This is a genomic window from Stenotrophomonas sp. NY11291, assembly GCF_023277365.1.
In the GTDB taxonomy this organism is placed as follows: domain Bacteria; phylum Pseudomonadota; class Gammaproteobacteria; order Xanthomonadales; family Xanthomonadaceae; genus Stenotrophomonas; species Stenotrophomonas geniculata.
The window spans coordinates 4180614-4237655 of sequence record NZ_CP096975.1; the positions used below are offsets into that span (position 1 = coordinate 4180614).

A 57042-nucleotide genomic window follows, 5' to 3' on the forward strand; every position below is an offset into this window, starting at 1 on the left:
TGCGAGCACGACCTGGAGCAGTACTGCGCCGAAGGCGCGACCTGGACCTACAACGGCCGTGAACGCGAAAGCGGCGCACCGACCTACGGCGGCTATTCCGACCACGTGGTGGTCGAGCAGCGCTTCGTGGTGAAGGTATCCGACACCCTCGACCTGAAGGCGGCCGCCCCGCTGCTGTGCGCCGGCATCACCACCTGGTCGCCGCTGCGCCACTGGAAGGTCGGCCCGGGCCAGAAGGTTGGCGTGATCGGTCTGGGTGGCCTCGGCCACATGGGCGTGAAGTTCGCCAAGGCACTCGGCGCGCACGTGGTGATGATCACCACCACCCCGGAAAAGGGTGCCGATGCCAAGCGCCTGGGCGCCGACGAAGTGCTGGTCTCGCGCGATGCCGCACAGATGAAGGCACATGCCGGCAGCTTCGACTTCCTGCTCAACACCATTCCGGTCGGCCATGACACCAACCCGTACATGGGCCTGCTCAAGCGCGAGGCGACCATGTGCCTGGTCGGCGTGCTGACCGAACTGGACCCGCCGCTGACCGGCGGCAGCGTGATCTTCGGCCGCAAGCACCTGACCGGCTCGGCGATCGGCGGCATGGCCGAGACCCAGGAAATGATGGACTTCTGTGCCGAGCACGGCATCGTCAGCGATGTGGAGATGATCGACATCAAGAACGTCAACGAAGCCTGGGAACGCATGGCGAAGAACGATGTGCGCTACCGCTTCGTGATCGACATGGCGACGATGAAGAACGCGGCCTGATCCAAGGCAGGTGTGAAAAGGAAAAACCCCGGCAGTGCCGGGGTTTTTTCATCGCGTGCCGACCAAGGTCGGCACCCACCCAACATCATCAATACGCGAACTCGCGGAACACCGGATCCACATCGCCGTGCCAGCGGCCATGGAACAGCGCCAGCTTGCGCTCGGCCGGGGTCAGGCCGGACTCGACGATCTCCTGCAGCACGTCCAGGAACTTGCTCTCGTCCTGGCCGTCGGCATTGCGCGCCGCGCGGCGCTTGAGGCCTTCAACGGAAATCTTCACCGCTTCGCGGGCCAGGTCGCGCACCGTGCCGTTGCGGAACGGCAGGTTCATCGCGTGCTTCGGCACCCCGTCGCGCAATGCATGGCGCTCGGCCAGGGTGAAGTCACGCACCAGGTCCCAGGCGGCATCCAGCGCGGTGTCGTCGTACAGCAGGCCGACCCAGAACGCCGGCAGCGCGCACAGGCGGCTCCACGGGCCACCGTCGGCGCCGCGCATTTCCAGGTACTTCTTCAGGCGCACTTCCGGGAACGCAGTGGTCATGTGGTCCGACCAGTCGCGCAGCGTCGGCAGCGCACCCGGCAGCACCGGCAGCTTGCCCTGCATGAAATCGCGGAAGCTCTGCCCGCTGGCGTCGTGGTAGATGCCATCGCGGTAGGAGAAGTACATCGGCACGTCGAGCAGGTAATCGACATAGCGCTCATAACCGAAGCCATCCTCGAACACGAAGTCGAGCATGCCGGTGCGATCGGCGTCGGTGTCGGTCCAGATGTGCGAGCGGTAGCTCAGGTAGCCGTTCGGCTTGCCTTCGGTGAACGGCGAATCGGCAAACAGCGCAGTGGCAATCGGCTGCAGCGCCAGCGACACGCGGAACTTCTTCACCATGTCCGCTTCGGTGGCGTAGTCCAGGTTCACCTGCACCGTGCAGGTGCGGGTCATCATGTCCAGGCCCAACGAGCCGACCTTGGGCATGTACGACCGCATGATCTTGTAGCGACCCTTCGGCATCCACGGCATCTCATCGCGCTTCCACTTCGGCTGGAAGCCCATGCCGAGGAAGCCCAGCTGCAGTTCGCCAGCCACCTGCGCCACTTCGTTGAGGTGGGTGCCGGTTTCCACGCAGGTCTGGTGGATGGTCTCCAGCGCCGCTCCGGACAGTTCCAACTGACCGGCCGGTTCCAGCGTCACCGAGGCACCATCGCGCAGCAGGGCGATGGTGTTGCCATTCTCCTGCACCGGCTCCCAGCCGAAGCGGACCAGGCCGTTGAGCAGGGCTTCGATGCCGCGCTCGCCCTCGAAGGTCGGTGGGCGCAGGTCATCCAGGCGGAACCCGAACTTCTCGTGCTCGGTGCCGATGCGCCACTGCGCGCGGGGCTTTTCGCCGGAGGCGATCTCCGCCACCAGCTGCGAGCGGTCGGTAATGGGGGTATCGGCGACGTGGCTGGGGCTCGACAAGGGGAAGGCTCGCTGGACGGTGGCGGGGGATGTGGGGCTCGGAGCCTTCCATCGCAAGGGCGCACTATAGCGTGGTGACCCGTTGCGTCATGCGACGGAGACGGTTTTCAGCATCCTACCGACGCCCTCTTGACCCTCGTACACTCGGGGGCATGAGCCGCCATTCACGACACCCCGAACTGCACCGCTCCGAGCGCGTCGGCTGGCTGCGTGCCGCCGTGCTGGGGGCCAACGATGGCATCGTCTCGGTGGCCGGCCTGGTGGTCGGCGTAGCCGCCAGCGGCGCCTCCGCTGCGACCATCCTGGCCACCGGCGTGGCCGGCACCGTGGCCGGCGCGATGTCGATGGCGGCCGGCGAGTATGTCTCGGTGCAGACCCAGGCCGACACCGAAGACGCCGACCTGGCGATGGAAAAACGCGAACTGCACGAAGATCCGCACAGCGAGCTGGAAGAGCTGGCCGCGATCTACCGCCACCGTGGCCTGGAGCCGGCGCTGGCACGGCAGGTGGCCGAACAGCTCACCGCCCACGACGCACTGGGCGCCCACGCCCGCGACGAGCTGGGCATTACCGATACCCTGCGCGCCCGCCCGCTGCAGGCAGCGCTGGCCTCGGCCGGCGCCTTCACCTGCGGTGCGGCACTGCCGGTGCTGACCGCGCTGCTGGCGCCGGTCGACAAGGTCGCGATGATGACCACCGCCAGCACCCTGCTCGGCCTGTGCCTGACCGGCGCAATGGCAGCCCAGGCCGGCGGCGCACCGCCGGTACGCGGCGCGATCCGGGTGATGTTCTGGGGCGCGCTGGCGATGGCCGCAGCCGCCGGCGTCGGTCGCCTGCTCGGCGCACACGTGACATGACCGCCATGCTGCCCGCGGCCACCGCACTGCTGGCTGAGATGGCCAGTCTGGCCGGCTGCGAGCGCGCCGACGGCTATGCCTGCATCACCGCACGTCGCGAGCATGGCGCCAGCTCGGTGGAGATTCCGCAACCGCAGTTCGCGATCCTGCTGGAAGGCCGCAAGCAGGTGCGTACCGCTCATCAGTCTCTGGCGTTCGTTCCCGGCGACATCCTGCTGCTGACCCAGCGCTGCCGCATCGATGTGGTCAACACCCCCGACCCGCGCAGTGGCCGTTACCTCAGCGCCATCGTGCCGCTGTGTGCCGAAGTGCTGGCGGCCGCTCGCACGCTGTGGATCGAGGGGCTTCCCGCGCCTGGCCAGGCGATGGCGCGGTTGCCGTTGATCGAACATGGCGCGGTACTGCGCCAATGGCGGCAATCGCTGCAGGACGGGCGTTACAGCGAAGCACGATTGGCCCTGGCCTCGCTGGTACTGACCCTGTGCCGGCAGGGCCATGGCAACCTGCTGCTGCCGCAGGCGCCGAGCCTGGGCGAACAGATCCGCGACCGCATCGCCGCCGAACCGGCACGCGACTGGCAGTCGCGCGATGTGGAAGAACAGTTCGCGCTGAGCGGCGCGACCCTGCGCCGCCGGCTCGCTGCCGAGGACACCAGCCTGCGCCAGCTGCTCACCGAGGCACGGCTGGCGCATGGCATGCAGCTGCTCTACACCACGGACCTGCCGTTGAAGACCGTGGCCGCACGCGCGGGCTATCGGTCTGCGGCGAGTTTCAGCAAGCGCTTCGCCGAGCAGTACGGGCTGGCTCCCACAGACATCTGAGGGGGTTCGGCAGGGCTGCGCCCTGCACCCGCCGAAGCGAGTGCAAGAGCCGTAGCAACAGCAACAGCATGCATTCCGTGGGATGGCGGGGCACTGCGGGTTTGCGGGGACGCCGTAAACCCGTCCATGGGGGCTTGGTCGCCGCATCCATGCGGCTCACACCCCGCAAACCCACAGTGCCCCGCCTTCGACAGATTCCGGCGGCTGTAGGTAGGTGTCGACCTTGGTCGACACATCTGTCAGATATCGAATGAGTCATCCACGCATGGCGTGGATCTACTGTGTCGACCAAGGTCGACACCCACCAAGGCAATACGTCGTTCCGACAGATCGCGGCCAACTGTCGAAGGCGGGGTGGGTCCGGTTGCGGGAGTGTCCGCGGCATGGATGCCGCGGCCAAGCCCCCATGGAAGGGTTTACGGCGTCTCCCGCAACCGGACCCACCCCGCCATCCCACAGGAAACCAGCTTTTGCTTCGGCCGTTGCCGTTGCCGTTGCCTCTGCGGGTGCAGGGCGCAGCCCTGCAGCCCCCCTTCCCTGAGCATTCCGCGCAGTGGTTTGAGCGCCGCGCACACGCCAGCCACGCCACGCTATGCGGCAACGGAACCGTCCGTCGTCCACCGAGAACCGCCATGACCCTGCGTTACCTGCCGCTGCACGGCGCCCTGCTGCTGGCACTGTCGTCCCTGCCGCTGGCCGCGTTGGCCGAAGCCACCTCGCCCGCTCCCACCCAGCAGGTGCCCGGCGTCTACCACCAGCGCGTCGGCGCACTGCAGGTCACCGCCCTGTTCGACGGCGTGGTCGCACTGGGCCGGCAGGAAGTGGTGGACGTGCCGCCCACGCTGGTCAGCCGCCTGCTGGAAGGCCGCTACGTGCCCGAAGACAAGAAAGGCCTGCAGACCGCGATCAACGCCTTCCTGGTGCGCCAGGGCAACCACCTGACCCTGGTCGATACCGGCACCGCGCAGTGCTTCGGCCCCGGCCTGGGCCAGGTGCTGGGCAATCTGCGCGCCTCCGGCGTGGACCCGGCCGAGGTGGACGAGGTGCTGCTGACCCATGCCCATCCGGACCACCTGTGCGGGGTGCTCGACGCGCAGGGCAAGCCCGCCTACCCGAATGCCACGGTGTGGCTGTCCAAGGCCGATGCCGACTACTGGCTCAACCCGGCCAGCGAGGCCACCGCGCCGAAGGGCGTGCGCTTCGCCTTCCCGCTGGCACGCAACGCGGTGGCGCCCTACCAGGCCAGCGGCCACCTGCGCACTTTCAGCCCCGGCGATGCCCTGCCCGGTGGCGCCGTGGCGATGGACACCCATGGCCATACGCCCGGCCATGTCTCCTACCGGTTCGACAGCCAGGGCCAGTCACTGCTGGTGTGGGGCGATGTGCTGCACTTCCATGCGGTGCAGTTCGCGCATCCGGAGGCGGCATTCGAGGCCGATTCGGACCGCAAGGCGGCCATCGCCAGCCGGCGCGGGCTGCTACAGCAGGCCACCGTCAACGGTTGGTGGGTGGCCGGTGCGCATCTGCCGTTCCCCGGCCTGGGCCACGTGCGTGGCGAGGGTAAGGCCTATGCGTGGGTGCCGGCGGAGTACTCGCCGTTGAAATGAGCCGATGAGCCCTTGTAGAGCCGAGCCCATGCTCGGCTACCGGGGCCTGGCCGCGCTGCGCGCGGCAGCCGAGCGTTGGCTCGGCTCTACAGGAAAACCGGAAGCCTTATTCCAGCCCCAGCCAGCCGCCGATCACGCCGCGGGCTTCGTCCACACCGGTACGGTCTTCGCCTGAGAACACCTGCACGCTCACGCTGTCGCCATAGGCCGATTGCAGCTCCTTGCGCACCTTCTGCAGGGACTGCATCTGCTGGCTGCGGCTGAGCTTGTCGGCCTTGGTCAGCAGCGCGTGCGCCGGCAGGCCACGCTGCACGGCATAGGACAGCATCTGCCGGTCGTAGTCCTTCAGCGGATGGCGGATATCCATCACCACCACCAGGCCCTTCAGGGCTTCGCGGGTACGGAAATACCTGTCGATGAAGGCCTGCCAGTGCGCCTGCAGGTCCAGCGGTACCTTGGCGTAGCCGTAACCGGGCAGGTCGACCAGGTGCGCTTCAGGCGTGACCTGGAAGAACACCAGCTGCTGGGTGCGGCCGGGGGTCTTGGAGACACGGGCCAGGGCGTTCTGGCGGGTCAGCGCGTTGAGCGCACTGGACTTGCCGGCGTTGGAGCGGCCGGCGAAGGCCACTTCGGCCCCTTCGTCGGGCGGCAGCTGCCGCACGTTGTGGGCCGAAAGGTGGTAACGGGCGCGTTCGATGAGCAATGACATGTGCCTAGGATCGCATGTTGCGGCGCCGCGCGCCCGTGCCGGCGGCCGTTGCGGGCATTTTGCTGCACTGCTGCGTTGACCGTGCGCGGAAACGGCGTTGATAATCCGGGCGATGCCGGCGGCCACCGCCCGGCCCGGTCCATACGGAGCTTCAGCATGCGCCACGCTCGCGTTCTTGCCGTATCCGCCCTTGCCACTGCTGTAGTCGTTGCCGCTGCTGCGTTCGCGCAGACCACGTTGACCCCGCTGCCCGACAACGGGCCGATCCGCACCGCCTCGCTGGAAGTGGATTTCAGCAAGACCACCTGGGGCGACGCCAAGGCCGGCCAGACCAAGGCCTCGGCCTGCGCGGCCTGCCATGGCGCCGACGGCAATTCCACAGTGGAGATGTACCCGTCCATCGCCGGCCAGAGCGAACGCTACGTCGCCCAGCAGATGGCCCTGATCGCCAACGGCCAGCGCAGCTCCGGTGCGGCGGTGGCGATGGTGCCGTTCGTGCAGAACCTCACCCCGCAGGACATGCGCGACATCGGCGCGTTCTTCGCCACCCAGAAGGCCACCGCCGGCATCGCCGATGACACGGCGGTCACCGACGGCCCCTACAAGGGCATGAAGTTCTACGAGATCGGCCAGCAGCTGTACCGCGGCGGCGACGCCAAGCGCGGCCTGCCGGCCTGCATGGCCTGCCACGGCCCCAGCGGCGCCGGTAATCCCGGCCCGGCCTATCCGCACATTGGTGGCCAGCACGCCAGCTATGTCGCGCGCCGCCTGCAGGAATACCAGGCCGGCCAGACCAACGAGACCGACAAGGCGCACTTCCAGATCATGGCTGCGGTTGCGCAGAAGCTGAGCGAACAGGAGGTGCAGGCGCTGTCGAGCTACCTGCAGGGCCTGCACAACAAGGCCGACGACGTGGCCGTTGCCACCACGCCGGCACAACCGGCTGCCGCCCCCTGAGCACCTTTGGTCGGCCGGGGCCGCCACCGTGGCCCTCGCCTGCGGTATGTTTCCTTCACGCCGGCGACCGCGCCGGCGTTGCTTTTTTCAACGGAGATGCGTGTCGATGAGGTTGATTTCCCGCCTGCTGTTGTCTGTGCTGGTGCTGCTGCCGCTGGTAGCCTGCGCCGCAACCCCTGCCAATGCCCCGCTGGTCGAGGGCAAAGACTACGAGCGCATCGCCCAGCCGGGCCCGTTCCAGCCGCTGGCCGGCAAGATCGAGGTGGTCGAAGTCTTCGGCTACACCTGCCCGCACTGCGCCCGTTTCGAACCGCAGCTGGAAGCCTGGGCAGCCAAGCTGCCGGCCGACGTGCGCTTCACCCCGGTTCCGGCGGCCTTCGGCGGCGCCTGGGACGCCTGGGCCCTGGCCTACTACGCCGCCGACGAAGTCGGCGTGGCCAAGCGCAGCCACGGCGCCGTGTTCAAGGCTCTGCACCAGGACGGCTCGCTGCCGATGCAGAACGTTTCGGCCGATGAGCTCGCCACCTTCTACAAGGCCTACGGCGTGACCCCGGACCGTTACCTGCAGGCCCTGCGCGGCGATGCCGTACAGAAGAAGGTCGATGCCGCCCGCGCGTTCGCCCAGCGCACCAGGATCCCGGGGACCCCGGCGCTGATCATCAACGGCCAGTACCTGGTGCGTGGCGACAGCTTCGACGACCAGCTGCGCATCGCCTCGGCGCTGATCGCCCAGGCCCGCGCCGCCCGCGGCCGCTGAACCAACACCCACCACCGACACGGCGCTGTCGCCGCCGCGTGTCATCATTTCCCCCTGGCCGGCGCATGACGCCGGCCCCACCTTTCCAGATGCTGGAGACGTTTCCATGAAGATCCGTTACGCCCTCGCCCTCGCAGCGCTGCTGCCAATCCTGGCTGCCTGCAAGGCCGACGACGGCAGCACCAACACCACCGCGGCCCCGGCCGAACCGGCTGCTGCTCCGGCGACCACCGAACCGGCTGCGCCGGCCGCGGGTACCGAAGGCGTCGCACCGGCCGCTGCCGAAGGCGAGAAGGCCTCGGCTGAAGCCGCACCGGCCACTGCACCGGCCCCGACCACCGCCGCGCTGACCGGCCCGGCCCCGGTGGAAGGCGCCGACTACCAGGTGATCCCGAACGGCCAGCCGTTCCAGCCGGCCGCCGGCAAGATCGAAGTGACCGAGATCTTCGGCTACGTCTGCCCGGCCTGCGCCGCGTTCCAGCCGCTGGTCGGCCCGTGGAAGGCCGGCCTGCCGAGCGATGTGAACTTCGTCTACGTGCCGGCCATGTTCGGCGGCACCTGGGACAACTACGCCCGTGCCTTCTACGCCGCGCAGACCCTGGGCGTGCAGGAGAAGACCCACGAAGCCCTGTACGCTGCCATCCATTCGCAGAAGACCCTGAAGGGCGAGCGCGGCACCGATTCGGTTGACGACATCGCCAAGTTCTACGGTGCCTACGGCGTGGATCCGAAGCAGTTCGCCGCCACCATGGGCAGCTTCGCGGTGAATGCCAAGACCAACTCGGCCAAGCAGTTCGCCCAGCGCAGCCAGATCAGCGGCACCCCGTCGATCATCGTCAACGGCAAGTACCTGGTGAAGGGCAAGAGCTTCCCGGACATGCTGCGCATCGCCGACCACCTGATCGCCCGCGAACGCGGTGCGGCCCAGGCTCACTGATCCAAGAGAAGCGTTTCCCGGCCGTGAATTCCCCCCGTACACGGACCCTGCGCTTGCTGACGGCCAACATCCAGGCCGGCTCAAGTACCCGCCGCTACAGCGACTATGTGACCCGCAGCTGGTCACATGCGCTGCCGGCGGGTCGCAAGCGCAGCAGCCTGGACGCGATCGCCACCCTGGCGCGCGAACATGACATCGTCGGCCTGCAGGAGGCCGACCCGGGCAGCCTGCGCTCGGGCTTCACCAACCAGACCCATTACCTGGCCCAGCGTGCCGGCTTCAACTACTGGAGCCACCAGCCGAACCGGCGCATGGGTGGGGTCGCCTCCAGCGCAAACGGCCTGCTGAGCAAGCTGGAACCGGTGGAAGTGCAGGACCACGCCCTGCCCGGCCGTATCGGCGGGCGCGGCGTGCTGCTGGCCAAGTTCGGCGATGGCGCCGACGGCCTGGCGGTGGCGGTGGCCCATCTGTCGCTGGGTGCAGGCTCGCGGATGTCACAGCTGGGCTTCATCGCCGAGCTGTTGTCCGACCACCCGAACGCCGTGTTGATGGGTGACTTCAACTGCCTGGCCGAGCGCCCGGAAATGCAGGTGCTGTACCAGAAGACCCGGCTGCAGCCCCCGGGCTGCATCGTGCCGACCTTCCCCAGCTGGCGCCCCGACCGCGCCATCGACCACATCCTGGTCAGCAGTGGCCTGCAGACCCGCGCCGTGGAGGCCGTTCCGGCCGCCTTCTCCGATCACCTCGCCCTGGCGATGCAGATCGACGTCCCGGCTGACGCCCTGCGCTGAACGCTCCTGGTGGGTGCCAACCTTGGTTGGCACGCCGCTCTGGTGGGTGCGGACCGTTGGTCCGCACGCTCTCCGCCGCTACCCGGCCTGCACCACTGGCACCTTCAACCGCCGCGCGGTCATCGTGCTGCCCACCGAGGCCAGCACGGTGCAGCCGATCGCCAGCCACTGCAGCCCGTGCAGGTGCTCGTGCAGCAGCAACATCGCCCACAGCGCGGCCACCGCCGGTTCCATGCTGATCAGGATGCCGAACGTTTCCTTCGGCAGGCGCTTGAGGGCCATCATCTCAAGCGACATCGGAATCGCGCTGGAGACCAGCGCCACCAGCAGGCCGGCCGCCAGGATCTTCGGGTCGAGCAGCGCGGCGCCGGCATGCACCACGCCCACCGGCACCACCACCAGCGACGCGGCCAGCAGCCCCAGCGACACCGAATGCCCGGCGTGCAGATGACCGGCACGCTTGCCGAACACGATGTACAGGCCCCAGCACGCCGCTGCGCCCATCGCATACAGCACGCCAGCCGGATCCAGCGCCGGGCCACCGCCCAGCGGCAGCAGCAGCAACAAACCCACCACCGCGCAGCCCACCCAGACGAAGTCGATGGGGCGTCGTGACGACAGCATCGCCACCGTCAGCGGCCCGGTGAACTCGATGGCCACCGCGATGCCGAAGGGAATCGTGCGCAGGGCCATGTAGAACAGCAGGTTCATCAGGCCCAGGGTGAGCCCGTAGCGCAGGATGGTGATCGCGTCCAGGCGGCTGGTCTTCCAGCGCCATGGCCGCCAGAACATCAGCAGCAACAGGGCCGAGAAGCCCACACGCAGCGCGCTGGTGCCCTGGGCGCCGATCAGCGGGAACAGGTGTTTTGCGTAGGAGGTGCCGATGGCCAGCGAGGTGACCGAGCCGAGCACCGCCAGCGCCGGCAACATCGGCGCGAGTCGTGAGGTCTGCATGCGCAAAGTCTATTGCGCCGGCGCCGAGCACTTGGCTCAATTGACAGCCTGTTCGTGCAACTTCTGCTCGCCATGGCCATCGCTCCCGTGCTCGACAGCTTCGATCGCGCCATCCTCGACCTGCTGCAGCGGGACAACACCCTGCCGCAGCGCGAAATCGCCGAGGCCGTGCACCTGTCCACCCCGGCCGTGCAGCGCCGCATCAAGCGCCTGCAGGACAGCGGCGTGATCGAGGCCAATGTGGCGGTGGTCGCCGCAGCCAAGGTCGGGCGACCGCTGACCATCATCGTCGAGGTGCGCGTGGTCAGCGAACAGCGCGAACGCGTGGCGCCGTTCAAGCGCCGCGTGCAGGAGGACCCCGCCGTGCAGCAGTGCTACTCGATCACCGGCGATGGCGATTTCCTGCTGCTGCTTTCGGCGGCGTCGATGGAGGAGTACGAAGCGATCACCGAGCGCCTGTTCGGTGGCGATGACAACATCGAGCGCTTCCGCACCTCGGTAGCACTGGGCACGCTGAAGCGGAGTTTCGAGGTTCCGCTGCTGCCGGTCCTGTAGCGTCGAGCCATGCTCGACTGCCTTTTGACCGCAAAACTGCAGCAGTCGAGCATGGCTCGACTCTACACTCCGAAACCATGAGCACATCGCCCTCCCACGCCCACCGCCTGCGCCGCTGGTTGCTGCGCGGCCTGTGGCTGGCCATTGCCGTCGTTGCGATGATGGCGTTGTGGAACAGTCCCTGGGCCGCCGCACCGAAGATGCTGTGGACACTCGCGCGGATGCCGCCGGCCACGCAACTGCCGGTGCCAGTGGACGGCGTGCGGCCACGCCAGATTGCCGATACCTTCGGTGCGCCGCGAGGCCGTGACCGCTCGCACGCCGGCATCGACATCTTCGCCAGCCGTGGAACGCCAGTGCGCAGCGCCACGGTCGGTGTCATCGCGGATGTCAGCGAACGTGGGCTCGGCGGGCGCCAGGTGTGGGTGATCGGGCCCGGACGCGAGCGCTACTACTACGCGCACCTGGAAAGCTGGGCCGAGGACCTGGCGCGTGGCCAGGTGGTCCAGCCCGGCGACCTGCTCGGCCATGTGGGCGACAGCGGCAACGCCAAGGGCACGCCCCCGCACCTGCACTGGGGCATCTACGGCGCAGACGGCGCCCGCGACCCGCTGCCACTGCTGCGCTGACCGCCATTGCGCACCCGCGCATCGATCTGTTCATGATTTGTAAATAGGAATAGTTCGTATTACCATTTCTTTCGTTTCCGGTGGTGCCAGGACGGCCTGCCCGTCCTCTCCCTACCCGTAGCGCCTCGCCTCCTGGATGCCGGCCGATCGCGCGTGCTCGCCCAGGACCCCCATGAACCGTTCCGCCTTCCGTACCCCGCCGCCGCAGCGGCTGTCCGTTGCCGTGTTTGCCGTTCTCTGCGCCGTGGCCCCGGCCGCCTTCGCCGACACCGCCGCCGACCCGACCACGCTGGACAAGGTCGTCGTCAAGGGCGAACGCGCCGAAGGCTACTCGGTGCGCCGCACCTCGGCCGGCACCCGCTTCGACCTGGCGCCGCGCGAGATCCCGCAGTCGGTCAGCATCATCAGCCACCAGCGCATCGAAGATCAGAAGCTGGACGACATCATCGACGTACTGGCCAACACCACCGGCGTCACCAGCACCCAGTCCGACAGCGAGCGCACCGAGTTCTACGCGCGCGGCTTCTACATCGATGCCTACCAGTTCGATGGCCTGCCGACGCAGATGGTGCAGAACTGGAGCTACGGCGATTCCGGCCTGGACCTGGCGCTGTATGACCGCGTGGAAGTGGTGCGCGGTGCCACCGGCCTGCTCAGCGGCGCCGGCAATCCGTCGGCGTCGGTGAACCTGATCCGCAAGCATGCCGACAGCGCCGAACTGACCGGCAGCGTCTCGGTGAACGTCGGCAGCTGGGGCCGCACCCGCACCACCGTGGACGTGGGCAGCGCGCTCAACGCCAGTGGCACGGTGCGCGGCCGCGTAATCGGCAGCTACCTGGACACCGACGGCCAGATGGACCGCTACAACCAGCGCAAGACGCTGGGCTACGCCGTCATCGACGCCGACCTGACTCCGGACACGCAGCTGAGCGTGGGCTACGACTACCAGCAGAAGCGCGCCAATGGCGCGACCTGGGGAGGCTTCCCGATGTGGTACGCCGATGGCAGCCCGACGAACTATCCGACCTCGTTCAATCCGTCGCCGGACTGGACCTACTGGGACACCACCAGCAAGCGTGCGTTCGCCACCCTGCAGCACGCCTTCAGCAATGGCTGGAAGTTCAAGATCGGCGCCACCCACGACCGCACCAAGGCCGACGACAAGCTGTTCTATCCGGCCTATACCGCATTCAACAAGACCACGGGCGCCGGCATCACGCCGATGGCCGGCTTCTACAACACCGAGCGCAAGGTCGACGGCATTGATGGCTACATCGACGGTCCGTTCCAGCTGTTCGGCCGCGAACACCAGTTCATGGCCGGCCTGAGCTACAACAAGCGCGAATTCGCCAACTACGGTGACTTCCAGATGGGCGGTCCCGGCACCGGCTGGAATCCCTTCAGCTCCTATCTCGACTGGACCGGCAACATCGCCCAGCCGAACTGGAACCCGCTGGCGCTGGCCAGCCAGGGCACCATCACCCAGAAGGCCGGCTATGCCGCCGCGCGCCTGTCGCTGGCTGATCCGCTGAAGCTGATCCTCGGTGCGCGCTACACCCACTGGAAGAGCGAAGGCGAGAACGACGACCGCGAACACAAGGTGACCACCCCGTACGCCGGCCTGGTGTATGACATCAACGACACCTACTCCGCGTACGCCAGCTACACCGAAATCTTCCAGCCGCAGACCGCGCGCGACCGCAACGACCGTTATCTCGATCCGGTAGACGGCAAGAGCTACGAGGTGGGCGTCAAGGGCGCCTGGTTCGACAACCGTCTGAACGCCTCGTTGGCGGTGTTCCGCATCGAGCAGGACAACGTCGCCCAGGTCACCAGCGAACCGATCATCGGCCGCCCGGGCGAGTTCGCCTCGATCGCTGCGCGCGGCACCGTGAGCCGTGGCTTCGAGTTCGAAGTGAACGGCGAACTGGCCCCGGGCTGGAATGCGACCTTCGGTGCTTCGCGCTATGTGGCCAAGGACATCAACGGTGCCGACATCAACACCAACCTGCCGCAGACCGCGCTGAAGCTGTTCACCAGCTACACCCCGCAATCGCTGCAGGAATTGACCGTCGGCGGCGGCGCCAACTGGCAGAACCGCATCTACTACGCCGCACCGGTGGTGGGCCGCTTCGAACAGGAAGGGTATGCGCTGGTCAGTGCCTTCGTGCGCTACCGCATCTCGCCGGAGTTCAGCGTGCAGGCCAACCTCAACAACCTGCTGGACAAGAAGTACTACTCGCAGATCACCGGCTACGGTGCGTACGGCGATGGCCGGAATGGCTCGCTGACGTTCACCTGGGCGTTCTGATCAGGCGCGGGGCACGATCGCCCCGCACCTGTAGAGCCGAGCCCACGCTCGGCTGATTCTCTGAGCCGAGCGTGGGCTCGGCTCTACACCAGCAAGGCAGCGCCGGAACTGACCGGCACTGCCACCGTTACATCAGAAGCGCAGGTCCGCGCGCAGGTACCAGTAGCGGCCACGCGGGATGTCATAGGTCGAAGCGTCGTAACCGTTCAACGAGCACGACAGGCAGATCGGCGGATCCTTGTCGAACACGTTGTTCAGGCCGGCCGTCAGCTGCAGCCCCTTCATCCAGTCGATCTTGTAGCCCACCTGCATGTCATGGAAGGTGGTGGCCGACAGCGTATTGGTGCCCGCAGCCTGGTTGCTGCAGACCGGGAACACGGAAGCGTCACCGCAGTTCTCGGTCAGTTCGGAGATATGCCGCACGGTCCAGTTGGCGCTCCAGCGATCCAGCGTCCAGCCGATGCTGGCATTGCTGGTCCATTCCGGAATCGAGCTGTCGGCCACTTCCACGCCCGGCTTCTGCGGCTGCTTCTGGCCCGCCGCACCGGTGGCTTCGTAGCGACCCACGAAGGTGTTCTTCCAGCCCAGCTTGAACTGACCGATCGAGCTCTGCGGCAACGTCCAGAACAGATCCACATCCCAGCCATCGGTCTTGATCGAACCCAGATTGGTCAGCCGGTTGTTGAAGCTGCTGACCGCGCCGGTGCTGGCACGGGTGATGCCGTTGCAGTAGATCGGGTCGAGCGTGTCCACGCACAGGTCCAGCTGGGTCTGCGCGTTGATTGCCTGGATCGCGCCGTCGATGGCATGGCGGTAGAAGGTCACTTCCACATCGAAGCGCTCCGACCACGAACTGTTGCTGCCAAACCATGGGCTCCACACGAAGCCTGCGCTGAAGCTGCGCGAGCGTTCCGGATCCAGCTCGCGGTTGCCGCCAGTGGTCACCGAGATCTGCGAGTTGGCCTGCTGGAACCCGGCCGGTACGCCCAGCGCAGCACAGTTGGCCGCGCTGCCACGCGGCGGCGTACCGCCCAGGCCCACCGAGCACGGATCGAACAGCTGCAGGTCGGCACGCGCGGCCGAGCCGTACAGCTCACCGATCGATGGTGCACGGAAGCCTTCGGCATAGGTCGTGCGCAGCACGAAGTCATCGGTCACCTGCCAGCGCAGGCCGTACTTGGGCGTGAATTCACCACCGAAGGTGGAGTAGTCCGAGTAGCGCCCGGCCAGGCTCAGGTCCAGCTTCTTGCCGAAGGTCGAATCGGCGAAGATCGGCACGCTCAACTCCAGATACGCCTCGTTGACGTCATAGGAACCCGAGGTCGGCTGCGACGGCACGCCGTTGTAGTGGCCGGCCACCGTCAGCGGATCGGGCTGGTACGAACCCTCGTACTTGCGATACTCGAAGCCGGTAGCGAACGACACCGGGCCGGCCGGCAGCGTGAACAGGTCGCTGGACAGGTTGGCGGTGAACAGGCTCAGTTCGTTCTGGCTGCGGTCACGCACCACCGGCTGGATCCACTTCAGCATGTCCGGGGTGATCGAACCGACACCGCCGAAGATGTTCAGCGGCACGCAGCCCGGCGTCGCCGCACAGACCGACGGATCGCCCAGCGCCATGTTGACGTTGTAGATGTTGTAGCTGCCGTAGTTGGTCTGTTCGGCCTTGTTCTTGCTGTACATGCCGTTGACGTCCCAGTACCAGTTGCGGTCAGCCGCCTGGAAGTTGCCGACGAAGCCGGTGGCGAAATACGTGGTGTCCACTTCCTGCTTGAACACGCGCGCGCCGCCTTCCACCGGGCGGCGGCCGATCAGGCTCAGGTTGTCACCCGAGACCAGGTCGAAGCCGAACGGGTTGTACGGATTGAGCGCGGACACGGTGATGTTGTCGGCCAGCGGATTGCCGGTGGCGCCATCGGGGCCGAAGAACAGCGGCTCCGGGCCGGCCTGGTTGGTCGACTCACGACGGTTGCCCAGTGCCTTGACGTACCACTGCACGTTGTCGGTGATGTCGAAGCGGAACTGACCAAACAGGCCCTTACGCTCCGAGGGCGTCAGCACCATGTTGTACTCGGCGAAATTGAACCGGTCGGCGCTGGTGAAGCAGTGATAGTCATCGGTGCGCGCGCAGCCGGCGCTGCCGTCGTAGCGCGGGTTGCTCACGCCGGTATTGGGCACGATGTTCTGCACCGCGCCGGTGTTCGGGTCGGTGAACATGAAACGACCCTGCGGAATGCCACCGCTGCCGAACGCCAGCCCGGTGCCGGGAATCGGGAAGCGCGACTGCTCGCGGTCCTTGGCAAACACCGGATCCTGCTTGGTCCAGCTGGCGCCCAGGAACAGGCTGAAGCGGTCGCCGCTCTTGCCCCAGGCCAGGTCCACGCCCTTCTGCGTGCCATCGCCCTTGCTGTACTCGCCATAGTTCAGGGTCACCTGGCCGCCATCGAAGTCACGGCGGGTGATGATGTTGACCACGCCGGCAATGGCGTCGGAACCGTACAGCGACGACGCGCCATCTTCCAGCACTTCGATGCGCTCGACGATGGCCAGCGGAATGGTATTGAGATCGGTGGCCGAGCCGACGCCGGATGCGGATGACTCATTGACCCAGCGGATGCCGTCGACCAGCACCAGCACGCGCTTGGCGCCCAGGTGGCGCAGGTCCACCTGCGCCGAACCGGCACCTACACCACTGCCATCGGGCGGGAAGCCGAAGTTGCCGGACGAGTTGAACTTGGCGTTGAGCGCCGAACCGGAACCGGTGAGCTGCTGCAGCACTTCGCCGATCGAGGTCAGGCCGGTGCGTTCGATATCGCCGCGCGTCAGCGTCTGGACCGGCACCTGGCCCTCCACCTCAGCGCGCTTGATGCGGGTACCGGTGACTTCCACCGCATCCAGGTTGGTGGTGGATTGTGCAGCGGCACCCAACGGTGCCAGGGTCATCACGCACAGCGCGACGGCAACCGCCAAAGGGCGGTGGTGCAGGTGATTCATTCGCTCTCTCTCCAAAGGAATGTCGGGACATGGGCCGCCGCACTCCCTCCCTGCATGGCGGCGCCGTCTCCTTTGTAAACAAGTGGTAAAAATCGCGGCGTGATGATCGACACTCTTTCACGCGGAATTGACGTAATTGCAGGCCGATTGCGTCAGATAGCTGCAGGTTATGACCGGACGATACTGTTCGCCGTAGGCAGCCTTGATGCTGGCTGCGACAGCGCGCGCCGGTAGCTTCTGCATTCACGGAAAAGGCCTTTGCCGGACCGTTTCAGGAATAGTTTGAAAATTCCTTCATTCAGGAGGCCCCACCAGTCGACCCAGCGCAGACTCGCACCTCCAGCCATTCGCGGGAGGGCCGAACATGAAAGCAGTGACTGCCGTGCTGGGCGTCACGATGGTGATGACGCTGCTTCTTTCCCTGGCAGGTGAATCGAGAGCAGGCGGCGTGATCGAGTGCAACAACTGTCCCTCTCCCAGCGATGCGGCCTTGGCCTCAGGAGAGGGACTGACGGTTGTGGTGGATTTCGAGAGAGCCGAGTTGACTGCTTTCGACGTTGAACATGACCCTGAGCGCAGAAAGTGGCGAGCACATCCGACCCCGGTTCCAGCGCAGATTGAAATGGCTTTTCTGCGGATCCTGGATGCGACGCTGTCAGCAGGGCAAGCGCCGCTCATGCAGCAATCACCGCATGAGCAGCAGTGAGACAACGCCCTACCGCACGAACGCAATGCGCTCCATGCCAGTGGCTTCGGCCGCAGCCAATATCCGCGCCATGCCTTCGTACTCGGCCGCCGGATCGGTGGCGATGCGCAGCTCCGGCAGGTTGCCGGCATGTTCGCCCGCCTGTGCCTGCAGGCGCGCCTGCAGCTCGCCGATCACCATCGGCTGGCCATTCCAGCTGAGCTGGTTGGCAGCGTCCAGGCGCAGCTCGATCGGCGGTGGCGGTTCGGGACGGTCCACCACCCGATCGGTGGCCTGCGGCAATTGCACGGCAATCGGCCGGGCCACGATCGGCGCGGTCACGATGAAGATGATCAACAGCACCAGCATCACATCCACCAGTGGCGTGACATTGATGTCCGCCAGCGGTCCGCTTCTTCCTGCGCTACTGAACGCCATGTGCCGCTCCCTGCAGCCGGGCCGTTCGCCCAAGGCCGACGTTACGACGCCTCCCATCCGCTGCGGCAGTGGCCTGCGCGGGGTCATTCAGCTGTCGTTGCCGACGCTCGGCGTGCACGCAATGCGAAACTGAATTCAGCCATCGCCCGCTATGCTGGTCCCCATGACCCGACGCACTTCAACTGCCCTGTCCCTGCTGCCCTTGGCCACCACGCTGCTGATCGGCTGCGCCAACGCCCAGTCCCTCGACGCCCAGAACGCGCAGCTGAAGGCTGCGATCGCGGCCGCCGAACGCGGCCAGTTCGATCCCGGCCAGGCCGCTGCACTCAGCCGCCATCCGGCTTACGGATGGCTGGAGTACGCCAACCTGCGCCGCAACATCGACACCGTCGATACCGCGCAGGCACAGGCCTTCCTCAAGCGCTATGACGGCCAGGCCGTGGCCAACACGTTCCGCAGCGTGTGGCTGCCCTCGGTCGCACGCCGCCAGGACTGGCCGACCTTGTTGGCCAACTGGGTGCCAACCGACAACGCCGGCCTGCGCTGTGCGCAGCTGACCGCGCGCCAGGTGACCGGCAAGGTCGATCCGCAGTGGATCAGCGAGGCGCAGGATCTGTGGCGCAAGAACGGCAAGTCGCTGCCGGACGGCTGTGATGCCGTCTTCGCCGTGCTGCAGGCACAGGGTGGCCTGAGCGATGCCCTTCGCTGGGAACGCATCGATGCCGCCGCCGACGCGCAACAGCCGGCGGTGATGCGCAGCGCCGCGCGTGGCCTGTCCGCCACCGACCTGGCGCTGGCGAACAATTACGCTGCCTTTGTCGACAAGCCCAACGCCAGCGCGTTGAACTGGCCGCGCAACGAGCGCAGCCGGCGCATCGCCACCGATGGCCTGGCCAAGCTGGCCAAGGCCGACCCCGGCGCCACCGAACAGCAGCTGCCGCAGTACGCCCAGGCGCTGGGCCTGAGTGCCGACCAGCAGGGCCAGGTGCTGTACCAGATCGCGCTGTGGACGGTGGCCTCCTACCTGCCCGATTCGGCGCGCCGCCTCAACGCGGTGCCCGAATCGGCGTATGACGAACGCCTGCACGAATGGCGCGTGCGCGAAGCGATGTCGCGCGGCGACTGGCCGGCGGCGCTGACCGCGATCCGCAAGATGGCCAGCAAGCAGCGCAGCGACCCCCGCTGGCGCTACTTCGAAGGCCGCATGCTGGAGAAGACCGGCCAGGCCCAGCAGGCCCAGCCGCTGTTCCGCGAAGCTGCACGCGCACCGACCTTCCACGGCTTCCTGGCCGCCGACAAGCTGCAGCAGGGCTACACGCTGTGCCCGTGGAAGCCGAACGACAGCGCGCAGGCGCAAGCCGTGATCGCGCGCGACCCGGCCATCCAGCGCGCGATGGCGCTGTACCAGATCGACCGCGCCGGTTGGGCCGTGGCCGAATGGAACAGCGCGCTGTCGCGCTTCGATGACACCCAGCGCCGCCTGGCGGTACGCGTGGCGCAGGACAACGGCTGGTTCGACCGCGCCGTGTTCGCGCTCGGCAAGCAGCCGCAGGAACAGCGCCTGTACGACCTGCGCTTCCCGCTGCACCACGACGCCACCATCCGCCGCGAATCGGCGCGCAACGCGATCGATCCGGCCTGGGTGGCGGCGGAAATCCGCGCCGAGAGCACCTTCACCCCGCGTGCGCGCTCGCCTGCCAACGCCATGGGCCTGATGCAGGTGCTGCCGGCCACCGGTGCCGGCGTGGCCAAGTCGATCGGCCTGACCGGCTACGGCGGCGCCGACAGCCTGTACGACCCGGACACCAACATTGCCATCGGCACCGCCTACCTGCGCCAGCTGATGAACAAGTACGACGGCCTGCCGTACGTGACCATCGCCGCGTACAACGCCGGCCCGACCCCGACCGCACGTTGGCAGGGCCAGCGCCCGGGCTTTGATCCGGACCTGTGGATCGAGACCATCAGCTACAAGGAAACCCGCGAGTACGTCGCCCGCGTGCTGGCCTTCAGCGTGATCTACGACTGGCGCCTCAACGGCGATGCGCTGCCGCTGAGCGACCGCCTGATGGGCCGCCTGGTGGACAAGCGCAAGAGCTTCAGCTGCGCCGCCAACGCCGAGCAGGGCGGCGATTGATCACCCGATGACGGTAGCGCCGGGCCATGCCCGGCGGACGCCATGATGTGTCCCGCCGGCCAGCGGCCGGCACTACCGTGCGATCATCCCCCCATGAAGATCTATCTTGTCGGCGGCGCCGTGCGCGACCGCCTGCTGCAGCGCTCTGCCGGCGACCGCGACTGGGTGGTGGTCGGCGCCACGCCTGCGCAGATGGAAGCGCAGGGCTACACCGCAGTCGGCCGCGATTTCCCGGTGTTCCTGCATCCGAAGACCGGTGAGGAATACGCGCTGGCGCGCACCGAGCGCAAATCCGGCCGCGGCTATCGCGGCTTCGTGGTCGATGCCGATCCGGCGGTGACGCTGGAAGAAGACCTGCAGCGCCGCGACTTCACCATCAATGCGATTGCCTGCGACGAAGACACCGGCACGCTGGTCGATCCCTATGGCGGTGTCCGCGACCTGGAACAGCGCGTGCTGCGCCATGTCGGGCCGGCCTTCGTCGAGGATCCGCTGCGCGTGCTGCGCGCGGCGCGCTTCATGGCCCGTTTTGCACCACTGGGCTTCAGCGTCGCCGAAGAGACCATGGCACTGATGCGCGAGGTCGCCGCCAGCGGTGAACTGGACGCGCTGGTGCCGGAACGCGTCTGGCAGGAACTGCGCAAGGCGCTGGTCAGTGAACGGCCCTCCGCCTTCCTGCGCACGCTGCACGATGCGCAGGCACTGGGCCCGATCCTGCCCGAACTGGAAGCACTGTACGGCGTACCGCAGCGTGCTGAATTCCACCCGGAAGTCGACACCGGCATCCACCAGGAAATGGTCAGCGACATGGCCGCGAAGCTCGCCCCCGGCGATGACCTGGTCGGCTTCGCTGCCCTCACCCACGATCTCGGCAAGGGCCTGACCCCGCCGGAGGAATGGCCGCGCCACATCATGCACGAGCAGCGCGGCATCAAGCCGTTGAAGGCACTGTGTGCGCGGTTGAAGATTCCCACCGAACACCAGCAACTGGCCGAAGCGGTGTGCCGCGAGCACTTGAACGTGCACCGCATCGACGAACTGCGCGATGCCACCGTGCTGGAACTGCTGGGCCGCTGTGATGCGTTGCGTCGGCCGGAGCGCGTGGCGCGTATCGCACTGTGCTGCGAGGCCGACAAGCGCGGCCGGCTCGGCTTCGAGGACGCCGACTACCCGCAGGGCGAAACGCTCAAGCGCCTGCACCAGGCGGCGCTGTCAGTGCAGGCACGGGATCTGGATACGACACACCTGAAGGGGCCGGCCATCGGCGAAGCGCTGGCCAAGGCGCGGGTGAAAGCCATCGCCGCCGCCCGCTGAAGCACCTGGTGATGCCGGCTGCTGGCCGGCACCGATCGCCCGTCTATCGACGACGCTTACGCGAGAAGTGGTCGACAGCATGAGCACCCAACAAGATGGGTTGCATCAAGAGGAACAGCCATCCACCCAGCCGGAGTGTCTCCACCGGATTGAACCGGGTGATGAACGCAGCTACCAGTGCCAAACCCGCAACAAGGCCGACCTCATAGACCCACAGCGATCGGTTAGAACGCTTGCCCACGATGCTCCTCTCCATTGAACAGGACGCACTTGCAAGCCATCGCCGCCGTCCGGCACCACGGGTAGTGCCGGCCGCTGGCCGGCAACCAGACAATCGCGGGATCAGTGCGCCATCCCACGGGTGATCGCCGCAGCCCGCTGCTTCAGCTGCGCCACCGCATCGGGAATCATCTCCATGCCCACGTCCAGGCCCGGGTTCAGCACCAGGCCGACGCCGTCGCCGATACCGGCCAGCAGCGCGTGCACCGCGATCGGCATGGCATGCGCAAACTGCGGCAGCTGCTCGTGCCACAGGCCCGCGCGCTCGGGGGCGGTGAACACCGCGAACATCGGCTCGCCGCCCTCGCTGGTCAGCACCAGCGGCGAGATGCTCTCGTCCCAGGCGCCATCTTCGCCAATGGCCTTGTCCAGCAGCACGAACGCCGTCGAGGTCAGCAGGCCGTCGAGGAACTGCGACGCGGTCAGCGTGCCGTCCTGGGCCTGCAGCAGGCGCTCCTCGAGGTCGTTGAGGGGTTCGAACGGGGTGTCGTGGTCCATGGTCGGTTCCGGTACGTGATTGCAGGGCAGACTTTAACAGGCCCTGTCCTCAACCGAGGAATCCGTGCCGCCACAGCCAGCCCAACGCCGCCAGACCGGCCACCACCACCAGCATCAGTGGCAGGCCGAAGCGGTGCCGCCACGGGATCGGCACCCCACCCAGCTGCTGGTCCATGGTGTCGGTGTCCAGCACCCAGCCGTGCCCGCATCGGGTGCAGGCCAGCTCATAACGGCGGTGGTAGGTGAAGCCGAACAGCAGATCGATGCGCGCCATCTTGTAGCGCAGCTGCGGGGCGAACTCGGTTTCCGTCTGGCAGCGCAGGCAGTGGTGCGCTTCGGTGGGGCCGACGATCAGCACCCGTTCCTGTTGGCCGATCAGGATCATGACCGGGTGCCCTGGCAGGCGGGCTGGGCCAGCAGCCAGGCTTGGGCGGCGGCCACGGTGGCGGCGTCACCCTCGACGCGCTGGTCGGGCTCGATCTTCAAGCCGTCGCCACGATCATTGCGGTCCCGCATCACGCTGGTGGTCAGCAGCAGGCGGCTGCCATCGGCAAGCGTGTGCACGACATTGCCAGTGGAGACACCCGCAGTGGGCTGACCGAAACTCCGCGTCTGCGGACGACCACGCCACGCCAGCGCCGAGGCCTCGCCCGAACTGCCGGTGCGCGGTCCGAACAGCACTGCCACCGGCGCGCCGGGCTGCCGCAGCACATACCCGGACTGGCCGAAGTCCAGCACCGACTTGCCTGCACGCTGCACGGCGGTCGCGGTCAACGTCCAGCGCTCCGGCCCCTGTGCGGTTTCGAACGCCCCCACATCTTCGTTGTTCACCACCGAGGTGCGCAGCAGCGGTGCCATGCCCAGCAGCATCGGCCACATGTTGCCACCGCTGTTGTCACGCAGGTCGACGATCCAGCCACAGCGCATGCCGTCGTCCTTGCTACGGATGACCTGCTGCCACCGCGCGGCGCGCTGGATGTTCTGGCGGAACGCTTCCTGTGGCGTCGCGCCGGGCGTGGAGGCATATCCCTCGATGACCAGCCAGCCGATGCGCGCATCCACCGCATCGGCGGCCTTGGCCCTTTCCACGGCGGCGGCGCCGACCTGCTGCGCGCGCGCAAGGGATTCGCTCTGGCGCTGGGTCGTCGTCCATACGCCATGATTGCCCGTGCTGACCGCAATGGCTTCGCGCAGTAACGCCAGCCGCTTCACGGGGTCGCCCTGCACCGATTGCAGTCGTGTGCGGGTTCCAGGCCAGTCCACCCGGTCGCGATACAGCGCCTGCCGTTCAAGCAGGTTGAGGATCTCGGCCTCCGCCTCCGGTGAGGGCACTTCGATTGCCTTGGGCGTATCGGCCATGGCGTTGGCAGCCACCAGCGCGATCACCAGCGCACCAATGCGACGCACTCCCTTGCGAACCTGCATGTGACGTTTCCTTGTCGTTGAGGCAGGCGCACAGCATAGCCCGCAGGTGATGGCTTTCGCCATGCGCGAACTGTCGTATCTGGCCCCGCCGCGGGTTGCAGCAAGACAGCGTGCACGCGATCAGTAAATTGCAACTTTGCCCATGTCATTGCCATGTAGAACGCGAGAAGGTTGCCTCCGTCGGCGCCTCCTGCGCTGGCCGGGATTGGCGTCCTGAATCAAACATCAAAGAGAACGGGTTGCCGTCGTTGCGGCAATCACGACAATGCACCGGCTCGCCTATGGCGGGCGGTGCGTGGGGATCCTCGTGATCCGTCGGCTTTTTTTCTCTTTGATTTTGACCGGCACGCCAACCCGCACCGCCCGCCACCTTGCATGCCGCAGGTGGCCTTGCTCCGTGAGGTTGCCGCCATGAACAAACCCTTCCCCACCTATCCACGCCTGCAGGCACTGCTCGGCGCCGCGTTGCCCGGCCTGCAGCTCTCCAATGCCGTAGCCGAGGCATTGGAAGATGCGCTCACCGAAGCCAACGAACAGGCGCCGCCGTCCGCATTCTTCGCGCGGTTGCGCGGCATCACGCACAGCCACGCTGCCGATGGTCAGCCGTGGCGCGAGCGGCAACTCAGCGAGGCGCGCGGTCGGGAACTGGCCGAGGCAACGCGCTGCCTTGCCGCATTGTCCGCCTGCGGCGGCGTGTTGCTGGCTGCACAGTCGGCGCGCGAGACGGACGATGCGCAGGCGCAGTGTCCGCCGCAGGTGGAGGAAGGGTTGCTGCATGCGGTGGTGGTGTTGGCCGATCATGCCGGGGCGCTGGTGGAACCGGATGCGTGCGCACCACTGTTGTAGAGCCGAGCCTATGCTCGACTGCGCGGAGGTCATGGCGTCGGTGGGATTCGTGCCGACCAAGGTCGGCACCTACCAGAGCAAGGTCATGGCGCCGGTGGAATCTGTGCCGACCAAGGTCGACACCCACCAGAGCGGGTCATGACATCTGCACCGCGCGCTACCAGTCCGCGCGCAGGCCGATGTTGCCTTCGATGATGCGGCGCTTCTCGTTGCGGTCACCGCCCAGATCGCGCGTGTAGTCGGCCACCGCGTACGCGCTGATGGTGCGATTGAAGCGCCCTACCACGCCCACACCGGCTTCGAGTGCACGCGAGCGCTGCGAACTGATGATCGTGTCGTCGTCGAAGCGGATGCGGTCCTCGCCGGAGCGGCCATGCCAGTAATTGAGCTTGAAATACGGCTGCCAGCCGTTGTCGGCCAGCTGGTAATCGCCGGCCAGGCGCAGGCCGATGCGGCCGGTCCAGGCGTTGTCGTTGTCGAAACGCACGCTCGACACCTCATCGCGGCGGTCGTCCAGCGACGTGCGTTGCCAGATCACCTGTAGCTGCGGTTCCAGCCACCATGCGGACTGACCGACGTGCAGCAGCGGTTTGCCGGCCTCCACCGACACGCTGGTGCCATCGCCGCTGATTCCGAAGCCGAGCCCACGCGAGGAACGCACGCGGCCGTCGTAGCGGCTCTGCATCGCTACGGCGTCGATATAGCCACCACTGCTGTCGGTGAGCGTCCAGTACAGGCCCACGTGCTTGTCGTCCAGGCGGTTCTGTCCCACCTGTACGTTGTCCCAGCCCAGTGCCAGGCCGGTGGTCTTGCCCTGCGCGCGGGTGCGGCCGACGAACACGCCGATCTGGTTGCGGTGGTTGTCGGAGGCAGTGGCCCATACGTCGAGACCGGCCTGCAGGCCCATCACATCGCCATCGAAGCCCGGCTGCGCATCACCCTTCCAATGGATCTCGCTGCTCTGACCCACCAAGCGGCCCCAGGCGGTGCGGAATGCGCCCTGGTTGTACAGCAGGCGCTGCTCGCCCTGCCGCTCGTGGAAGGTGCCGAGGCTGGCCAGCGAGGTCTCGCGCAGGAGCGGCGGCACCACCGCATAGGTGGCAGTCTCCACGCGGTACAGCGGCACCACTGCGCCCTCGGCGGGGCGTGCACCCGGCGTCGGCGGGGCACCGGCTCCGGGCAGCGCACCGCCGGCCACTGGCACGTCCGGCACGGCCGGATCGCTGGGTGGCGCCACCGGCGCGGGTTCCGGTGGCGGTGGTGGCGGCGCGGTCTCGCCCGCGGTCAGGTCCGGATCGGTGGCGCCTTCGGGCGGCGGCGGCGGTGCCGGGGTGATCGGCGGCGGTGGGGCCACTGGAGGCGTCAGCGGTGGCGGTGTCGCGCTGCCGCCACCGTTGGGTGCTGGCGTCGGCCCGGTCACCAGCGTCGAACGCAGGTACCAGTTCTCGGCGGTACCGGCACTGACACCGCCCTTGAACAGGTAGTACTCGTAGGCACCGGCCGCAACCGGTGCGAACAGCGAAAACGCACCCGGCGCGGTGCGGCCGCCATTCAAGGCCTGCACCACCAGGATGCCATCGGCCAGCGTGGCGGCGCCGCTGCCGCCGGCATTGAGCACGCCGATGCCGGTGGTCCCGGTGGCAGTACCGCCGTCGATCACCAGACGGTCGCTGGTGGAGTTGTCCGCGCCCAGCACGGTACGCAGGTACAGGCCACCACCGTCTCCGCGGTAGTTGCCACGCACGGTGAACACGTCGCCAGCGCCGGTACCTGTCAGGTCGATGCGCCCGGCATTGACCATCTCCACCAGTGCACCACTGTTGAATGGGCGGATGGCATGCCCCCCACTGCCCGCGTAGACGGTACTGGTGTCATCCACCGTAAGCGTGCCGGTGCCGCTACCGCTGTCGCCCAGCACCAGATCGCCATCGAAGCTCAGCTCGGTGCTGTTGGCCAGGCTGATCGCCTCCCAGTTCTGGAAGCGGCCCACGCCCGTGGTCTTGACGTTGCTCAGGTTGAGCTGGTCGATGCCACCGCCACCGTCGAACAGCGGCACCGCACCGAGGTTGCCCTGGTTGAGGTTGCTGAGGTTGGCCACGTCGTTGTCCGGGCCCATGTCGATCGCGCCGTAGACGATGCCACCGCCATTCCAGTTGAAGGTGTCATTGCCGGTACTGAGCAGTACCTGCCCGCGCACGGTGCCGTCGGTGATGGTCACGCTGTCGTTGCCGCCGCTGACGCTGATGTTGCCGCCGATGTAGGCGGTACCCGAGATGATGATGGTATCGGTGTCGAAACCGGTCACCACATTGCCATCCACGGTGCCGCCGGACTGGTCCCACAGGTTCTTGTCCAGCTTCATGTTGACGCGGCCGATGCGGCCACCGGTCATCCAGGCCTGGTCGCCATCCTCGAACGCGCCGATGATGCGGCCACCGCTCATGCGGAAGGTATCGATGTTGTCGCCCTGCTGCAGCGCGCCGACCGTGCCGCCACTCATGACGAAATCATCGCGGCCACTGCCCTGCGCTACCAGGCCGGTAACGGTGCCGCCGGTGACGGTCATCTGATCATCGCCACTGCCCTGGTCGACGCTGTCGATCGTGCCATCGCCCAGCAGCAGCACATCATTGCCATCGCCCTGCTGGACGCCACCGGAGATGCTGCCTGCCTGCATCTCCAGGCGGTCGTTGCCCGCACCGAACTGCACACCCGTGCGGCCACTGATCGTTCCGCGGTTGACCAGAGCGCTGTCGCCCGCACCGACGAACTGCAGGGCGGTGTTGTTGCCGGTGCTGATGCTGCCCGCATTTTCGACACGGCTGCCGCCACCGAGCTGGACCGCCACTCCGCCCACCGCACTGATCGTGCCCAGGTTGGACAACAGGTGCCCACCGGCACCAACAAGCGAAATCGCGCTGCTGCCACCGCTCTGCTGCAGTTGTGCCGTGCTGGCGATATTGATGGTGATGCCGGCCGCGCCATTGGCGGTGATGGGAACAGTCTGCGGGTTCGGCGCATTGGCATCGCAGGTGATCGTCTGGCCGGCGATGGGGACGGCGCTGTTACAGCCGGCCCAGGCGACACTGGCACTCAGCAGCATGACGGACGGGACAGCCAGGGCCTGCAGCACGGAAACGGTGAGGCGGCGCGGACGGAAAGCGCGCGGAACGGCACGGGACATACAGCACTCCTGGACAAGGGATCAGGAACTGCGGATATGCGGTACTGCGCAGGCAGTCTGCCGTGTGGTGAACGGTTTCGATAGGTGAAATTGCGTGGCGGCTATCACAGTTCAGTGGCGAACTTGATCGGGCATCACCCCGCCTCTACGTGGCTGAAATTGTTCATCTTTGCGGCGGTCACAGGCCGCGTGGAGAGTATCCACGCATGGCGTGGATGAGGTGCCATCAGATCTTCAGATAGATTTTCCGCCGGTCCAGCCACCAGGCCACGCCCCACCACAGCGCGACAAACACCAGCGCCTGCAGCATCGATGCCAGCTCGAGCGCCTGCGGCATTGCGGTGGCCAGCTGTTGCCAGATCCAGCTCCAGGCACCGCTGGCCATCAGCACCACCGACATCACCGATGCGCCCAGATACGCCGTGATCGCATTGACGCCGAAGCGCCGGCCCAGCGCCGGCCAGCCCTTCTGATCGATCAGCCAGTGTCCCAGCCATAGCGCCAGCGCCGCCAGGCCGCCCGTCCACAGCACGTAACTGGGCGTCCACAACTGCTTGTTCAACGGCAGCACCATCGCCAACAGCAGGCCCAACACCGCAGTCGCCACACCCAGCCCGGCCAGCGCCACGGCACGTCCGCTGCGCAGCAGGCCTCCGGCCAACAGACCGAGCACGGTACTGGCCAGCGCGCCCAGCGTGCTCAGCAACCCTTCCGGATCATGGCCCAGCCCGGTATCGGCGTGCCATTGGTAGATCCACGGGGCGAACAGCGTGGTATCCAGGCGGCTGGCGGGGTTGGTCCATGGCGCCAGATCACCGATGCCCAGCAGCAGCACGGTGTACCCCACCAGCAGCGCGATCAGAGCGCTCACCTGCACGCGTGGCCGCGCATAGACCGCCAGCACGCCCACCAACGCCGCACACACCGCGATCCGTTGCAGCACGCCCCATATGCGGAAGTGATGGGTATCCAACGCCCACCAGATCAGCAGGTGCAGCAGCGCACCGGCCAGCAGGATGCGCAGCGCGCGTTCCAGCACGCCACGCGCCAGTGCAGGCCGCACCGACGCGTCCAGCGCGCGCGGCGCTACGCTGAACGCCATCGACACGCCCACCAGGAACAGGAAGAACGGGAACACCAGATCGGTGGGCGTGCAGCCATGCCATTCCGAATGGCGCAGTGGTGCGAACACCGCACTCCAGTCGCCCGGATTGTTGACCAGCAGCATCGCCGCCACGGTGATGCCGCGCAGGGCATCGATCGAGCCCAGCCGGCGTGGCGGCGCACTGTTCATCAGGCGGCCTCGTACTGTCCGGCAATCCAGGTACCACGCACCTGCAGGGCATCATCCAGCAGCACCAGGTCGGCCTGGTAGCCCTCGGCGATGTGGCCCAGGCGATCATCGACGTTGAGGAACTGTGCCGGATAGGTCGAGGCCATGCGCGCGGCTTCCGCCAACGGCTGGCCGAGCAGCTGCACGGTGTTGCGCACGGCGGTGGCCATGTCCAGCGCCGAGCCGGCCAGCGAACCGGCAGCATTGCGCACCACGCCGTCGATGGCGGTAATGGTTTCGCCATACAGCACGTAGCTGGGATCGTCGGCGCCGACCGGCGGCATCGCATCGGTCACCAGCAGCAGACGGCCGCGCGGCTTGGCTGCCAGCGCCACGCGCAGGCTGGCCGGATGCACATGCACGCCATCGACAATGATGCCGATCCAGCTGTCGCGGTCTTCCAGCGCAGCGCCCACCGCACCGGGCTCGCGGCCCTGCAGCGGCGACATCGCGTTGTACAGATGGGTGAAGCCACGCACGCCAGCATCCAGTCCGGCACGAATCTCTTCGTACGTGCCAGCAGTGTGGCCAGCAGCAACGATCACGCCACGTTCGACCAGCGCACGGATGGTCTCCAGCGGCACGCGTTCCGGTGCCAGTGTCAGCAGCGTCACGCCGTTGTCCAGCGAGGCGGCCAGTGCGATCTCTTCTTCGTCAGGCACGCGGAACTTGCTGGCATCGTGGGTGCCCTTGCGCGCCGGCGCGATGTACGGGCCTTCCAGGTGGATGCCGATCACGCCGGGCACGCCCTGCGCGATCGCCTCGCGCATCGCGGCGATCGCTTCGCGCATCACGCCCACATCGTCGCTGATCAGCGTCGGCAGCATCGCGGTGGTGCCGAAGCGCCGGTGCGCCTGCGCGATGGTACGCAGCGAGGCGACATCGGGCGTGTTGTTGAACAGTGCGCCGCCGCCACCATTGACCTGCACATCGATGAAGCCGGGCAGCAGCCAGCCGCCGTCCAGATCGATCTGCTCGGCCGCCTGGCCCAGCTGCGGTGCAGCGTCAGGCAGCAGCGCGCTGATGCGACCATCCTCGATCACCACCGCCAGATCATCGCGGAATTCATCGCCGGCGAGGATGCGGGCGTTGCGCAGGACCGTGGCCATCACACCGTCTCCGTAACCTTGTTCAGATGCGGCGGCAGATCCGGGTTGAAACCACGGCGCAGCGCCAGCGCGTTGATCGCGCGATAGAAGCTCTGCACGGTCAGCAGCGGGGCACACAGCGGATGCGGTGCGGCCGCCACCGGCAGGTTGCCACCGGCACCGGCCATCCACACCTGTGCACCGCGCGCGGTGAATTCTTCGACGACAGCACGGGTACCGGCGCCGGTCTCGTCGGGTTGGGCAAAAGCCAGCACCGGGAAACCACGGTCAACCAGCGCCATCGGGCCATGCTTCACTTCAGCCGAGCTGTAGGCTTCGGCATGCAGGCTGCAGGTTTCCTTGAACTTCAGTGCAGCCTCCTGGGCCGCGCCCAAGCCCAGGCCACGGCCGAGCACGAACAGGTTGGTCGCCTCGACCAGGCCTTCGGTCACCGCACTCCAGTCACACTGCCAGGCCTCGCGCATCGCGTCCGGCAGCAGGTCCAGTGCGGCGCGAAGGCTGCTGTCCTGCTTCCAGTACGCAGCCAGCTGCAGCAGTGCGGCCAGCGACGCCAGGTAGCTCTTGGTCGCCGCCACGCTCTTTTCGGCACCGGCATGCAGCGGAATGACCGTATCGGCCAGCTGCGCCAGCGGCGAATCCTCGACGTTGACCAGCACGATCACCCGGGCGCCGGCCGCCTTGGCGGCCTCGGCGTTGCGCAGCAGGTCGGGGCTCTTGCCCGACTGCGAGATGACGATGAACAGTGCGCCGCGCAGCTGCAGGGGTGCGGCATAGACCGAACCCACCGACGGCGAGGCCGATGCGACCACCAGGCCCAGCTGGGTTTCCAGCAGGTACTTGCCATAGGTGGCAGCGTGGTCGGAGCTGCCGCGTGCGCAGGTGACCACGAACGGGGGTGGCGCAGCACGCAGGCTGGCGGCCAGGGATTCCATGGTGGCGTGGTTGCGCGAGAACTGGCGGGCAACCACGTCAGCCGCTTCAGCGGCCTCGGCGAACATCAGGGTGGAAGTGGGGTCTGACAGCGACATGGCAGGCTCAGGCAGGATCGGAAGGAAGGGGGCGTGCGCCGGCCGGGCGCATCGGCGCGGTCGAACCGCGCACCACCAGCTGCGGCACGAAGCCCTGGTTGTGCAGTGGTGCCGGCGCGTCGTCGTAGGCGTCGCTGCGCAGCTGTGCGATCAGCAGGCGCGCGGCATGGCGGGCAATGTCTTCGGTGGCCTGTTTGGCGGTGGTCAGCGGCGGCCACGACTGGCGCGAGAACGGGCTGTCCTCGAAGCCGGCGATGGACAGATCGTAGGGCACGTTCATGCCGGCCGACTTGGCGGCGGCCAGCACGCCAGCGGCGATTTCGTCGTTGGAACCGAAGATGGCGGTGGGCGGCTCGCGCAGCGCCAGCAGGCGGCGCGCACCGCGGAAACCGTCGTCGAAGGTGTAATCGCCCTGCACCACCAGGTGCTTGTCCACGGTCATGCCGTAGTCCTTCAGCGCGGCTTCGTAACCGGCGTAGCGTTCGCCCGACGAGCGGTGCGAGATGCCACCCCAGAGGAAGCCGATGCGCTGGTGGCCGAGCTGGATAAGGTGCTCGGTGATCTCGTAGGCAGCCTCGCGGTCGTCGACGAACACGCAGGCACCGTCGGCCGGGTCTTCGGTGGCGGCGATGATGCGCACCAGCTTGATGCCGCGCGCAGTCAGCGCCTGGATCAGGTCGCGGCGCTCGGACATCGGCGCGGTCAGCACCAGCCCGGCCAGCCGCGAACGCTGCACCCAGTCGGCCAGCTCATCGGCCAGCAGCGGTGAGCTGGAATCGCAGGGGTGGATCTGGAGGCCGAAACCGGTCTCGCGGCACGCGGCCAGCACGCCGTTCTGCACGCCGATGATGTGGTACGGGTTCGGGTTGTCGTAGACCAGCCCGATCACGAAGGTGGTGCCGCTGCGCAGGTTGCGCGCCGACGGATCGGGCTCGTAGTCCAGCTCGGCGATGGCTCGCAGCACCCGCGCACGGGTGGCCTGCATCACCGAGGGCTCGTTGTTGATCACCCGCGAGACCGTCTTCAGCGAGACCTTGGCCTTCTCCGCAACGTCCTTGATGGTCGCTCTGCGCATGGGTTTTCCCTGGGGTTGGCTGCCGTCCATCATCGCCGATCAGGCCTTGTCCTGCGGCAGGCCGGCACGATGGCCGATCACCGAGTAGAACAGGATGTACAGGTAGCACGGCACCATCAGCAGCACGAACACCAGCTGGAAGTCGATGTGCTGCTTGAGCACGGCGAACAGCTGCGGAATGATCGCGCCGCCGGCAATACCCATCACCAGCAGGGCCGAGCCGGTCTCGGTGAAGCGACCCAGGCCGCGGATCGCCAGCGGGAAGATCGCCGGCCACATCATGGCGTTGGCGAAGCCCAGCAGGGCCACGAAGGCCACCGACACGTAGCCGTGGGTGGCCCAGGCGCCGAGGCAGAACACCACGCCCAGCACCGCCGAAATGGTCAGGTAGCGCGACTGCGAGACCACCTTGGGGATCAGCAGAAGGCCGACCACGTAGCCAACCAGCATCGCGCCAAGGGTGAGCGAGGTGAACATCTTGGTCTGGTCCAGCGGCAGGTCGAAACCATGGCCGTAGGTACCGATCGCATCACCGGCCATCACCTCCACGCCGACGTAGACGAACAGGCACAGCACGCCCAGCCACAGATGCGGGAACTGGAAGATGCTGCGCCGTTCGGCAGCACCGGCCGCAACCGGCGTGGCATTGGCTTCGGACGACTTGATTTCCGGCAGCGGCGAGAACAGCACGGCCACCGCCAGCAGCACCAGCAGGCCCGCCATGGCCAGGTACGGCGCATGGATCTTGGCGGCGAATTCGTTGAGCAGCTGCGCCTTGGTCGCCTCATCGGCAGCGGCCACCGTGGCCGACAGATCACCGATGCCATGCAGCACCACGGTACCGATCAGCACCGGGGCGAGCATGCCGGCGATCTTGTTGCAGATGCCCATCAGCGCGATGCGGCGTGCCGCCGTCTCGATCGGGCCGAGGATGGAGATATAGGGGTTGATCGCGGTCTGCAGCAGGGCCAGGCCGCTGCCGATCACGAACAGGCCGCCGAGCGCGCCCGGGTACCAGCGCTGGGTGGCGAATTCGCCGAACAACGCGGCACCACCGGCCATCACCAGCAGGCTCAGGCTCAGGCCCTTCTTCATGCCAGTGCGGCGCAGGATCCATGACGCCGGCAGGGCCAGGAAGAAGTAGGACAGGTAGAACACCATCAGCACCAGGAAGGCGCCGACCTCGCTGAGTTCGAAGGCCAACTTGACGAAGGTGATCAGCGGGCCATTGAGCCAGGTGAAGAAGCCGATCAGGAAGAACAGCACGCCAACGATGGCGATGGAGGTGGCCACGTTCGGGCGCGCGCTTGCAGCGGGGACGGCGGACATCAGGAGGGCTCCTGCGGCGACGGCCGCAGAACGCGGCGTCGGAGAGTGGCTGGGAACAACGTTGTCACATTCTTTCGATGGACAGCCGCGGTTTGTCAACTTCCACGCGCAGCCCCGTGAACCTCGTGCTGCACTGCGCAACCCGATCGCAACGCATCGTGCTGAATGCGCCGGAGGCCTTGGCCCATGTGCGGCAATGCTTCCAACGTGAAACCCGCACTCACGCCATGTAAACGTTTACTGCATGTCGCATTCGTTGCGATGCAGCAACGAAAGTGTCACGAACTCGTTGACATCGTTGTCAGCGGGGTTACAGACTCCGCCCCAATCGCCGCCCCCGATCCCCGGGCCGGCCCCATCTGCAGCAGGAGCCCGCGTGACCGCCAGCCACCCCGCCCCGGCCCATGTCCTGTCCCGAGTCGCGCCCTCGTTCCTGGCCGCCGACGTCGGTGGCACCCATGTGCGCGTGGCCCGGGTCCAGGCCAGCGGTGATGCCGCCCACCCGGTGCAGGTGCTGGAGTACCGCAAGTACCGCAATGCCGACCATGCCGGCCTCAGCGCGATCCTGTCCGATTTCCTGGGCGAAGGCCCGCGGCCCACGCACTGCGTGGTCGCCAGCGCCGGCTACGCCCGCGAGGACGGCACGGTGATCACCGCCAACCTGCCGTGGCCGCTGTCGGCGCGCCAGGTGGAGGCCGACGTCGGCCTGCAGCGGGTCTACATCGTCAACGACTTCGAAGCGGTGGCCTATGCCGCCGCGCAGGTGGACGCCAGCGGCGTGCTGCACCTGTGCGGGCCGGACACCGCCACGCGCGGTCCGACCCTGGTGGTCGGCCCCGGTACCGGCCTCGGTGCAGCACTGTGGATTCCCACTGCGCATGGCCCGGTGGTACTGCCCACCGAAGCCGGCCAGCCGACCCTGGCCGCCAGCACCGAGCTGGAAATGGCCATCGTCCGCCACATGCAGCGCGACCGCGCGCACGTGTCGATCGAACATGCGATCTCCGGCCCGGGCCTGATGAACCTGTACCGTGCGGTGTGCGCACTGCAGGGACAGGCACCGACGCTGGCCAGCCCCGATGCGGTCACCGCCGCCGCCATGGCCGATACCGATGCGCACGCGCGCCAGGCGCTGGATGTGTTCTGCGGCCTGCTTGGCAGCACCATCGGCGACATGGCGCTGTTCTACGGCGCCCACGGTGGCGTCTACCTGGCCGGCGGCATCCTGCCGCAGATCCGCGAATACCTGCACGCCAGCACCTTCGTCGAGCGCTACCTGCAGAAGGGGCCGATGGGCGAAGCGCTGGCACGCATCCCGGTGAAGGTGGTCGAGCACGGCCAGCTGGGCGTGGTCGGCGCTGCCAGCTGGTACCTGCAGCAGTCGGCCGCCTGACACCGCAACAGGCTTCAACGCAATCGCAGCACGCAGTACGTGGCACGCCAACGCACGGGACTTTGCCGCCGCCCCGCGCATGTCATCGCAACCGTAACCGAACACCGCCGCCGGCATCCAATCGAGTGATGAGGAGAGACATCATGAACACCCGCAAGACCCTGCTTTCGGCCGCCATCGTCAGCTGCCTCGCCTTCAGTGCGCACGCGCAGCAGGCCGCCCAGACCGCCACCGACCTGGATACCGTGCAGGTCACCGGCATCCGTGGTTCGATGGAAAAGTCGCTGGACACCAAGCGCGAAGCCAATGCGCGCGTGGAAGTGGTCACCGCCGAAGACGTGGGCAAGCTGCCCGCGCACAACGTCGCCGATACCCTGCAGCGCCTGCCGGGCGTGAACATCAGCTCGTCCAGCGCAGACGAAGGCGGCTTCGACGAAGCCGACCGCGTCAGCCTGCGCGGCACCAGCCCAAGCCTGACCCAGACCCTGATCAACGGCCACACCGTCGGCTCGGCCGACTGGTTCGTGCTCAGCCAGGGCAACAACGTCGGCCGCAGCGTCAGCTACTCGCTGCTGCCGTCGGAACTGGTCAGCTCGGTGGAAGTGAACAAGTCCTCGCAGGCCAAGCTGCAGGACGGCGGCACCACCGGTACCGTCAACATCATCACCCGCAAGCCGCTGGAGTTCTCCAAGCAGTTCACCGCGGAAGGTTCGATCGGCGCGGTGCGCTCGGACCAGGCCAAGTCGAATGACCCGCAGCTGTCGGCCCTGTTCAACTACAAGAACGATGAAGGCACCTTCGGCGTGATGGTGCAGGCCTTCAGCCAGAAGCGCGAGCTGCGTCGCGAAGCGCAGGAAATCCCGGGCGGTTTCTTCACTATTGAAGCCAACGATCCGGTGGCCAAGACCAATCCGGATCTGGTCGGCGTGCAGGTTCCGGGCCTGCTGGGCTCAACCCTGTTCGAGCAGACCCGCAAGCGCACCGGCGGTCTGGTTTCGCTGCAGTTCAAGCCGACCGACGATCTGAGCTTCGTACTCAGCGGCTTCAGCTCCAAGCTGGAAGCGAACAACTACAACCGCAACTTCATGATGTTCGGCAACAGCTTCGGCAAGTCGCAGGCGCCTGATCCGGGCTACGTGGTCAAGGATGGCGTGCTGACCCAGGCCAGCTATGCCGGCAAGCCAGGCACGAACTACGCGGTGTACGACATGATCTACCGCGAGTCGACGGCCAAGACCAACTACATCACCCTGGATGCCGACTGGCAGGTCAGCGAAAACCTGACTGCCAAGTTCCAGGCCGGTACCACCAAGGGCACTGGCGAAACGCCGCGCCAGTACATCGCCGAGCTGCTGACCGCAAACGGTGGTGGCGCCAGCTGGACCACGCACGGCAACGGCTCGCCGGTGGACTGGAATGTGGGGGGCGACATCAGCCCTGCCGGCGCCAGCTGGGGCGGCACCTGGGGTAACCAGCAGGTCACCGCGATCGACAAGGAAAAGTGGGCCAACGTCGATTTCAGCCAGTACTTCAACGCGGGCGTACTGAGCTCGATCGATTTCGGCGCGCGCTACGCCGACCACAAGCGCGAGGCCAAGTCGCCGGAAGGCGCCACCCCGGGCAATATCTGGGACGCCTTGCGCGGCAGCCCCACCGCCAATTACCCGGGTGGCTTCGCCGGCGACATCGGTGGCAGCTTCCCGCGCAACATCTGGTACTACACGCCGGCTGCGTTGCGCAACGCGGTGACCAACAATTCCGAATGGCTGTCCGGCAATGATGGCCCCGACGGCCGCCACAACTACGGCGCCGAATGGAAGGTCACCGAGAAGAATTTCGCGGCCTACGTGCAGGGCAATTTCAGCGGTGACCGCTGGAGCGGCAACGTCGGCCTGCGCTACGTCAACATCAAGCAGGATATCGACACCTACGCCACGGCGACGGGTTCGACCGTGCCCGACGTGAAGAGCCTGTTCGGTGCGTGGACCCGCGAAGCCTTCGAGAACAAGCACAACCGCGTGCTGCCGAGCGCCAACTTCAAGTACGACTTGCGCGATGACCTGGTGCTGCGCCTCGCCGCCTCCCAGACCCAGACCCTGCCCGACTACTCCGCACTGGGCGCGTCTTCGTACGGCTCGGATCTGAACCGCAAGGGCGGCGGCGGCAATCCGAAGTTGAAGCCGGTGATCTCGACCAACTTCGACGCCAACCTGGAGTGGTACTTCATGCCGCGCGGCATGCTGTCGGTCGGTGCGTACTCGATGCGCCTGAAGGACTACGTGGCCTTCAGCACCGAGAAGCAGATGCTGTTCAGCGAGTTGACCAATCAGCTTGAGGAATACGACATCTCGCGTCCGAAGAACGCCGACGGCAAGGTCCGCGGTATCGAAGTGGCCTATGAGCAGCCGATCGGCGAGTACTTCGGCGTCAATGCCAACTACACCTACGCCGATGGCAGCACCGAACACACCTGGGCCGATGGAACCGACAACCTGCTCGGCACTTCGAAGAACACCTACAACGTCGGTGCCTACTTCGAGAATGACACCTTCGGTGCACGCGTCAGCTACACGCGCCGTTCGTCGTTCCTGATCGGCCTGTCCGGCGCCAACCCGTACTACCAGGATGACTTCGGCACGCTGTCGGCATCGCTGAGCTACAAGGCCACCGACTGGCTGAGCATCAGCTTCGATGCGCTCAACCTCAACAACCCGACCTACAAGTACTACCAGACCGCGGCCATCCCGACCTCGTTCTACAGCAACGGTCGCCAGTACTACCTCAACTTCCGCTTCAAGTACTGATCCAGCGGCGGCAGCATCGCCGAGTCGTGCACGCACGCCGGGCCTGGGTCATTCCGGGCCCGGCGTTTTTCATGTATAGCGTTCATCGCACCGTTCCAAGGAGTCGTACCGATGGTCAAGCCTTCCCGCGCCCGGATGCGCAGCGCAGTGCTGCTGGGCAGCCTGCTCGTCCTGTTGCCAGCACTGCCGGCACTCGCCGCCGATCCCACGCCTGCCGCTGAAGCACCCGGCCCGCAGCTGCGCGCCGGCAGCCTGATGCTGATTCCCGCCCCGGCCAACGTGCAGCGCGGCCAGGGCAGCGGCATCACTGTTCGCGCCGATACCGTGCTGCAGGCCGAAGGCGAAGCCGCGCAGCGCGTCGCCAACCAGTTCGCCGACCTGCTGGCCCGCAGCGGTGGCCCGCGCCTGGCACTGGCCAAGGGCAAAGCCAGCGCCAAGGCCGGCAGCATCCGCTTCCAGATCGTGCCGACGTTCCGCGACAGCGGTGAGGGCTACACGCTGGAAAGCACCGCGCAGGGCGTGCTGATCCAGGCCGGCAACGAAACCGGCCTGTTCTACGGCGCGACCACCCTCGCCCAGCTCGCCACCGGCGGCAGCAACGGCGTGCTGCCGGCAGTGCAGATCCAGGACGCGCCGCGCTTCAGCTGGCGCGGTTTCATGCTCGATTCCGCCCGTCACTTCCAGAGCCTGGACGAGATCAAGCGCGTGCTCGACGCGATGGCCGCGCACAAGCTCAACACCTTCCACTGGCACCTGACCGACGACCAGGGCTGGCGCATGGAGATCAAGCGCTACCCGAAGCTGACCGAAGTGGGCAGCTGCCGCCTGCCGGCCGGTGACGGCGGCATCGATCCGGTCAGCGGCCAGGAGCATCCGTACTGCGGCTTCTACACCCAGGACCAGATCCGCGAAGTGATCGCCTATGCCGCAAAGCTGCACATCCAGGTGATTCCGGAAATCGATGTGCCGGGCCACGCGACTGCTGCGATTGCTGCGTATCCGGAGCTGGGCACCATCGATACGCCGTTGAAGCCGATCAGCGAATGGGGCGTGTTCCCCAACCTGTTCAACACTGAAGACAGCACCGTCACCTTCCTGGAGAACGTGCTGGAAGAAGTGATCGACCTGTTCCCGGCCAAGTACGTGCACGTCGGTGGCGACGAGGCGGTGAAGGACCAGTGGGAAGCGTCGAAGCAGGTGCAGCATCGCATGCGTGCGCTGGGCATCAAGAATGAAATGGCCATGCAGAGCCACATCATCAAGCGCCTGGAAACCTTCCTGGAGGAACACGACCGGCGCCTGATCGGCTGGGACGAAATCCTCGAAGGCGGATTGCCGCCGCAGGCCACAGTGATGTCGTGGCAGGGCACCGAAGGCGGCCTGGCTGCGGCCAGCGCCGGCCATGACGTGATCATGTCGCCGGTCGGCTACCTGTACCTGGATTACCTGCAGACGGCCTCGCCAAATGAACCGCCGGGCCGTCCGACCCAGGTCAACCTCGGCAAGCTCTACAACTTCGAGCCGGTGCCGGCCGAGCTGGCCGCCGACAAGCGTGGGCACATCCTGGGCCTGCAGGCCAACATGTTCACCGAGCACACGCGCAGCTATGCACGCCTGCAGCACAACCTGTTCCCGCGCCTGGCCGCGGTGGCCGAGACCGGCTGGAGCACGTCGGAGCATCGCGACTTCCGCGATTTCCTCGCGCGCCTGCCCTCCCAACTGCAGCGCTACCGTGCCTGGGGCCTGGCCTATGCGCAGACCCCGTTCGAAGTGGGCGTGGACTACACCGACAACCGCGCGGCCGGCACAGTGACCGTGTCGCTGGCCAATCCGCTGGGTTATGAAGTGCGCTACAGCACCGATGGCCAACCGGTGACCGCGCAGTCGCCGCTGTACCAGCAGCCGCTGACCGGGAAACTGCCGACCACCGTGCAGGCGGCGGCGTTCTACCAGGGGCAGATGCTGGCCGCGAAGCCGACCATCGCCGCATTCACCGTGCAGTCGCTGCTCAGCCGCCGCAGCGATGAGCTGCTCAGCTGCGTGGGCACGAAGGGCCTGGTATTGCGCCTGGAAGACGATGGCCCGCGTGAGGGAACGCGTGCGGTGTTCAACGTGGACATCTTCCAGCCGTGCTGGCGCTGGCCGCAGGCGCAGCTGGACGGCATCGGCAACGTGGAAGTGCGTGCGGGGCGTATTCCGTACTACTTCCAGCTGGCCCACGACGAGCCGAAGCGCCGCTTCGAAAAGGCCCGGAGCGCACACGGTGAAATGCTGATCCGCCGCGGTGATTGCACGGGCAAGGTGCTGGCTCAGGTGCCGCTGCCGGCGCAGACCGATGCCGACGGCTTCGTGACCCTGCGCGCGGCGCTGCCGAAGGGCACCGCTGGCAACGGCGATCTGTGCATCAACTTCACCGGCGACACGCGCCCGGCGATGTGGGTGCTGGATGAGGTCACGCTCAGGTAGGTGCCAACCTTGGTTGCGCTTTGCGGCCGGATCCACGCATCGCGTGGATCTACTGTAGAGCCGGGCCCATGCTCGGCTGCTTTTCAACCGGAAAGCCGAGCATGGGCTCGGCTCTACAGGAACCTCACCCGCGCCAGCGCAGCAGCAGGTCGCGCAGCGGGGTCAGTGCGGTGGCCATGCCGGCGAGCACACCGATCGTGTTGGCGATGGCATCCATCGGGTCGGCCATGCGGTTGCTGGTCAGCGCGCCCTGCGCGAACTCGATGCCGATGCCCATCAGCACCAGGCCCACGCCCACCCACAGCAGCGGGCGGCCCCGACGGAACAGCTGCACCGCGCTGCCTGCCAGGATGAAATAGGCGAGGAAGTGTTCGCCCTTGTCGCTGTTTTCCGGCAACGGAATCGGCGGTGGCGGGATCAGGCAGACCACAATCACCAGCAGCACGGCCAAACCCCACAGCACGGCCCACAACCGCGGCCGCCGCAACGGCTTGATCACCGGCAACACCTCGCTCACAGGCGCCAGCTCAGGTCACCCAGTTCGAAGGCCGGTTCGAAATCGACGCCACGCTGCAGGCCGATGGCCTGGAAGCGCTCGCCCATCTCGGTCGGCAGGGTCAGCTTCTTCACCTGGTCGCGCAACTGGATGCGGCCGACCTCGTCGGTGCGTTCCTCGGCCAGCAGCAGCACCTGGTCCAGGCCATTACCGAGCAGGAAGCTGGCCTGGCTGCAGTAGCCGGCCAGCTCGAAACCGCCGTGCATGCCGGCCTCGGCCATCGCGGTGAAATCCACCGACGCCGTAATGTCCTGCAGGCCCGGCCAGCGGTGCACGTCGTTGTGCACGTGGTGGCGGTAGAACGCGCGCACGGTGCCATCGTCGCGGTCGTGCTGGTAGAACTCGCCGCGGTTGTAACCGTAGTCGACGAACAGCATCGCGCCACGCTGCAGGCCGCCGGCCACCGCCTGCAGCCAGTACGGCAGCTGCGGCAGCACCTCGGAGCGGTAGCCTTCGGCGAAGGGCTTTTCCAGGTAGCGCTCGATGTGGCGCACCGCACCGTTGAGCAGGATATCGGCCGGCTGCGCACCACGGATGAAGTTGCCTTCGGCATCCAGCTCGACGGTTTCCTCATAGACCTCGCCATCGCGGATCAGGAAGCGCGGCGTCGGCAGCGCGTCGATCACCTCGTTGGCGAACACCACGCCTTCCCAGTCCTCTTCGAACGGGCGGTCGACCCAGTCCACGCGCGCGGCCAGCTCGGCCGGCAGGTTCTGCTGCAGGCGCTGCTGCTGTCGCTCGCGCAGGTCGGCGCTGGGTTCGAGGATGGCATAGCGCGACGGCAGCGCGTCCAGTTCGGCCAGGCGCAGCAGCACGGCCTCGGCAAAGGCGCCGGTACCGCCGCCCAGTTCCAGCATCCGCGCCTGTGCACCCAGCTGCGCGAACACCGGCGCCAGCGCATTGGCCACGCTGCCGGCGAACAGGCTGCCAAGCTCGGGCGCGGTGGTGAAGTCACCACTGCCACCGAACTTGCTGGCGCCGGCACTGTAGTAACCCCAGCCAGGGGTATACAGGCACAGCTCCATGAAGCGCGAGAAGGGCATCGCCCCGCCCTGGGCAAGGATCTCGGCGCGCAGGGCGGCGGCCAGCTGGTCGCTGTGGGCCAGGGCATCGGCTTCGGGCAGGGGGAAGGTGGGCTGCATGGCGTCTTCGAATGCGGTGACAATGGTGCACAGGATAGCCGAGCCTTGGAGGACCCTCGATGAGCGACACCCACCCCGTGGTCCTGATCACCGGCAGCGCGCGCCGGATCGGTGCGGCCATCGCCCGGCAGTTCCACGCCTGTGGCTGGTCGGTGGTGCTGCATGCCAACACCTCCAGCGCCGAGCTGCAGCAGGCCGCGTTCGATTTCGACAACGTGCGCCCCGGCAGCGTGCTGGCCCTGCAGGCCGACCTGCGTGACGTCGACGCCCTGCCCGACCTGGTGGAACAGGCCGTCACCCACTTCGGCCGCCTGGACGCGCTGGTCAACAATGCCTCCAACTTCTTCCCCACCCCGCTCGGTCAGGTCACCGCCGAGGCAATGGACGAGCTGTATGCGGTCAACGCGCGCGCGCCGCTGCTGCTGTCACAGGCGGCGGCGCCCTACCTGCGCCGCCAGCAGGGCTGCATCGTCAACCTGACCGACCTGCACGGCACCGACCCGATGCGGGACCACATCGCCTACACGATGGCCAAGGCCGCGCTGGAGATGGCCACCCGCTCGCTGGCGCTGGAGCTGGCGCCGAAGGTGCGGGTCAATGCGGTGGCGCCCGGCGCGATCCTGTGGCCGGAACAGGGCAAGGACGATTTCGCCCGCGAGGCGCTGCTGGCGCGCACGCCGCTGGCGCGGATCGGCACGGTCGAGGAGATTGCCGAAGCGGTGTACTGGCTGGTGGCCGAAGCCAGCTTCGTCACCGGCCACACCCTGCGCGTGGATGGTGGGCGCACCGTCAGCTGAAATGTTGCCGGCCAGCGGCCGGCACCACCGGTAGCGCCGGGCCATGCCCGGCGAGCGCAGCGGCAACAACAACCCATCATTCCAGCTCCACCACCTCGAACACCTCGCCAAACTGCGTGTGCGCACGCCACAGCGTGGCCAGGTCCAACCCGCTGACCGGGTCGATGAAGTCCGGGGCGATGTCGGCCAGCGGCTTCAGCACGAAGGCATGCTTCAGCTCCGGGCGCGGGATGCGCAGGTGGCCGGGGCCTTCCACCACCAGGTCACCGTAGAACACCACGTCGATGTCCAGGGTCCGGTCGGAGAAGCGCGGCCCGCTGCGGTCGCGGCCGTGCGCGTCTTCCAGCGCGTGCAGCCAGTCGTCCAGTTCCTGGAGCGGCAGGTCGGTGTCGATCGCCACGGCGTTGTTGAGAAAGGCCGGGCCGTCGAAGCCGACCGCAGCAGTACGGTAGGCCGGCGACACCCGCAGCGCGCCGAAGCGCTCGCGCAGGGCCGTCACCGCGGCGTGGAGGTAGCGGCGGGGCTGGACGTTGCTGCCCAGGCTCAGGAGCACGGTGGTCATGCGGTTCAGGTGACGGCACGTGGGGGGCGTGGACATGCCGTCGTCACGGCGGCCTGCCTACAATCCGGGACGCACATGATAGGGCACCGACATGACCTATTGCGTTGGAATCGAGGTGGACGAGGGCCTGGTCTTCGCTGCCGACACCCGGACCAATGCCTCGCTGGACGATGTGCGCGTGCACCGCAAGCTGCACGTGTTCGAGTACCCCGGCCAGGCAGCCTACGTGCTGATGGCGGCTGGCAACCTGGCCACCACCCAGCTGCTGGTGTCGCGCCTGGGGCGCGACGCCAGTGAACGACGCACGCCCAACCTGCACGACATGACCCACCTGTTCGAGGCTGCCGAGTACGTTGGCCAGCTGCTGGTGGACAGCCAGGTGCACAGCAGCCACAACGAACATGGCCACGATGGGGTCAACACCCAGGCCACGCTGATCTTCGGCGGCCAGATCGCCGGCGAGCGGCCCGGTCTGTACATGATCTACCCGCTCGGCAACGCCATCGCCGCCTCGCCGGAGACGCCCTACCTGCAGATCGGTGAGTCGAAGTACGGCAAGCCGATCCTCGACCGCATTCTCAGCCCGGCCACCCGCCTGGAAGACGCGGCGCGCACGGCGATCGTCTCGCTGGACTCCACCATCCGTTCCAACCTGTCGGTGGGCCTGCCGATCGATCTTGCGCTGCTGCGCGACGGCGAGCTGCGCATCGGCCAGCAGCTGCGGCTGGGCGCGGATTCGGCGTTGTATGCCGACATCCATCAGAACTGGTCGCGGCGGCTGGAACAGGCGGTGGACGCCCTCCCGCGGTTCCCCTGGGAAACCGTCCGGTAAAGCCGGGCCCATGCTCGGCTGTCGAGGTCAATACGAACAGCAGCCGAGCATAGGCTCGGCTCTACAGAACTCCAGCGGCATCAACCCAGCGCTTCGGCCACCGCGCGGAAGACCTGCTGCATCTGCAGCGGCTTGCGCAGCACATGCACCTCCACACCGGCCGGGAATGCATCGGCCGAGACCGGCACCGCAGGGTCTTCCAGCACCAGCGCCGGGCCGCGATAGCCCAGTGCTGCCATCTCGCCCAGCAGCTGGCTGGCCGGCAGCAGCTTGGAGCCGGCGTCGGCGATCACCAGTGCCGGCAACGCCTCCTGCTGCATCCAGCGCAGCGCAGCCGGGCCGTCGGACGCCAGCTGCAGCTGGTAGCCCTGGCTGGACAGCGCATTGCCCAGCAGCGACAGGCGCGTGGCTTCGCCATCGACCACCAGGATCGACTGGCCACTGCCCAAGGCCACCAGCTGTTCGATCGGCTCACTGCCATCAATGGCGTCGTGCATCGGCAGACGCAGTTCAAAGCAGGTGCCCTGCCCCGGCTGGCTGCTGACGTGGATGCTGCCGCCGGCGCCTTCAACAATGCGCTTGCAGGAGATCAGGCCCAGGCCGGTGCCATCGGCCTTGGTGGTGAAGAACGGATTGAACAGATGCGACAGCGTGTCCGCATCCATGCCGATGCCTTCGTCGGCGACCCGGATATGCATCCAGTCCACGCCATCGCGCTGGCCGGCATGGCTGGCGGTCAGGCTCAGGCGACCGCCGTTGGGCATCGCCTGGATCGCGTTGAGCGCCAGGTTCAGCATCACCTGCTGCAGTTCGGTGTAGTTGGCATCGACCACCAGGCCTTCGTCCTGCACCTGCAGTTCCAGGCGCACGGCGTCGGGCACGTTGCTGCGCAACAGCAGCGCCACCGCATCGAACAGGCCATCGATCTCGATGCGTTCGCTCGGCTTGCGCGAACCGCGCACGAACGACAGCATCGATTCGGCCATCTCATGGCCACGGCGGCCGCACTCGGCGATGACATCGGCCAGATGGTGCAGCTGCGGATCGTCGGTTCGCGCCTTCAGCAGGTCCGGCATGATCAGCAGCGGCTGCAGGATGTTGCGCAGGTCGTGGCTGAGGCCGGCGGCGAGCAGCGACAGGCTTTCCAGGCGCTGTGCGCGCATCAGTTCGGTTTCCACCCGAGCACGCTCGATCGCGCTGCGTGCATCGCGGATCGCACGCGCCACTGCCGACGGCAGGCGCGCCGGCAGGTGCTTGATGATGTAGTCATTGGCGCCCTTCTGCAGCGCCGCCACCGCGTTCTCCTCACCCATGGTGCCGGAGACGAAGATGAAGGGCACTTCCGGTGAGGTTTCGCGCACGATGCGCAGCGCGTCGTCACCGGAGAATCCCGGCATGCTCAGGTCGGACAGCACGATGTCCGGCTGGAACGCGACCAGTGCCTGGCGCAGTTCAGCCTCGCTCTCGACACGCTCGAAACGGGCCTCCAGGCCCGCATCAAGCATCTGTTCGGACATCAGCTCGGCATCTTCCGGTGAGTCCTCCACCAGCAGGATGCGCAGCGCCCCGAGGGCGGGACCGGTCAGGGGCATGGGCTCACTCGAGTTCCGGTGCCTGGTTGATCAACGCCCAGAACTTGCCCAGGGTCTGCACCGCGCCGAAGAACTGGTCCACGTCCACCGGCTTGACCACGTAGGCGTTCACGCCCATGTCCCAGCTGCGGGCCAGGTCGCTTTCCTCGCGCGAGGACGACAGGATCACCACCGGCAGGCGCTTGAGCTCTTCGTGCTCGCGGATCTGCCGCAGCACTTCCAGGCCATCCATGCGCGGCATCTTGATGTCCAGCAGCAGCACCGCCGGCAGGCCTTCCTCACGGTTGGCGAAAGCACCACGGCGCAACAGGTAGTCCATCACTTCCACGCCATCCTCGACGTGCACGATGGGGTTGGCCAGACGCGCCTCTTCCAGGGCGTCGATCGCCATTTCAGCATCAGCCGGGCTGTCTTCGGCGAGAAGAATGGTGCGCAGAGTGGTCATGCAGAAGGCCCTTGTTTGTCCGCATCGGTCGCGGGAGGCAGGTAGAAGTGGAAAGTGGCGCCGACGTCCGGTTCAGCCTCGGCCCAGATACGGCCACCATGACGGGTGAGCACGCGGCGCACGCTGGCCAGGCCGATGCCGGTACCCGGGTAGTCGCTGGCCTTGTGCAGGCGCTGGAAGACACCAAACAGCTTGCCGGCGTAGGCCATGTCAAAGCCTGCACCATTGTCGCTGACCGTGAACTGATGACCGCCGTCAGGCTGCGGCTGGTAGTCCACGCGGATCTTCGCCGGTTCGCGGTTGCCCGAATACTTCACCGCGTTGCCGAGCAGGTTCAGCCAGACCTGGCGGATCATGTTCTCATCGCCCACCACGATCGGCAGCGGTGCGATGCTCCACTCCACGTGGTGCGCGTGGCCGCTGTTCTCGGCCTCGGCCTGCAGGTTGGAATCGAGCATGGCGCGGGTATCGGCCACCAGCGACTGCATGTCCACCGCCTGCTGGCGCATTGCCGCGCGGCCCAGCCGCGAATACACCAGCAGGTCGTCGATCAGTGCCGCCATGCGCCGCGCCGAACTGGAGATCACCTCCAGGTAATGGCGGCTCTTGTCATCGGCGGCGTCGCCCAGATGGCGCGACAGCTTGTCGGAGAATCCGGCCACGTGGCGCAGCGGCGCGCGCAGATCGTGCGAGACCGAATAGCTGAAGGCTTCCAGCTCCCTGTTGACCTCGGACACCTGCGCAACCTTGCCTTCCAGCTGGCGGTTCAGTTCCTCCACCCGCAACTGCACGGCACGCTGCACGGTGACGTCGCTGACCGTGAGCAACACCACTTCGTCGTCGGTGTCCGGCAGCGGCATGCGCCGTGCGTTGAGCAGCATGTAGCGCACCATGCCATCGGCAGCGCGCTGTTCATGCTCGAAGTCCCACAGTTCGCGGCCGCGCAACAGCACATCGGACAGTCGCTGGCGCATCACGGGATCCTTCCACGCGCCGTCGCCGACAGTGTCCAGCAACAGGCCATCGGCGCGTTCATCCTGCAGCCCGTACAACTCGGCGAAGGCAGGGTTGTGCAGCTGCACGCGCAGGTCGCGGTCGAGCAGGACGATCGGTTCACGCACGGTCTGCAGCACCGAGGCTGCACGTGCGGCCGAGCGCAGCGACTGCCGTTCGGCATGCAGGCGTCGACCAATCTGCCGCTGCAGCAGCCACAGCACCAGGCCGAGCAGCGACAGCTGGATCACCAGCGAACTCCACGATACCAGCTCGGTCTGCTTGCGCTGGCGGGCAGCCTGCTCGGCACGCTGTGTCAGCAGTTTCTGCTCGCTGGCCTGCAGTTCCTCCACCAGGCCACGGATCGGATAACGCGTGCTCAGATCCTGCACCAGCTCGCGCTGATCACTGTTGGGCTCGGACTTTGCCAGTTCGCGGGCAAGCGCCATGCGCCCTTCCAGCATCGACTCGATGCGGCCGATGCGGATCAGCTGATCAGGATTGTCGCGGGTCATCCGCCCCAGTTCAGCCAGGCGCCCGGGAAGGTCATTGGCTTTGGCCATGCGCTCGCGCAGGCCAGGTGCGTCCACGCCCTTGGACAGGGTCAGCGCAGCCGATTCGACGTCGCGTACATCGGCCTGCAGCTGTTGCAGCGCCACACCGACGGCCTGGGTATGGTTGACCCAGGCCATCGCCTCTTCGCTGTCCTGCTGCAGTTTGCGCAGGGTCAACCACGGCACCACGATGATCGCGGCAGCGGCCAGCGCCAGGGCCGGCAACCGCCAGCGGTCCCAGATGTCGTCACTGAAAACCAGCGCCATAGTTCCTCGTCAGCACAGCCGCAAAGCGTCTGCCGTTACCGGCCCCACTGCGGCGGAACCGGCAATATAGCGCAGGCGGTCACAACTCTGGAATTTCCAGCGCGGTTGGCTGAATGGGTTCGGAATTCGATGCTGTAGAGCCGAGCCCACGCTCGGCTTCCTTGGAGTTCCAGCCGAGCATGTCTCGGCTCTACAGGTCAGTGGGCGCCCCGCATGGGGGCGCCCACCGGGGTCAGCGCTTGGCAGCAGCACTGACCTTCAATGCAGCGGCATCGACGCGGGTCACGCCCTTGATGCCCTTGGCGGTGGTGACCGCCTTGTCCTTCTCTGCCTGGGTGGCCACGGCACCGCTCAGGCTGACCACGCCGTTCACGGTTTCCACCTTGATTTCGGTACCCGGAACGTTGCTGCTGGCAAGCAGGTCGGCCTTCACCTTGGTGGTGATCCAGGTATCGGTCACCGGCTCATTGGAATCGTGGCGATCAGCATGGGTCGCCGGATGCGCACTGGTCGGCGGGCTCTTTGCGGCCGGGTCCTTGGCAAATGCGGCCGAGGAGGACAGCGCCAGGCCCAGCGTCAGGGCGGAGGCAATCAGCGTGCGGGTCGTATTGCTCATCGTGTCGTACTCCTTCGGAATGTGCTGCCAGTCTGGACAAACCGACGTAGAGCAGGCGTGGCGTTGCGGTCATGCCGCCGTGAATCGGGGCATCTGCAACGACAACCGTTCAGCTTTGGCCCGTGGCCCCGCGTCGTTTACCCTGCCCTTCCCACTGCCGGAGCTCTGCCATGCGCCCCGACCTGCATCTGGCCCTGATCGGCTACGGCCTTGCCGGCCGCGTCTTCCATGCACCCCTGATCCAGCACACGCCGGGCCTGGTGCTGCACACCATCGTGAGCTCACAGCGCGACACGCTGCTGCGCGCGTTCAGCGACGTGCACGTGCGTGCCACGCCGCAGGAGGTGTTCGACGATCCGGCCGTGGATGCCGTAGTGATCGCCACGCCGAATGAACAGCATGCGCCGCTGGCAATCGCGGCACTGGCTGCGGGCAAGCATGTGCTGGTCGACAAGCCGTTCGCGCTGGACGTGGCCCAAGCGGAAACGGTATTGGCTGCGGCACGCGATGCCGGACGCATCGCCACCGTGTTCCAGAACCGGCGCTTCGATGCCGACTTCCTCACGCTGCAGGCGCTGCTTGCGGACGGGACGCTCGGCGACATTGCCGAGTGCCATGCGCACTTCGATCGCTACCGTCCACAGGTACGCGACCGCTGGCGCGAACAGGATGGTCCCGGCAGTGGCCTGTGGTACGACCTGGGCCCGCATCTGCTGGACCAGATGCTGGTGCTGTTCGGCTGGCCCGAGGCGGTCGATGCCGATCTGGCCGTGCAGCGCGAAGGTGGCAGCGGCATCGATTACTTCCACGCGGTACTGCACTACCCGCGGCATCGCGCGATCATCCATTCCGGTTCGCTGGTGGCGGCGCAGACGCCGCACTTCAGCGTGCATGGCAGCAAGGCCAGCTGGATCAAGCACGGCCTGGACGTGCAGGAGGCGCAGCTGCGCCGCGGTGTGGCACCCGGTGCGCCGGGCTGGGGTATCGATCCGCGGCACGGTGAGCTGGTGCGCTGCGATGCCGAAGACAACGTGCAGCGCACGACGGTCGACAACCTGCCCGGTGACTACCGGTGGCTGTATGCAGAGTTCGCGGCGGCGATGCATGGCGACGGAGAAGCCACGGTCAGCCCGGTGCAGGCGTTGCAGTTGATGCGGCTGCTGCAGGCCGGCATGGACAGTGCGCGCGAAGGGCGGCGAATCGCGTTGGGGTGATCGGCAGGGCTGCGCCCTGCACCTGCCGAATCAACGGCAACAGCAACGTCAAAAGCGGGCATTCCGTGGATGACGTGGAAACGATCGGAGACAGCTTTCCTGATGGGGTCGGAGCCCTTTCCTGCGGAAAGGGCTCCGACCCCGGCTTCGTGCTTACGACTTCTTGATGGCGTGGCCGCCGAACTCATTGCGCATCGCCGACAGCAAGCGGTCGGTGAACGAATTGGATTCGCGCGAGCGCAGGCGTTCCAGCAGCGACAAGGTGATCACCGGTGCCGGCACGTCAAGCGCGATCGCTTCGGCCACGGTCCAGCGGCCTTCGCCGGAATCCTCCACGTACGGCGCGATGCCATCCAGCGACGGATTGCGCTTGAGGGCTTCGGTGCTCAGGTCCAGCAGCCACGAGCGCACCACGCTGCCGTGGCGCCACACCTCGGCCACCTGGGCCAGGTCCAGCTCCATCTCCTGCTTGCGCTCCATCAGCGCGAAGCCTTCGGCGTAGGCCTGCATCATTCCGTATTCGATGCCGTTGTGGACCATCTTGGTGAAGTGGCCAGCGCCGGACGGGCCGACACGTGCCCAGCCGCGATCTTCGGCCGGTGCCAGCGTGCGCAGCAGCGGTGCGATCTGCTCCACCACCGAGGCTTCGCCACCGACCATCAGGCTGTAGCCTTCCTGCAGGCCCCACACGCCACCGCTGGTGCCGCAGTCGACGTAGCCCAGGTCATCCTCGGCCAGCGTCTTGGCGCGGCGGATCGAGTCCTGGTAGTTGGAGTTGCCGCCGTCGATCACGATGTCACCTTCGGCCAGGTGCGGGGTCAGCTGGCCCAGCGTCTGGTCGACGGTTTCGCCGGCCGGCACCATCAGCCACACCACGCGCGGTACCGGCAGCGCCGCCACGGCAGCTGCCAGCGAATCGACCACTTCCAGGCCGGCCTCGGCGGCGCGCTGGCGGGCGCCTTCGCCCGGGTCGTAGCCAACCACGCGGTGGCCGCCGCGATGCAGGCGCTGGGCCATGTTGGCGCCCATGCGGCCGAGGCCGATCATTGCAATGTCCATTGTTTCACCTTCAGTTGGGGTCTAGGGTCAGGCTGCCTGGCCTGCCGGTAGCCGCGCAGTGGCGCAGCTGCGCCTCGCGCCAACGCCGGTAGAGCGTGGTATGCAGATTGTGCACCGCCAGGTCGATCGAAAACGGCGTTCGTGGGTTGCGATCAAGCAGGCGGGCGACGTGGTAGCCGATGGGACGTATACCGCGTGGGTGCACATAGATCACGAACTGCTGGTAGAACGGATCGTCCAGCAGCTGGTCCATGCGTGCCAGCGTGGCGTGGTAGCGCGGTTCCAGCCGTGCACGAAGGTCCGGATCGCGCTCGAACAGCAGGCGCTCGAAGTAGCGCTGGCCGATACGCGGGATGTCCTGCGCGAGTTTCCATAGTTCGACATTGCGCTGGTCGTACCAGGCCAGGCCGCCGTGCGCAGCCAGGGCCTGCGCGGCCTCCTCGCCCACCGACACCACCACGAAATTTTCGGCCTGGTTGCTCAGGTCGTCCAGCGTGCCCTTGTCGTACACATGTTCGATGAAACCGGGCACGCCGACGAACGCCTGCCGCCCCATCGCCGAGGTACGCACCGCCTTGCCATCAGCGAAGAAGTCGCCGGCATGCGCGCCGAGCAGGATGCTGTCGGTCCCATGCAGAGCGAGGAAGGTGCCGATCGACAGCTCATCCGCAGCGAACTCCGTATCGAACGCGGCATCACCATACAGCTCTCGTTGCGTAGCCAGCTGCGCAACCTGGCGGCCGACCCCGCACTCGGCACGCACGGCACCGCTGTAGAACGCCTGCAGCGCCTGACTGTTGCCTGCACTGGGCACGAAGCCGCGGCCGAAACTGCGCGTGCGCTGCCAGCCTTGCGCGCGCGGCCCCTGCAGGCCGAAGCCGATCCAGCCCAGCTGCGGGCCGGAGAAGCGAAAGGTGGGGTTGGCCTGCAATGCCGAGGCTGCACGTTGCGTGGCTGCGCCCAACTGGAAGGCATAGGCACAGACCGTCGCAGGGTCATCCAGCAGCTCCTGCAGCACTGCCTGGCGGGCCGCAGCGGGCATTCCGGCCGGCCACTGCACGCGCAGATCGCCCGCCGCCTGTGCTTCAGCCAGCGACGCGCGCGCGCATACCGGACCGCCGTACACCTGGGGTGCACTGACCATGGCCTCGTCGAAGCGCCATCCAAGCCGCTGCAGCAGGCCTTGCCTGCAATCCGGCGCCATGGCCGCGCTGCCCAGCGCAGGCGCCAGCAGCAGAACCACGCCGATCAAACTGGCGCGCACCCTCAACTCTGGTCCGTGCTGGCCGGTGCAGGTTCCGGTGGTGCGGCCGGAGGTGGTGCGGGTGTGCCTGCAGTCGCCGGCAGGTACTGCTGCAGGCGCTGGAAGAAGCGCTGATAGAACCCGGCATCCGTGACCGTGCTGCTGGCCACTTTCACCAGCGAGTCGTCATTGCTGCCGAACGGCAGCGACACCGAGCCCAGCGCACCGACGCCGACACTGGCTGACGTTGGGCTCTTCTTCAGCGCATAGCGGTCCTGCACCGCGCTGACGAATACCAGCGTCTGGCTGCCACGCGGCGCGCAGGAAATGCGCAGCACCAGCTGCTCGTGGTCGTCTTCGCGCGGCTGGAAGTTCTTGTTGCCCTCCACCTGCGCTTCGTCGGAACGGGCGATGGCGTAGCCCTGGCTGAGCAGGGTGCGCCGCGCCGCTTCGCAGGCGTCGCCCGGGCGACCGTCGACCGTACGCGAGAACGTGTCGCCGGAATCGAAGGATTCGCGCAGCAACGTGCTGTCGGCGGCGCGGCCACCACAGGCCGACAGGATCAGGGCGCTGCCAAGCGCCACAACAGCACTGGAAAGACGGGAGGCCCGCATGGGTACTCCTGCGAGGACGTTACCGCCAAGGGTAGTCCTGCGGCCGTGTGCGGCGGGTCGAAACCGGCATGACCGGGCCACCCCGTTGTTGCCTGTTCATGCACAAAAAAGGGACGGAGGGGATTAAGTCGTTTGTGGCATGTGGCACAAGCGACTTAATCCCCTCCGTCCCCATTTCAAGCAGAAGGGCCGGCAATGCCGGCCCCTCGGGTATCTCACATGCCGCCTCCGGCTCAGTCCGCCCAGCGACCGGCGCCAGTGGACTGCGGCAGCACCTGCGCCGACAGCGGGCGGTCGTTGGCCAGCAGGTTCACCGCATCGGCCAGGATCGAGGCCGACTCGCGCAGCAGCGGGTCAGGACGCTTCTCGGCAGCCTTCTCGCGTGCGGCATCCTTGACGATGTCGCGCTCGTTGCCCGTCAGGCCGTCGTCGTTGCTGTCATCGGCCAGCGGGTCCAGGGCCAGGCCCAGTTCCTTGCGCATCGCCTGGCGCTCCTTGCGCTGGGTGTCCTGGCGCTCACGCTCGGCGCGGCGGGTGGCCTCGTTGAGCGAGATGTACTTCTTCGCGGCCTCGGTGCGGAACTGCTGCACGTCCTCGTTCCACCACTGGAATTCCTTGTCGGCGGCAATGCGCGCGTCATGGCGGGTTTCCAGCTTCGGCAGCAGCGGCGCGAAGTTGCCGTACTGGGTGTGCGGCACGGCGGCGATGCGGGTCCACGGCAGCGCGTTGTCGTAGGTGCTCTCGCCGAACTCGGTGGCATCGACGCTGGCCGGGAAGGCCAGGTCCGGCACCACACCCTTGTGCTGGGTGCTGCTGCCGCTGATGCGGAAGAACTGGGCGATGGTCAGCTTGACCTGACCGAAGCGCTGGGTCTCACCGCTCGGCCAACGGTCGAGGTCGACGATGTTCTGCACGGTGCCCTTGCCGAAGCTGGTCTCACCGATCACAAGGCCACGGCCGTAATCCTGGATGGCACCGGCGAAGATCTCCGAGGCCGAGGCCGAACCGCGGTTGATCAGCACCGCCAGCGGGCCATCCCATGCCACGCCCTGGTTGCGGTCGCTGTTGACGGTGACGCGGCCACCGGACTCGCGCACCTGCACCACCGGGCCCTGCTCGATGAACAGGCCGGTCAGTTCAATGGCTTCATCCAGCGAGCCACCGCCGTTGTTGCGCAGATCCAGCACCACGCCATCCAGCTTGTCGTTCTTGAAGCCGGCCAGCAGCTTGGCGACGTCGCGGGTCGCCGAAGCGTAGTCGGCCGCATTGCGGCGACGGCCTTCGAAGTCCTGGTAGAAGGTCGGCAGCTTGATCACGCCGACCTTGCGTGCCGGCTCGCCGTTGGCGGCCGGAATGGTCATGGTCTCGCCCTTGGCAGCCTGTTCGGCCAGGCGCACCTTCTGGCGGGTCAGCACCAGGGTGTGGTGCTTGCCGTCGGCACCCTCAGCAGCCGGGATGAACTCCAGCTTGACCTGGGTATCCTTGGCGCCGCGGATCTTGGCCACGACATCGTCGATGCGCCAGCCGATCACGTCCTCGACCAGGCCGGATTTGCCCTGGCCGACGCCGACGATACGGTCACCCGGCTTCAGCGTGCCGTCCACCGCAGCCGGGCCACCGGCGATGATCTCGCGGATCACCACCACGTCGTCCTGGCGCTGCAGCTGCGCACCGATGCCTTCCAGCGACAGCGACATCGCCTGGTTGAAGTTCTCGGCGGTGCGCGGAGTGAAGTAATCCGTGTGCGGGTCAACGGCGCTGGTGTACGAATTCATGAAGAACTGGAAGACGTCTTCGCCCTTCAGTTCATTGACCGACTTCTCCAGCGTCGCGTAGCGCTTGTCCAGCGTCTTGCGGATGTCGTCCGGCTTCTTGCCGGCCAGCTTCAGGCGCAGCCAGTCGTTCTTCACCGACTTGCGCCACAGCTCATCCAGTTCGGCGCTGCTGGCCGCCCACGGCACCTTCTTGCGGTCGTATTCGAAGCGCTCGTCGGTGGTGAAGTCCGGCTCCTGCTTGAGCAGCTTGCGCGCATAGGCCACACGTTCGCCGACGCGCTGCTTGTAGACCGCGAACACCTGGAACGCCGGCTCCAGCTCGCCGCCACGGATGGCCGAGGAGATGTTGGCTTCGAACGGCGCGAAGCGCGCCACGTCGGCCTGGGTGAAGTACTGCTTGCCGCCGTCCAGCGTCTCCAGGTAGCGCTTGAACACGTCCTTGGAGGTGGCCTCGTCCAGCGCACGCGGGCGGTAGGCGTAACGGCTGTCGGACAGCAGGCCGTACACCAGCTTGGAGGTGGTCACCTGATCAGCGGTTGCCGCGGCGGGCAATGCCGGCGAGTCGGCCTTGGCCGCCAGCGCCAGCGGCGCGACCAGCGCCAGGGCCATCAGGAATGCGGGGGCTTTGAATTTCATTGACGTGCTCGAAGGCGCCTTGCCAAGGGGGAGACTGCGTGGTGTTCAGACACCACGACAGTGCCGAAAGTTGCCGGGTTTGTCACCCGGCCGCGCTCGGTGGAAAACCAGCCTAGCGGGGCCGGTGTAGCAAATTGTGAATGCATGTAGAGCCGAGCCCATGCTCGGCTGGCCGGCAGCAAGCAGCCGAGCATGGGCTCGGCTCTACGGCAGGCAGAGGTGTGCGGACCAACGGTCCGCACCCACAGGAAAAGTAGCTCCCACCCACCGGCAGGGTGTCAGGAAACGCCAGCGCCCTTGGCCTGCACGTCGGCGTGGTACGACGAGCGCACCATCGGGCCGGAGGCCACGTGGCTGAAGCCCAGCTCGTAGCCGTAGACTTCCAGCGCCTTGTAGTCCTCGGGCGTCCAGTACTTCAGCACGGGGTGATGGTGCGCGGTCGGCTGCAGGTACTGGCCGATGGTGATCATGTCCACGTCGTGCGCGCGCAGGTCACGCATGGTGGCCTTGATCTGTTCGAAGTCTTCGCCCAGGCCCAGCATGATGCCGCTCTTGGTCGGCACGTCCGGGTGCTGCGCCTTGAAGTTCTTCAGCAGGTTCAGCGACCACTGGTAGTCCGCACCCGGGCGCACGTTGCGGTACAGGTCCGGCACGGTTTCAATGTTGTGGTTGAACACATCCGGCGGGTTCTGCGCCAGGATCTCCAGCGCGCGTTCCATGCGGCCCTTGCCGCGGAAGTCCGGGGTCAGCACTTCGATGCGGGTACCCGGCGACTTCTCGCGGATGGCGCTGATGCAGTCGACGAAGTGCTGGGCACCGCCGTCGCGCAGGTCATCGCGGTCGACGCTGGTCACCACCACGTACTTCAGGCCCATGTCGGCCACGGTCTGGCCGAGGCTGGCCGGCTCGTTGGCATCCGGCGGCTTCGGGCGGCCGTGGGCCACGTCGCAGAACGAGCATCGGCGCGTGCAGACTTCACCAAGGATCATGAAGGTGGCGGTGCCGTGGCCGAAGCACTCGTGGATGTTCGGGCAGCTGGCTTCCTCGCACACCGTCACCAGGCGGTTCTCGCGCAGCTTGGCCTTCAGGTTCTGCACGGCGTTGCCGGAAGGAATGCGCACGCGGATCCAGGACGGCTTGCGCAGCACCGGCGCGTCGGCGAACTGCACCGGCGAGCGGTTGATCTTGTCACCGCCCAGCTGCTTGACCCCGGCCTGCAACGGCGCGGCGGACGGAGAGTCGCCCTGCACGATCTGCAGGGGAATGGAACGGGCGGTGGTTTCAGTCATGGCAGTTCCGGGGGGCGGTCAGGCGGCCGCAGAAAGATCAGGCAGTTCGGGCGTGGGCTGCAGCAGCAGGCCAAACTGGCGGGCCAGGTGGTCCAGCAGCACCGGCTTGACGGCCTCCATCCCGGAGGGCCCGCCCAAGTCTACTACCGAGGTCACCTGCAACCCCTGATAGCCACAGGGGTTGATACGGTGGAAAGGTTCCAGGTCCATGGCCACGTTGAAGGCCAGGCCATGGAAGGTACAGCCGCGGCGCACGCGGATGCCGAGCGCGGCGATCTTGGCGCCACCGACGTAGACGCCCGGGGCGCCCTCGCGGCGTTCGGCACCGATGTTCCACTCGGCCAGGGTATCGATGATGGCCTGCTCGATGCGGCATACGTAGTCGCGCACACCGATGCCCAGCCGTGGCAGGCGCAGCA

The 57042-nt window shown here is 66.9% G+C and carries 49 protein-coding genes (2 of these 49 running past the window's edge); 22 read left to right on the top strand and 27 right to left on the bottom strand.

All coding sequences use genetic code 11. The features are described from left to right. Window positions 1-762, top strand: the 3' portion of a protein-coding gene (locus M1L61_RS19470) for an NAD(P)-dependent alcohol dehydrogenase (protein ID WP_005419275.1). The gene continues 297 nt to the left of window position 1, outside the view; only the last 762 of its 1059 coding nucleotides appear in the window; its start codon lies off the left edge, out of view; the stop codon is at window positions 760-762. 88 nt (window positions 763-850) lie between these two features. Here the strand turns inward: M1L61_RS19470 and M1L61_RS19475 are convergent, their stop codons facing one another. Continuing rightward, the gene (locus M1L61_RS19475) at window positions 851-2215 is read right to left on the bottom strand and encodes a glutamate--cysteine ligase (protein WP_248853968.1); all 1365 of its coding nucleotides are present in this window, start codon (window positions 2213-2215) and stop codon (window positions 851-853) included. Between the two features lie 152 nt (window positions 2216-2367). Here M1L61_RS19475 and M1L61_RS19480 point away from each other — a divergent pair, with 152 nt between their 5' ends. From M1L61_RS19480 to M1L61_RS19490, 3 genes are all read left to right on the top strand, one after another. Next, window positions 2368-3072 (top strand): VIT family protein, encoded by a 705-nt coding sequence (locus tag M1L61_RS19480; RefSeq protein ID WP_032129894.1) that lies wholly within the window; start codon window positions 2368-2370, stop codon window positions 3070-3072. Then, complete coding sequence (locus M1L61_RS19485; RefSeq protein ID WP_010480900.1) at window positions 3069-3893, top strand: helix-turn-helix transcriptional regulator; 825 nt, start codon at window positions 3069-3071, stop codon at window positions 3891-3893. The genes M1L61_RS19480 and M1L61_RS19485 overlap by 4 nt, the downstream gene beginning before the upstream one ends. 632 nt (window positions 3894-4525) lie before the next feature. Next, the gene (locus M1L61_RS19490) at window positions 4526-5500 is read left to right on the top strand and encodes an MBL fold metallo-hydrolase (RefSeq protein ID WP_248853969.1); all 975 of its coding nucleotides are present in this window, start codon (window positions 4526-4528) and stop codon (window positions 5498-5500) included. Window positions 5501-5606: 106 nt separating this feature from the next. On the opposite strand, the gene yihA is transcribed toward M1L61_RS19490, so the two are convergent. Further along, window positions 5607-6209 (bottom strand): ribosome biogenesis GTP-binding protein YihA/YsxC, encoded by a 603-nt coding sequence (yihA, locus tag M1L61_RS19495; RefSeq protein ID WP_014038472.1) that lies wholly within the window; start codon window positions 6207-6209, stop codon window positions 5607-5609. Window positions 6210-6365: 156 nt separating this feature from the next. Between yihA and M1L61_RS19500 the strand changes: the two genes are divergently transcribed. The 4 genes from M1L61_RS19500 to M1L61_RS19515 all read left to right on the top strand — a co-directional run bounded on the left by M1L61_RS19500 (window position 6366) and on the right by M1L61_RS19515 (window position 9651). Beyond that, window positions 6366-7166, top strand: coding sequence for a c-type cytochrome (locus M1L61_RS19500; RefSeq protein ID WP_043401710.1), 801 nt, complete (start codon window positions 6366-6368; stop codon window positions 7164-7166). A 106-nt stretch (window positions 7167-7272) separates the two neighbouring features. Next, window positions 7273-7923, top strand: coding sequence for a thiol:disulfide interchange protein DsbA/DsbL (locus M1L61_RS19505; RefSeq protein WP_010480907.1), 651 nt, complete (start codon window positions 7273-7275; stop codon window positions 7921-7923). A gap of 106 nt (window positions 7924-8029) precedes the next feature. After that, a complete protein-coding gene (locus M1L61_RS19510; RefSeq protein WP_054172501.1) occupies window positions 8030-8860 on the top strand; it encodes a thiol:disulfide interchange protein DsbA/DsbL in 831 nt (276 codons plus the stop codon). 53 nt (window positions 8861-8913) lie between these two features. After that, entirely contained in the window at window positions 8914-9651 is a 738-nt protein-coding gene (locus tag M1L61_RS19515) for an endonuclease/exonuclease/phosphatase family protein (protein ID WP_177178893.1), read from the top strand. Window positions 9652-9729: 78 nt separating this feature from the next. Here M1L61_RS19515 and M1L61_RS19520 read toward each other — a convergent pair whose 3' ends face one another. After that, complete coding sequence (locus tag M1L61_RS19520) at window positions 9730-10605, bottom strand: EamA family transporter (protein WP_053443845.1); 876 nt, start codon at window positions 10603-10605, stop codon at window positions 9730-9732. 72 nt (window positions 10606-10677) lie between these two features. Here M1L61_RS19520 and M1L61_RS19525 point away from each other — a divergent pair, with 72 nt between their 5' ends. The 3 genes from M1L61_RS19525 (at window position 10678) to fhuE (ending at window position 14100) form a co-directional block, all read left to right on the top strand. Further along, a complete protein-coding gene (locus M1L61_RS19525) occupies window positions 10678-11160 on the top strand; it encodes an Lrp/AsnC family transcriptional regulator (protein WP_043401707.1) in 483 nt (160 codons plus the stop codon). 77 nt (window positions 11161-11237) lie between these two features. Then, on the top strand, window positions 11238-11789 hold the full coding sequence (locus M1L61_RS19530) for a M23 family metallopeptidase (protein ID WP_191849994.1): 552 nt from the start codon (window positions 11238-11240) through the stop codon (window positions 11787-11789). A 172-nt stretch (window positions 11790-11961) separates the two neighbouring features. Then, entirely contained in the window at window positions 11962-14100 is a 2139-nt protein-coding gene (gene fhuE, locus M1L61_RS19535; RefSeq protein ID WP_134959080.1) for a ferric-rhodotorulic acid/ferric-coprogen receptor FhuE, read from the top strand. 132 nt (window positions 14101-14232) lie between these two features. On the opposite strand, the gene M1L61_RS19540 is transcribed toward fhuE, so the two are convergent. Further along, window positions 14233-17094, bottom strand: coding sequence for a TonB-dependent receptor (locus M1L61_RS19540; RefSeq protein ID WP_248853970.1), 2862 nt, complete (start codon window positions 17092-17094; stop codon window positions 14233-14235). A gap of 364 nt (window positions 17095-17458) precedes the next feature. On the opposite strand from M1L61_RS19540, the gene M1L61_RS19545 reads away from it, so the two are divergent. Then, entirely contained in the window at window positions 17459-17800 is a 342-nt protein-coding gene (locus M1L61_RS19545; protein ID WP_248853971.1) for a hypothetical protein, read from the top strand. Between the two features lie 9 nt (window positions 17801-17809). On the opposite strand, the gene M1L61_RS19550 is transcribed toward M1L61_RS19545, so the two are convergent. Beyond that, window positions 17810-18217, bottom strand: a complete 408-nt coding sequence (locus M1L61_RS19550; protein WP_054172507.1) for a biopolymer transporter ExbD — start codon at window positions 18215-18217, stop codon at window positions 17810-17812. Between the two features lie 151 nt (window positions 18218-18368). On the opposite strand from M1L61_RS19550, the gene M1L61_RS19555 reads away from it, so the two are divergent. Together M1L61_RS19555 and M1L61_RS19560 are read left to right on the top strand one after the other, a co-directional pair. Continuing rightward, window positions 18369-20354 (top strand): transglycosylase SLT domain-containing protein, encoded by a 1986-nt coding sequence (locus tag M1L61_RS19555; RefSeq protein ID WP_248853972.1) that lies wholly within the window; start codon window positions 18369-18371, stop codon window positions 20352-20354. Between the two features lie 93 nt (window positions 20355-20447). Beyond that, complete coding sequence (locus tag M1L61_RS19560) at window positions 20448-21668, top strand: multifunctional CCA addition/repair protein (RefSeq protein ID WP_043401688.1); 1221 nt, start codon at window positions 20448-20450, stop codon at window positions 21666-21668. Window positions 21669-22010: 342 nt separating this feature from the next. Here M1L61_RS19560 and M1L61_RS19565 read toward each other — a convergent pair whose 3' ends face one another. From M1L61_RS19565 to M1L61_RS19575, 3 genes are read right to left on the bottom strand one after another with little or no spacing between them, the layout of a single operon-like run. Beyond that, the gene (locus M1L61_RS19565; protein ID WP_010480925.1) at window positions 22011-22445 is read right to left on the bottom strand and encodes an SseB family protein; all 435 of its coding nucleotides are present in this window, start codon (window positions 22443-22445) and stop codon (window positions 22011-22013) included. A gap of 49 nt (window positions 22446-22494) precedes the next feature. Continuing rightward, window positions 22495-22830, bottom strand: coding sequence for a hypothetical protein (locus tag M1L61_RS19570; RefSeq protein WP_010480927.1), 336 nt, complete (start codon window positions 22828-22830; stop codon window positions 22495-22497). Beyond that, window positions 22827-23870, bottom strand: a complete 1044-nt coding sequence (locus M1L61_RS19575; RefSeq protein WP_010480930.1) for a S41 family peptidase — start codon at window positions 23868-23870, stop codon at window positions 22827-22829. Before M1L61_RS19575 ends, M1L61_RS19570 begins: the two co-directional genes overlap by 4 nt. 411 nt (window positions 23871-24281) lie before the next feature. Between M1L61_RS19575 and M1L61_RS19580 the strand changes: the two genes are divergently transcribed. Both M1L61_RS19580 and M1L61_RS23135 read left to right on the top strand, forming a co-directional pair. After that, complete coding sequence (locus tag M1L61_RS19580) at window positions 24282-24716, top strand: hypothetical protein (protein WP_049434283.1); 435 nt, start codon at window positions 24282-24284, stop codon at window positions 24714-24716. 10 nt (window positions 24717-24726) lie between these two features. After that, window positions 24727-24858, top strand: coding sequence for a hypothetical protein (locus M1L61_RS23135; RefSeq protein ID WP_283102624.1), 132 nt, complete (start codon window positions 24727-24729; stop codon window positions 24856-24858). A gap of 15 nt (window positions 24859-24873) precedes the next feature. Here M1L61_RS23135 and M1L61_RS19585 read toward each other — a convergent pair whose 3' ends face one another. The 6 genes from M1L61_RS19585 to M1L61_RS19610 form a co-directional block, all read right to left on the bottom strand. After that, window positions 24874-27900, bottom strand: coding sequence for an autotransporter outer membrane beta-barrel domain-containing protein (locus M1L61_RS19585; protein ID WP_248853973.1), 3027 nt, complete (start codon window positions 27898-27900; stop codon window positions 24874-24876). Between the two features lie 226 nt (window positions 27901-28126). After that, window positions 28127-29194 (bottom strand): heparan-alpha-glucosaminide N-acetyltransferase domain-containing protein, encoded by a 1068-nt coding sequence (locus M1L61_RS19590; protein ID WP_248853974.1) that lies wholly within the window; start codon window positions 29192-29194, stop codon window positions 28127-28129. Beyond that, window positions 29194-30342 carry an N-acetylglucosamine-6-phosphate deacetylase gene (gene nagA / locus M1L61_RS19595; protein ID WP_248853975.1) on the bottom strand — a complete coding sequence of 383 codons (1149 nt, stop codon included), beginning with the start codon at window positions 30340-30342 and terminating at the stop codon, window positions 29194-29196. Before nagA ends, M1L61_RS19590 begins: the two co-directional genes overlap by 1 nt. Beyond that, window positions 30342-31370: an SIS domain-containing protein gene (locus M1L61_RS19600; RefSeq protein WP_197646461.1), complete on the bottom strand. Its 1029-nt coding sequence runs from the start codon at window positions 31368-31370 to the stop codon at window positions 30342-30344. The genes nagA and M1L61_RS19600 overlap by 1 nt, the downstream gene beginning before the upstream one ends. A gap of 7 nt (window positions 31371-31377) precedes the next feature. Continuing rightward, window positions 31378-32445: a LacI family DNA-binding transcriptional regulator gene (locus tag M1L61_RS19605; protein ID WP_006391719.1), complete on the bottom strand. Its 1068-nt coding sequence runs from the start codon at window positions 32443-32445 to the stop codon at window positions 31378-31380. A 39-nt stretch (window positions 32446-32484) separates the two neighbouring features. After that, window positions 32485-33774, bottom strand: coding sequence for a sugar MFS transporter (locus M1L61_RS19610; RefSeq protein ID WP_049434251.1), 1290 nt, complete (start codon window positions 33772-33774; stop codon window positions 32485-32487). Window positions 33775-34150: 376 nt separating this feature from the next. On the opposite strand from M1L61_RS19610, the gene M1L61_RS19615 reads away from it, so the two are divergent. From M1L61_RS19615 to M1L61_RS19625, 3 genes are all read left to right on the top strand, one after another. Further along, the gene (locus M1L61_RS19615) at window positions 34151-35167 is read left to right on the top strand and encodes a glucokinase family protein (protein WP_049434254.1); all 1017 of its coding nucleotides are present in this window, start codon (window positions 34151-34153) and stop codon (window positions 35165-35167) included. A 143-nt stretch (window positions 35168-35310) separates the two neighbouring features. Next, window positions 35311-37971, top strand: coding sequence for a TonB-dependent receptor (locus M1L61_RS19620; RefSeq protein ID WP_248853976.1), 2661 nt, complete (start codon window positions 35311-35313; stop codon window positions 37969-37971). 111 nt (window positions 37972-38082) lie between these two features. Then, window positions 38083-40437, top strand: a complete 2355-nt coding sequence (locus M1L61_RS19625) for a family 20 glycosylhydrolase (protein WP_248853977.1) — start codon at window positions 38083-38085, stop codon at window positions 40435-40437. Window positions 40438-40561: 124 nt separating this feature from the next. On the opposite strand, the gene M1L61_RS19630 is transcribed toward M1L61_RS19625, so the two are convergent. Together M1L61_RS19630 and M1L61_RS19635 are read right to left on the bottom strand one after the other, a co-directional pair. Beyond that, window positions 40562-40954, bottom strand: coding sequence for a membrane protein (locus tag M1L61_RS19630; RefSeq protein WP_010480949.1), 393 nt, complete (start codon window positions 40952-40954; stop codon window positions 40562-40564). After that, on the bottom strand, window positions 40951-42135 hold the full coding sequence (locus tag M1L61_RS19635; protein WP_010480950.1) for an SAM-dependent methyltransferase: 1185 nt from the start codon (window positions 42133-42135) through the stop codon (window positions 40951-40953). Before M1L61_RS19635 ends, M1L61_RS19630 begins: the two co-directional genes overlap by 4 nt. A 59-nt stretch (window positions 42136-42194) precedes the next feature. Between M1L61_RS19635 and M1L61_RS19640 the strand changes: the two genes are divergently transcribed. Beyond that, entirely contained in the window at window positions 42195-42932 is a 738-nt protein-coding gene (locus M1L61_RS19640) for a pteridine reductase (protein WP_159360586.1), read from the top strand. Between the two features lie 76 nt (window positions 42933-43008). Here the strand turns inward: M1L61_RS19640 and folK are convergent, their stop codons facing one another. After that, window positions 43009-43494 (bottom strand): 2-amino-4-hydroxy-6-hydroxymethyldihydropteridine diphosphokinase, encoded by a 486-nt coding sequence (gene folK / locus M1L61_RS19645; RefSeq protein WP_043401649.1) that lies wholly within the window; start codon window positions 43492-43494, stop codon window positions 43009-43011. A gap of 91 nt (window positions 43495-43585) precedes the next feature. Between folK and M1L61_RS19650 the strand changes: the two genes are divergently transcribed. Beyond that, window positions 43586-44326 (top strand): 20S proteasome subunit A/B, encoded by a 741-nt coding sequence (locus tag M1L61_RS19650; RefSeq protein WP_248853978.1) that lies wholly within the window; start codon window positions 43586-43588, stop codon window positions 44324-44326. 80 nt (window positions 44327-44406) lie between these two features. On the opposite strand, the gene M1L61_RS19655 is transcribed toward M1L61_RS19650, so the two are convergent. The 4 genes from M1L61_RS19655 to M1L61_RS19670 all read right to left on the bottom strand — a co-directional run bounded on the left by M1L61_RS19655 (window position 44407) and on the right by M1L61_RS19670 (window position 48793). Beyond that, a complete protein-coding gene (locus M1L61_RS19655; protein WP_010480961.1) occupies window positions 44407-45918 on the bottom strand; it encodes a hybrid sensor histidine kinase/response regulator in 1512 nt (503 codons plus the stop codon). 4 nt (window positions 45919-45922) lie between these two features. After that, complete coding sequence (locus M1L61_RS19660) at window positions 45923-46363, bottom strand: response regulator (protein ID WP_005411057.1); 441 nt, start codon at window positions 46361-46363, stop codon at window positions 45923-45925. Next, window positions 46360-48177: an ATP-binding protein gene (locus tag M1L61_RS19665; protein WP_109814550.1), complete on the bottom strand. Its 1818-nt coding sequence runs from the start codon at window positions 48175-48177 to the stop codon at window positions 46360-46362. Before M1L61_RS19665 ends, M1L61_RS19660 begins: the two co-directional genes overlap by 4 nt. Before the next feature lie 232 nt (window positions 48178-48409). Beyond that, entirely contained in the window at window positions 48410-48793 is a 384-nt protein-coding gene (locus M1L61_RS19670; RefSeq protein WP_049429380.1) for a BON domain-containing protein, read from the bottom strand. A 170-nt stretch (window positions 48794-48963) separates the two neighbouring features. On the opposite strand from M1L61_RS19670, the gene M1L61_RS19675 reads away from it, so the two are divergent. Beyond that, window positions 48964-50007, top strand: coding sequence for an oxidoreductase (locus M1L61_RS19675; protein ID WP_248853979.1), 1044 nt, complete (start codon window positions 48964-48966; stop codon window positions 50005-50007). 153 nt (window positions 50008-50160) lie between these two features. Here M1L61_RS19675 and gnd read toward each other — a convergent pair whose 3' ends face one another. From gnd to lipB, 6 genes are all read right to left on the bottom strand, one after another. After that, the gene (gene gnd, locus M1L61_RS19680) at window positions 50161-51066 is read right to left on the bottom strand and encodes a phosphogluconate dehydrogenase (NAD(+)-dependent, decarboxylating) (protein WP_019338841.1); all 906 of its coding nucleotides are present in this window, start codon (window positions 51064-51066) and stop codon (window positions 50161-50163) included. 10 nt (window positions 51067-51076) lie between these two features. Continuing rightward, entirely contained in the window at window positions 51077-52315 is a 1239-nt protein-coding gene (locus tag M1L61_RS19685) for a hypothetical protein (protein ID WP_049434285.1), read from the bottom strand. Window positions 52316-52332: 17 nt separating this feature from the next. Next, window positions 52333-52923, bottom strand: a complete 591-nt coding sequence (locus M1L61_RS19690) for a DUF2242 domain-containing protein (RefSeq protein ID WP_049434270.1) — start codon at window positions 52921-52923, stop codon at window positions 52333-52335. Window positions 52924-53156: 233 nt separating this feature from the next. Then, on the bottom strand, window positions 53157-55334 hold the full coding sequence (locus M1L61_RS19695) for a carboxy terminal-processing peptidase (protein WP_032130309.1): 2178 nt from the start codon (window positions 55332-55334) through the stop codon (window positions 53157-53159). A 278-nt stretch (window positions 55335-55612) separates the two neighbouring features. Then, the gene (gene lipA / locus M1L61_RS19700) at window positions 55613-56623 is read right to left on the bottom strand and encodes a lipoyl synthase (protein WP_248853980.1); all 1011 of its coding nucleotides are present in this window, start codon (window positions 56621-56623) and stop codon (window positions 55613-55615) included. A gap of 18 nt (window positions 56624-56641) precedes the next feature. Further along, a protein-coding gene (gene lipB, locus M1L61_RS19705) for a lipoyl(octanoyl) transferase LipB (RefSeq protein ID WP_032130311.1) crosses the window boundary here: on the bottom strand, window positions 56642-57042 show its 3' portion. 310 nt of this gene lie beyond the right edge of the window; 401 of the gene's 711 nt are visible here — the last part of the coding sequence; its start codon lies off the right edge, out of view — the gene reads right to left on this strand; it ends in the stop codon at window positions 56642-56644.

Bases quoted from the DNA above. Each gene is read 5' to 3' on its own strand.
- M1L61_RS19640 (WP_159360586.1), top strand. From the start codon at position 42,195: ATGAGCGACACCCACCCCGTGGTCCTGATCACCGGCAGCGCGCGCCGG.
- M1L61_RS19485 (WP_010480900.1), top strand. From the start codon at position 3,069: ATGACCGCCATGCTGCCCGCGGCCACCGCACTGCTGGCTGAGATGGCC.
- M1L61_RS19670 (WP_049429380.1), bottom strand. From the start codon at position 48,793: ATGAGCAATACGACCCGCACGCTGATTGCCTCCGCCCTGACGCTGGGC.
- M1L61_RS19540 (WP_248853970.1), bottom strand. From the start codon at position 17,094: ATGAATCACCTGCACCACCGCCCTTTGGCGGTTGCCGTCGCGCTGTGC.
- M1L61_RS19490 (WP_248853969.1), top strand. From the start codon at position 4,526: ATGACCCTGCGTTACCTGCCGCTGCACGGCGCCCTGCTGCTGGCACTG.
- M1L61_RS19620 (WP_248853976.1), top strand. From the start codon at position 35,311: ATGAACACCCGCAAGACCCTGCTTTCGGCCGCCATCGTCAGCTGCCTC.
- M1L61_RS19690 (WP_049434270.1), bottom strand. From the start codon at position 52,923: ATGCGGGCCTCCCGTCTTTCCAGTGCTGTTGTGGCGCTTGGCAGCGCC.
- M1L61_RS19550 (WP_054172507.1), bottom strand. From the start codon at position 18,217: ATGGCGTTCAGTAGCGCAGGAAGAAGCGGACCGCTGGCGGACATCAAT.
- M1L61_RS23135 (WP_283102624.1), top strand. From the start codon at position 24,727: ATGCTCGACTGCGCGGAGGTCATGGCGTCGGTGGGATTCGTGCCGACC.
- M1L61_RS19510 (WP_054172501.1), top strand. From the start codon at position 8,030: ATGAAGATCCGTTACGCCCTCGCCCTCGCAGCGCTGCTGCCAATCCTG.
- M1L61_RS19605 (WP_006391719.1), bottom strand. From the start codon at position 32,445: ATGCGCAGAGCGACCATCAAGGACGTTGCGGAGAAGGCCAAGGTCTCG.
- M1L61_RS19660 (WP_005411057.1), bottom strand. From the start codon at position 46,363: ATGACCACTCTGCGCACCATTCTTCTCGCCGAAGACAGCCCGGCTGAT.
- M1L61_RS19505 (WP_010480907.1), top strand. From the start codon at position 7,273: ATGAGGTTGATTTCCCGCCTGCTGTTGTCTGTGCTGGTGCTGCTGCCG.
- M1L61_RS19635 (WP_010480950.1), bottom strand. From the start codon at position 42,135: ATGCAGCCCACCTTCCCCCTGCCCGAAGCCGATGCCCTGGCCCACAGC.
- fhuE (WP_134959080.1), top strand. From the start codon at position 11,962: ATGAACCGTTCCGCCTTCCGTACCCCGCCGCCGCAGCGGCTGTCCGTT.
- M1L61_RS19565 (WP_010480925.1), bottom strand. From the start codon at position 22,445: ATGGACCACGACACCCCGTTCGAACCCCTCAACGACCTCGAGGAGCGC.
- M1L61_RS19695 (WP_032130309.1), bottom strand. From the start codon at position 55,334: ATGAAATTCAAAGCCCCCGCATTCCTGATGGCCCTGGCGCTGGTCGCG.
- M1L61_RS19665 (WP_109814550.1), bottom strand. From the start codon at position 48,177: ATGGCGCTGGTTTTCAGTGACGACATCTGGGACCGCTGGCGGTTGCCG.
- M1L61_RS19650 (WP_248853978.1), top strand. From the start codon at position 43,586: ATGACCTATTGCGTTGGAATCGAGGTGGACGAGGGCCTGGTCTTCGCT.
- M1L61_RS19610 (WP_049434251.1), bottom strand. From the start codon at position 33,774: ATGTCCGCCGTCCCCGCTGCAAGCGCGCGCCCGAACGTGGCCACCTCC.
- M1L61_RS19625 (WP_248853977.1), top strand. From the start codon at position 38,083: ATGGTCAAGCCTTCCCGCGCCCGGATGCGCAGCGCAGTGCTGCTGGGC.
- M1L61_RS19590 (WP_248853974.1), bottom strand. From the start codon at position 29,194: ATGAACAGTGCGCCGCCACGCCGGCTGGGCTCGATCGATGCCCTGCGC.
- M1L61_RS19570 (WP_010480927.1), bottom strand. From the start codon at position 22,830: ATGATCCTGATCGGCCAACAGGAACGGGTGCTGATCGTCGGCCCCACC.
- M1L61_RS19545 (WP_248853971.1), top strand. From the start codon at position 17,459: ATGAAAGCAGTGACTGCCGTGCTGGGCGTCACGATGGTGATGACGCTG.
- M1L61_RS19675 (WP_248853979.1), top strand. From the start codon at position 48,964: ATGCGCCCCGACCTGCATCTGGCCCTGATCGGCTACGGCCTTGCCGGC.
- M1L61_RS19600 (WP_197646461.1), bottom strand. From the start codon at position 31,370: ATGTCGCTGTCAGACCCCACTTCCACCCTGATGTTCGCCGAGGCCGCT.
- M1L61_RS19555 (WP_248853972.1), top strand. From the start codon at position 18,369: ATGCTGGTCCCCATGACCCGACGCACTTCAACTGCCCTGTCCCTGCTG.
- gnd (WP_019338841.1), bottom strand. From the start codon at position 51,066: ATGGACATTGCAATGATCGGCCTCGGCCGCATGGGCGCCAACATGGCC.
- M1L61_RS19580 (WP_049434283.1), top strand. From the start codon at position 24,282: ATGAACAAACCCTTCCCCACCTATCCACGCCTGCAGGCACTGCTCGGC.
- M1L61_RS19480 (WP_032129894.1), top strand. From the start codon at position 2,368: ATGAGCCGCCATTCACGACACCCCGAACTGCACCGCTCCGAGCGCGTC.
- M1L61_RS19575 (WP_010480930.1), bottom strand. From the start codon at position 23,870: ATGCAGGTTCGCAAGGGAGTGCGTCGCATTGGTGCGCTGGTGATCGCG.
- lipA (WP_248853980.1), bottom strand. From the start codon at position 56,623: ATGACTGAAACCACCGCCCGTTCCATTCCCCTGCAGATCGTGCAGGGC.
- folK (WP_043401649.1), bottom strand. From the start codon at position 43,494: ATGACCACCGTGCTCCTGAGCCTGGGCAGCAACGTCCAGCCCCGCCGC.
- M1L61_RS19525 (WP_043401707.1), top strand. From the start codon at position 10,678: ATGGCCATCGCTCCCGTGCTCGACAGCTTCGATCGCGCCATCCTCGAC.
- M1L61_RS19500 (WP_043401710.1), top strand. From the start codon at position 6,366: ATGCGCCACGCTCGCGTTCTTGCCGTATCCGCCCTTGCCACTGCTGTA.
- yihA (WP_014038472.1), bottom strand. From the start codon at position 6,209: ATGTCATTGCTCATCGAACGCGCCCGTTACCACCTTTCGGCCCACAAC.
- M1L61_RS19585 (WP_248853973.1), bottom strand. From the start codon at position 27,900: ATGTCCCGTGCCGTTCCGCGCGCTTTCCGTCCGCGCCGCCTCACCGTT.
- M1L61_RS19530 (WP_191849994.1), top strand. From the start codon at position 11,238: ATGAGCACATCGCCCTCCCACGCCCACCGCCTGCGCCGCTGGTTGCTG.
- M1L61_RS19520 (WP_053443845.1), bottom strand. From the start codon at position 10,605: ATGCAGACCTCACGACTCGCGCCGATGTTGCCGGCGCTGGCGGTGCTC.
- M1L61_RS19560 (WP_043401688.1), top strand. From the start codon at position 20,448: ATGAAGATCTATCTTGTCGGCGGCGCCGTGCGCGACCGCCTGCTGCAG.
- nagA (WP_248853975.1), bottom strand. From the start codon at position 30,342: ATGGCCACGGTCCTGCGCAACGCCCGCATCCTCGCCGGCGATGAATTC.
- M1L61_RS19655 (WP_010480961.1), bottom strand. From the start codon at position 45,918: ATGCCCCTGACCGGTCCCGCCCTCGGGGCGCTGCGCATCCTGCTGGTG.